Raw genomic sequence first — 41,839 nt, forward strand, 5'->3', positions numbered from 1 at the left:
GTAAAGTGGGTCAGTTTTCAGTTGGTGTTGACACTGTATCGGGACTGCTCGATGAGAGATAAAGCCTTGGATGTAAGTTGCTGTGTTTCTGGTGACATAAGCGCTCCAGTTTGTTCTGACGAAACATTCAAGAGGTAGAAACGAAGAACCCCGCCGAAGCGAGGTTCTTTGCTTTCCTGCCTGATCGCCTTAATGCCGAAGCAAAGACGTCTTGATAAAGTCGGGGCAACCGGACATTTCCCGGTCGATGAAGTCCTGACGTTTCGCCAGCGGCCATTTCATGAACGCCGCGAGCGGGATGCGCTTATTCGTGTTAGTATTGCCTTGCAGCATAACAAAGCTCCTTAATTGCTTGATTGTGTTGTAAGGGCTGCAACGAAGGTCGAAGAGCGATGCGGCCCTTATTTATGATTATTACAGCATCATAAAATAATATCAAGGGACAATAAAACGATACCAAGAAACAAAACTTTCACATGTGAAAGTCTCCCCGCTGTCCACCTCGCACACTCCAAACGCCCAAATAACTTGTCTATCTGCCCAAAATGGGCGCGTAAGCGTCCGATAGAAAGTAATTGTTAGTGAGATATTGACTACACGGAATATGGCTATATCATAGAATCATAAAATGATACTGTAAAAGTGATATGTATGCCAAAGCAAGCAAATCATCTCCGTTTGAAGAAACCTTGCGCCAACTGTCCATTCCGGAAGGAGGGCGCTATCGAGCTGGTCCCTGGGCGATTAGAAGGCATCATCAACGACATCGTTGAAAACGACATGACGACGTTTCATTGCCACAAGACCGTGCATTCAAAGTCAGGTGGTGAATGGGATGAAGAGGGTAACTATGCACCTTCGGGACAAGAGTCGATGTGTGCCGGTGCTGCGGCTTACTTGATGAAAATAGGCAGGCCGACAGTGGCTATGCGAATTGCCTTTGCGTTTGGTGATGCAAAGGTGTCCGACTGGGACGAAGCTCAAGAGCTGGTTGTCGAGCCTTTGGTACAAGGGGACCGAAATGAGTAAGCGATATGCGGTAGTGCCGCATCCGAAACTGAAACGAGAGTACAAAGGTCGGCTGGTCAGAACTACTCGGGTACTAAAAAACGGCTGGGGGGTGATCCCTCTAGGGGCTGTGGCAACGGTCACGCATCAGTCTCCCAAGGGATCAGAACTGACCTTTGAACCATGCGACTGCTGCGGCCTGAAAGCCATTATCAGTCATGTAAGCATGGACTCCATTGAATTTATCGAACCGATTACTGAGGAAGAAGATGGACGAGAACAAGCTCAACATTGAAACGGTCGATGGGCACAACGAGCTGGTAGTCAGCTTTTTGTCCAGAATGGTAAGCCTGAGTGACGAGGAAAAGCAGACAGTATTGTCCTGCCTTCCGGGCACCGGCAAACAAACAATCACCCAGCACTATGAGGCGCTGCGTTCTCAAGGGCACCAGGATCTTGCAGAGAAGGTCGAACCATACCTCCAGCAGGGGGTGTTTGGGCCGATCTTCGATAACGCCAAGTCCAAGGTGTTCGTTCGGGACGAAGCGCCTTTTTTCCTCATGGATGAAAATCCTTTGAACTGGGATGACGCTAAAGCATTCAATCGCCTACGTATGAGTACGACCTGTGTTCTTGGCCGTGGCGGCTGGACTATCGGTGAGCGCTTTGATGACCGCTTTGATACCGAGGTGGGCGGAACACAGCTTATCGTCACCCAGTCACTCAACGAAAAAGGTGAGATTGAAGGAGGACTTCCTACCTCGATGTCGCTGAATGACTTTGCTGAGTTCCCTAAACAGCCAAGGCCTCCTCAAATAGTCGATTACCAGGAAGACAAGCGATACACGCTTGAGGAAGCGGAAGCTATCCCTGAGCTCGCACCAGTGGTTCAGCGTCTGAAAGAGCGCATCGAAGAGTATGAGGAGAGAAGAGCCCATGATTGACATGACATGCCGCCTCTGTGCTGGTTCCGGTGTTTATGACTTTTCCCCTTCCAAAGAAACCTGCGGTATGTGCCAAGGGCATGGGAAATTTGCTGACGCCAAAGCAATGCTGGTGGCTGCCATCGAGCTGGCAAAGAAGCAACGCGAGCCGGTCATTGAAGTGGTAATGGGGTTGGTGCTCCAGGGTGTGGATGTTAGAGGGAAGGAGCCTGGAGAGCGGTTCAAGGCTGCTCAGGCCTTTAACGCCCCAGGGCACAACCTATTACGATACGGGTGGGATGCTTGGGAGCTCTATGCCCTCCATGAGGGTGTAAGTCCAGAACTTGCATCGCTTGGCCGAAGTGTGATGCGCGAGTGGCATAGCCATTCATGGGGCCGGTTCAGTGGAGAGGTAGGCTTTAACGCCGCCGAGATCATGATCAAACAGGCCAAAGACAACCCAGAAAAAGCAGAAGAGCGCTGGGCGTTCCTGCTTAGTGAAGAATGGATGGTGGAGTAATTGTCGTGACAGAACAAACCAATAAGAAATTGATGCTGGATGAGTCTCCAGATATGCCCCTGCAATTCAAGTGGAGAAAGTTTGGTGGTGCGATTTTTACTGCCACGCAAACAATGGAGCACGTCAAGGAAGGACGTAAGCTCGGGCCGACTCCAGCAGGGATGCTACCTCAAGAAGTGTGGCTGAACCGCCTGATCGCTATGGAAGAAACCCTGCCACGAGGGAAGTTTTTTGACAGATTCCGCCGCCGCGACAAAAACGAGCAGTATGACTTGGCCGCCGATCATCTCCGTCTTGTCGGACAGAAAAAGCGATAGGGGGATAGATGAAAGCCCAGGCATACCCACCATCAGTCATTCGTAAAGGCGCTGTGTTGTACGCAGCCCTTTATTACATCTCTGATGATGATAAAGCAAAGGTCGAGGTTACAGAGTGGATAGTTCGCTCTATTCAGAAACGACGCAACTCAACCAGCGATCAACGCTATGTCAATCTTGCCCAAAAGTTAGATGGGATTACGTGGGGGAAAAGGTCACGGAAGAATGGGGACTTTGGTTGGTTGCCATCTATACCGAGCTGGTGTTTGAAGCAGTTCCGGGAAGGTGGCGAATTGCCTTTTGGCGTTTATACGACGCGACTGGCCGCTCTCAAGTTTGCGAAAGTCAGCTTGCAGGAAGAGGTCCAATATTGCGAGGCCGAGCTGAAAAAGCCTCAGACAGAAGAGGATACTCAGGAACTCCAAGAGGAGCTGGCGGAGAACCAGAGACTTCTGAAAGCTGCTGGAGCAATGGTGAAGCGCGAGCAAAACAAGAAGAAAAGAGGTTGACCAATGTTACCGATCGTCTCCCCCTCCGTAGTAACCAAACAACTTGCGTTCAATCGAGTAGGCGATAAACGCAAGGTTAGGGTTTCGTCCAACTTTTTGGATGTTATGGGGTTCAAGCCAGGTATGGGCATCGCCGTTGAGCCAGGGGAGGGGATGGGCGGTTTTTCGGTGATCCCAGCGACCGATGAACTACAGACACACCAGGTTTATCAGCGCCGGTATCAACCAAAGAGTCGCTCCAACAACCCGCTGGAAACCGTTATTGAGTTTTCTGGACAAGGGCTCATAGATAAGTGCTTCCCTCGCTATACAGAGCGTTTCCACGTCGAAATGCGAAAAGGCCGAGTAGTCTTCACTCCTGTCGCAAACAGAGCCTTTGCCATTGCGGATCGGTTCAGAAAAACCAGCCCTTTCCGTGCCTTTGTGGCATTGACTGGCGGGGTAGACATTCATGTTATGGAAGCGCTTGGCTGGAAGGCTGAGATTGTTTTGGAGCATCGTCCAGTTGAAGCCAGAGACAGAGCATCCGGGCGGAACCTGAGTGAAGTACATGCGCTCAATACGCTGGTGAACAGCTCCCCGCGTATCCTGCTGAATGAAGACATTCATCACCTGGAGCTGGATCGCCTTGGAGCCTTGCTGGCGGAGTGCCCACCAATTGGTTTGGCCCATTACTCGTTGGGGTGTGATGACCACTCAAACGCCAAAAGTCCAAGGGACAAAGAGCGTTCTCTTGAGGATCTCTCCACCATGCTCGACATGGTTTACCCGGCACTAAAACAGATCGAGGTCGTGAACCCTGCCGTCGTGCTGGTGGAAAACGTCCCGAACTTCAAAGCATCCGGAGCCGGGGCGATGATGGGAACGACACTGCGGCGGATGGGGTACTTCCTCACTGAGATGGTCTTGAACGGTCTGGATTTCGGCGCTTACCAGGGGCGAGAACGCTATTACATGGTGGCGTCGGTCTTCCCTGGGTTCGTTCCACCGAAACCTGAGCAGAGAGCTGGTGGACGATTGTGGCCGGTGATCGAGAAGCACCTCGGGGATTGTGCTGACGTCACAGTGTTGAAGTCAATTCAGGCCAGAGAGTCAACTTCTCGCAGGATGCCTGCGTTCTTGACGAGAGAAAGCACCAGTTGCCCGACCATCCTCAAGTCTCAGGATCGTGGGGTAAAGGATGCAGTGTACATCCAAGACGGTGGCCGCATTTACAAGCCATCGGTCGATCTGGTTCAGGAGTTGATGTCGATACCTGATAGCTTTGATGTTTCGTGGATGGCAAAAGAACAAGCGACAGAAACGCTTGGGCAGAGTGTGGATTACAGATTGCATTCAGCGGTCATGGCCGCAGTTCGGGATCACCTGAATGTGAATTGCGGTCGCCATACCGTGGTGCAGCACGGTATCAGAAGTAAGGAAGGTAGATAATGGCAGTCATTTACTACGGCGAGGGAACCCATGACGCCGGTTTCGTCGGGTTCCGTGTCGCACGAACAGTTGGGGTGGCGGATGATTACCGGCAGGAATACTTCTCCTTGAGAGAGTATTCCTACGCAACAGCTCACCGGCTGGCCTACAGCTTGGACCGAAAGTGGGAAGCTGAGGCAGAAGAGGTGAAGCGTCAGAATAAGACTTGTAAGCGGCGACGCAACTCCGGGCCAAACATCATTGCTGAGGGGCTGAGGGCTTATATCAGCATTGAGAACCGGAGCCGGATGGGGGTGAAGAGAACCTACTTCGCGCCTTGTTTTCTCGTCACAAAGCCAGGCTACGGCAATGGGGATATTGCTTTCAGGATTTCCACTCATGGCTACGCAGAAGCCTACGAAAAGGCGGTGGAAAAATATTGTGAGATCCATGATTTGACGGATGAGCAGTATGTTGAGTTGCTTGACCGTATGCCGAGTACAGAGGTGTTCACTGGATACCTGCTGAATGCTCTTTTAATGCGCGGCCATCGCGCTACAAAAGCTGAAATACTGAGTAAGCTGGGGGCTGAGAAGAATGAAGAGGACATTGCCAATGGCAAAGGGAAAAGCGGCCAGAACAGAGTGCGTTGCCCAGAGTATCGGTGGGCGCAATAACAGCGCCACCAGCTTTTGGGACCGTATTTTAACAGTTGAGGAGACGGCCACACTCATTGGCGTCAGGATCTCTGAGCTCAAAGACGCGGTGCGCTATCAGAAACTCCTGAAAGGGAAGGCAGCTCCAGAAGTACATTCGGTATCAGGAACTGGGAAACTGTTTTTTGATGGGCGATCCATTAAATCGTTCATAGAGGACTAACCGGTGGATCTGGATCAAAAGCAAGAACCGTGGATCAGCGTCAACGACAAGATGCCGGTCGTCGGTGTGCCTGTTCATTGCCAGCTTAAAGGATGTTGGTCGGGCAAAATTGTTGAGTACGACTTGATCCATGTTCAGGAAGATGATTGTTCGTGGCGAACGGCGGACGACAACTCGGAAGTCAGCTATGACTTCGATGTCATCACCTGGAGACCTATTTAGGTTTGGGAGTCTTGCATTATCCGGCGGTTATTGCCGTGAAAATACGGATGTTCAAACCATGTTTTATAGCAACACCTCCTTGGGGGCGGAATTATGTTTTTTGATAACAAAGTAGAATCTCACTCGCTCGTAATGGGAGCCAGCGGGAAGGGTAAATCGGTCTTGTCCGAACAAGTGCGGAAAAATGCGAGGCTGCGCGGTGATCTGCTGGTGGATACTGAAATGTACCGTGAAGGTCGAGGGTTGAAACCATACGAGCATGAGTACGCTCGTCGCTTAGTTCTGGGGCTAAGTGGACCGTTGCCGCGTGAACTGCGTGGGAAGCCGGGGACGGTTATCTCTGATGTGTCCAGGCCAAAAAAGGTAAAGCGTCAGCCAAAGCAATTTGTTAAGACCGTGAATGGCGTAACCCTTGAACGCCAATTGGTGGCCGATGCAAGAGATCAGTTGGAAATGCAAACAGGCGTCTGGCTCAAACAACCACAGCTCATCGAGCTGATGGAAGAGTCGGGCATAGACGAAACTCTGGCCGATTTTGGTGAGGCTGAAACACAGATCCGAGAAATGCTGGCGGATGCGTTGGCGATGAAACTGGTAGGACGCTCATGGCCCAAGTGTGGAGCCCTCTATAACGCGGCAGAAAAGTCCGACGTTAACTTCTCCTCCGAGCTTGATGCTGCGGCCAAAAAAGCTGGATACATGGTTCGCTAAATGGGATTTGGTGTGGACAAGATAGATCGGCAAAGTTGGCTCGTTAAATTCAGGCGAGCGAAGTGTCAGGACACTTTAGACACGATGAGGGATGCGGCCATTCGCAACTATGAAGGGAATATTCGTGTTATCGCGGATATTGTATTGGCCCATGAGGCGAGAGAGACAGAAATTGAAAAAGGGATGTTTTGTCGAATAGTTAGATAGTCTGATGGGCTATCAGGTGGTGATTATGAAAAAGAGAATACTTCATCTGCCCGTAAAAAAGATTTACTTCGATCAGATCAAATCTGGAGAAAAACCAGATGAATATCGCCTCGTTACAGACTACTGGATAAAAAGACTAGAGGGGCGCGAGTATGATGAAGTCCATGTTAAGTGTGGCTACCCAAAGGCTGGAGATATGTCCAGGATAGAGATTCGCCCTTGGCGTGGCTTCTCAAGGAGTGTTATAACGCACCCGCACTTTGGAGATTGTCCGGTTGAAGTATTCGCTATCCATGTGAATTGAATGGTGTATGACAACTGTGCTTGGTAGGAAAATCAGGTATCAAAAGAAATTGGGTTATTAAAAATTAGGGGCCATCGGCCCCTTAATTGTTTTAGTCTGTGAACATTGAACAATCGAGGTGGGATAGTGCTTGTTCGTAGCTGTCTTTGTTGTTCGTCTTACGTAGTTCCACCAGCTCAACAATCACTGGACTTAAAGCCAGAGATTGAGGCTCCCAGACGCGCTTGCATTTGACCGCCATGTTGGCATTTACGTCTGTAACAACGTAGAGAAACTCAGGCGCTTCTTTCAATGTCCCCAGGCCCTTTGCCATATCCACAGCCTCAGAGTTCTTATAGCTTCGAGTAAAGCTCAGCTCGTCTTGGGGAATGTAGCTGGCAGTCGCCGCAGCCAAACCTGACACCATGCCTTTACCTGCGCTTTTTGCAATGGCCGAGCTGGTAGCTAAAGTTGGCATTACGGCCTGCCCCATTTGGCTGGCGGATGCCGCCGCCAAGCCTGAGGCGATGTTCTTCCCTGCATCTTCGGCAGTGGCTGAGCTGGTGGTGAGCATCGCAGTTAAAATGATTGTTCCAAACATACTTAATTCCTCTATCAATCCATAAAGTCCGACTTTTTGAAGGGCATAGTGCCTTTGCAATCGGGATAGGCGGTGCAGCCCCAGAACTTAGAAGCTCGCTTCTTGCCGGGCGCTTTTCCTTTCCTGAGACGCATCGGGCTACCGCAATCTGGGCAGTCTGGACAATCCTCAGCCGCGATACGCTTCTCGGGTTTCCCTCGGTTGTCTGGGAACGTCTTCTTGCAAGCCTCGTTCTGGCAGCCCCAGAAAAATCCGTTCTTCCCTTTGATCCGGTGCATCTCTCCACCGCAGTTGAAGCATTCGTGTGAAGGCGGCTTAGCGCCCTCGAAGGCTTTAGCCATCGCGCCACCTTCTTTGGTCAGAACCGGTGCGGCCACTTTGAGCTGCTCAACCATTTGGCAGATCCAGGTGGAAATCTGCTTCATGAAGACAGACATATTCCCGGAGCCGGAGGCGACTTTCTCAAGCTCCTGCTCCCAAGCCGCAGTCATGCCGGGTGATTTGATGGCTGGTGGAAGCACTGCGATAAGCGCATGAGCCTTATCAGTTGCAAGCAGTACCTTTTTCTGACGTTTGAAGTAGCCTTTATCAACAGCGCCCTGGATGATGCTTGCGCGTGTTGCTGGAGTGCCTAAACCGGCTGTGTCTTTGAGAATTTGCTTGAACTTCTCCTCAGTCACGAACCGGGCAATGTTCTCCATCGCGGCAAGCAATGTGGCTTCGGTGAAGTGCGGTGCTGGCCGCGTCATTTTGTTTGCCAGCTCGGCACCATTAAGCAAAGCGGGTTCGCCCTGGCTAACCCTGGGGAGCTTCTCTTGTTCAACCGGCGCGTCGGTGTCTTCCCCCTCGTCCTTGGGACTGCTTTCACTATCAGAAGCAAACAAAACCTTCCAGCCTTGTTTGGCAGGTGTCTTACCAGAGGCCGCAAAGAGGTGACGCCCACACTGCACCTCGATGGAGGTTTTGGTGAACTCGAACTCGCTGTAGAACTGCGCGATGTAGAAACGACGGATGGCGTCGTAAAGATTGAACTCGATCTCAGACATGGCACTGATGTCTGTTCTGGCCGGTGTTGGAATGATCGCGTGGTGCGCGGTCACTTTGGCGTCATTGAATACCCTGGCCTTGCGATGAGGATCTGCGCCAGCCACCAGCCCAGAGACGTTCTGATCGGACAAAATGAGCGCCTGGAGAATGTCCGGAATGTCTTCCTTTTGGCTCTCGGGTAGATAACGACTATCAGTACGAGGGTAGGTGGTCGCTTTGTGCGTCTCGTACAGAGCTTGAGCTGCATCCAGTACCTGCTGAGCGGTGTATCCCCATCGTTTGCTTGCGTATTGTTGCAGCGACGTTAGATCGAAGGGGAGGGGGGCTGACTCTTTACCTGGTTTGGTTTCTGCTTTGCTGATAACAGCATTGGCACCATTGACCTGGGAGGCTACCTGCTCGGCATAGGCCTTATTGACGCACCGGCCTTGCTCGTCACTGCACTCTTCTGGTGGTATCCATTGGGCGGCAAACTGTCCATTCTGTACGGACACGTTCACACCCAGAGTCCAGTATGGTGAGGGGGTGAAACCGGCGATCTCTCGGTCCCGTTGACAAACAAGAGCGACGGTTGGGGTGATAACCCTGCCAACGTGAAGAGTGTGGTTGAAGCCGACATCTCGGGCCAGCACTGTGTAGAGGCGGCTCACGTTCATGCCTACCAACCAGTCAGCGCGTTGCCGTGCCAATGCGGCGTAGTAGAGTGAGACCGTATCCTTGCCATCCTTTACGTTGTTCAGCGCTTTCTTGATGCTTGACTCATCGAGAGCCGTCAAACAAACCCGGCGAATAGGGCCAGAGTAGCGGAATCGATCCAGAAGCGAACGGGCGATAGCCTCACCTTCTCGGTCGTAGTCCGTTGAGATGTAGATGGTGCTCGCCTTTTTGACCAGTCCCTCAACAATTTTGTACTGTTTGAACGCACTCTTGCGAACGTTGTACCGCCATGACTCTGGTGCAATAGGGAGGGTCTCCAGTGACCATGACTTGTAGCGTTCGTCATAATCGTCTGGCATATACAATTCCAGCAGGTGGCCGAACGCCCACGTAATAACGCGGTTTCCTCCATCATGGAGAAATCCATCACCTCGTTGGGAGGCCTTCATTACGCCAGCCAAATCTTTGGCCTGAGAAGGCTTCTCGCAGATATAAAGGTCCATTAAGCAGCTCCTCTCATCTTTGATTCCAGATTCGCCAGCTCAGCCCAGCTTTGGGCCAGACCTTTGACTTCGGGGTAGTCTCTGGAGAGGTTTTCGAGGACTCCAGAAATGACATAGGCCGCTTCGCGGGAATTACCCCTCGAACCGGCCTCCTGGAGCATGATTGATAAAGCGTCGAAGAGCTCAGCCTTACGGCTTGGCTCTGTCTGGTTTCTTATTTCAGAGCTTTGCATGGGTTCACCACTGAATAGGGACGCACGGACTCGCGCACAATGCGGCGATCTGCGTCAGTTACAGCCTGGCTGGTGCAAAAGTGCGTCCAGGCATTCAGATAATCTTGATAGGTGTGGGTAGGTGGTATGCAGCCGGTTACAACATCCTTGGGGATGTTTGTAGTCCCCTCGGCTTCCACAAAGCGCCAATCGTGCTCGTCCATACCTTTGCCGCCATCGCAATAGCGTTCCCAGCGTGACAACTCGTACAGCGAGTAGCCTTTGCCTTTATTCATGGACTTGAAGGTATTGATGGCTTCGTTCACATCCCCGTGCTGCTTGATCCCTGCTGGAGTTTTATCTGAACCAGCGGAGTCATCTTTGACCTTGTTCATCGTTGCGCTGACATTACCGTCGCCCAGCACATGGATATAACCAGGTTGACGTAATGCAGCACCACCGCGCCCCATGTTGTCCCATGCCATCGACAGTTCCCGGCTAACTCGGGCAGGTTTGTCATTTTCGGCAGGGGCAGTCTGGGGCTGAGGCTTTTGCTCGGGGGCGTTAGAGGCACACCCGGCCAGAATTGCCACTCCCAGAATTGCTATCAGTTGTCTCATCGTGTCGTTCCTCATCAAAAATTGTCGATGAGCCCATTCTAAAAGGGGGGGGATGGAAAGCTGGTTTCTCAAACTGCCCAAATTGGACAGATAGGCGTGTGTGCGATCTAAAGGTGTTTTGAGAGCATGTAGCGACGAGAAATACGATAGGAATATGGTCAACCTACATGCTGAAAGCCCTTAACAAGTTATTTGGTGGGCGAAGTGGAGTGATCGAGACCGCGCCGAGCGCCAGAGTGTTGCCGCTTAAAGACGTGGAAGATGAAGAAATCCCTCGATACCCACCTTTTGCCAAGGGCCTGCCAGTGGCCCCACTAGACAAGATACTGGCAACCCAAGCTGAACTGATTGAGAAAGTGCGGAACTCTCTCGGTTTCACTGTGGACGACTTCAACCGGCTTGTTTTGCCGGTGATCTAGCGGTATGCCGCGTTTGTTCACCTGTTGCCAGCTTCCGAATCACACCACCACCGTGGCGCTGGTGGTCTGTTCCGACATGGGCTTGAAGTGGCCTTCTGGGCAGCTCAGGCATCTGAGTCAGTTATCTTTTCCATCGAGGGGACGCCTCGGGAACGCCGTGACAATGAGCCGCGTTGGAGACTGGCGAGCTGTTTCTCTGGGCTGCTGCATGATGTGGGTAAACCGCTCTCGGATGTGTCCATTACGGACAAAGACGGGTCAATCACATGGAACCCGTATTCGGAGTCACTTCATGACTGGGCACACCGTCACGAAATCGACCGTTACTTTATCCGGTGGCGCGACAAGCGACACAAAAGACATGAGCAATTCTCGCTGCTGGCGGTGGATCGAATTATTCCGGCTGAGACTCGGGAGTTTCTGTCCAAGTCTGGCCCGTCCATCATGGAAGCGATGCTGGAAGCTATCTCAGGAACCAGCGTCAATCAGCCTGTGACCAAGCTGATGCTTCGCGCTGACCAAGAGAGCGTCTCACGGGACCTTCGCCAGAGTCGTCTCGATGTGGACGAGTTCTCCTATGGTGTGCCCGTCGAGCGTTACGTGTTCGATGCCATCCGCCGCCTGGTTAAAACCGGAAAATGGAAGGTCAATGAGCCAGGCGCGAAAGTCTGGCACCTCAACCAAGGTGTATTCATTGCCTGGAAACAGCTTGGGGACCTTTATGACTTGATCAGCCACGACAAGATCCCCGGTATCCCACGAGACCCTGACACACTGGCCGACATTCTCATCGAACGTGGTTTTGCTGTACCAAACACGGTGCAGGAGAAGGGTGAACGTGCGTACTACCGCTACTGGGAAGTTTTGCCTGAGATGCTCCAGGAGGCGGCGGGTTCGGTGAAGATCTTGATGCTCCGACTCGAATCAAACGACCTGGTGTTTACGACTGAGCCTCCTGCGGCTGTTGCTGCGGAAGTTGTTGGTGATGTTGAGGACGCTGAGATTGAGTTCGTTGATCCTGAGGAAGCCGATGACGGTGACGACCAAGAGGAAGGTGAAGCAGCTCTGAACGATGACATGTTGGCCGCAGAGCAGGAAGCAGAGAAAGCTCTAGCTGGCCTTGGCTTTGGTGATGCGATGGAGATGCTGAAAAGCACCTCCGATGCTGTCGAGGAGAAGCCAGAGCAAAAAGATGCGGGACCAACGGAATCATCTAAGCCTGACGCTGGCAAGAAGGGTAAGCCGCAGAGCAAACCGGGCAAAGCAAAACCGAAGAGTGATACGGAGAAACAACCCCATAAACCAGAGGCAAAAGAGGATCTGTCCCCTCAGGACATTGCCAAAAACGCACCACCTTTGGCAAACGACAATCCGTTACAAGCACTCAAGGATGTTGGGGGTGGACTGGGGGACATCGACTTCCCGTTTGACGCATTCAACGCATCGGCAGAGACAACCAGCACTGACGCAACAAACTCAGAAATCCCAGATGTGGCAATGCCCGGAAAGCAAGAGGAGCAGCCAAAACAGGACTTCGTTCCACAAGAACAAAACTCCCTGCAGGGCGATGACTTTCCAATGTTCGGTGGTTCTGATGAACCGCCATCATGGGCGATTGAGCCGCTCCCTATGCTGACTGACGCACCAGAACAACCAACGCACACGCCAGAAATGCCGCATACGGACAACGTTAATCAGCATGAGAAGGACGCAAAGACCTTGCTCGTTGAGATGTTGTCTGGATACGGGGAAGCATCGGCGTTGCTTGAACAAGCGATCATGCCTGTTTTGGAAGGTAAAACGACGCTGGGCGAAGTCCTATGCCTGATGAAGGGGCAAGCCGTCATTTTGTACCCGGATGGCGCTCGGTCGCTGGGTGCGCCGTCAGAGGTTCTCTCGAAGCTGTCCCACGCCAACGCGATTGTTCCGGACCCGATTATGCCAGGTCGCAAAGTTCGTGATTTCAGCGGAGTGAAGGCAATTGTACTGGCGGAGCAGCTTTCAGATGCAGTCGTGGCGGCCATTAAGGATGCCGAGGCGTCAATGGGTGGATACCAGGATGCCTTTGAGCTCGTCTCTCCCCCTGGCTTGGATGCAAGCAAAAATAAGTCTGCACCGAAACAACAAAGCCGAAAAAAGGCGCAGCAGCAGAAGCCTGAGGTTAATGCCGGTAAAGCCTCGCCTGAACAAAAGGCGAAAGGTAAGGACTCCCAGCCACAGCCGAAGGAGAAGAAGGTCGATGTTACTTCTCCGGTTGAAGAGCAACAGCGCAAGCCGGTCCAAGAAAAACAGAACGTGGCTCGCCTTCCTAAGCGGGAGGCTCAACCGGTGGCTCCTGAGCCCAAAGTTGAGCGTGAGAAGGAATTGGGACACGTCGAGGTGCGAGAAAGGGAAGATCCAGAGGTTAGGGAGTTTGAGCCGCCTAAGGCGAAAACAAACCCGAAAGACATCAACGCGGAAGATTTCTTGCCGTCTGGTGTTACGCCTCAGAAAGCACTCCAGATGCTCAAGGACATGATCCAAAAACGCTCGGGCCGATGGCTCGTGACACCTGTCCTGGAAGAGGATGGCTGCTTAGTAACCAGTGACAAAGCCTTCGACATGATTGCCGGTGAAAACATCGGCATCAGCAAACACATCCTCTGCGGGATGCTGAGCCGGGCACAGAGACGCCCTTTGCTCAAGAAACGTCAGGGAAAATTGTATTTAGAGGTAAATGAAACATGACAATGAGTTATGACCCGCTCGCCTACGAGATGCCGTGGCGGCCCAACTATGAAAAAAATGCTGTAGCAGGCTGGCTTGCCGCCTCCGGCGCGGCTTTGGCCGTAGAGCAAGTCAGCACGATGCCGCCGGAGCCATTCTATTGGATGACGGGGATCTGTGGCGTGATGGCGATGGCTCGTTTGCCCAAGGCTATCAAACTTCACCTGCTCCAAAAGCATTTGAAGGGGCGTGATCTGGAGTTTATTTCCATTGCGGAGCTCCAAAAGTACATCAAGGACACGCCGGACGATATGTGGCTTGGTAGTGGGTTCCTGTGGGAAAACCGCCATGCCCAGCGCGTGTTTGAGATCCTGAAACGCGACTGGACTTCCATCGTAGGGAGAGAGTCCACGGTCAAAAAGGTTGTCCGGAAGATACAGGGTAAGAAAAAGGAGCTGCCAATCGGCCAGCCCTGGATTCACGGGGTAGAGCCCAAAGAAGAGAAGCTGATGCAGCCACTCAAGCACACTGAGGGGCATTCGCTGATCGTTGGGACCACCGGCTCGGGCAAGACCCGTATGTTCGACATCCTGATTTCACAGGCCATTCTGCGTGGGGAAGCCGTGATCATCATAGACCCGAAAGGGGATAAGGAGATGCGGGACAATGCCCGACGTGCCTGTGAAGCTATGGGGCAGCCGGAAAGATTCGTCTCATTTCATCCAGCATTCCCGGAAGAGTCGGTGCGTATCGACCCTCTGCGTAACTTCACCCGCGTGACTGAAATCGCAAGTCGTTTGGCAGCGTTGATCCCGTCCGAAGCAGGGGCCGACCCGTTCAAATCATTTGGATGGCAGGCACTGAACAACATCGCTCAGGGCTTGGTCATCACTCATGATCGTCCCAACCTGACAAAGCTCCGCCGATTCCTTGAAGGTGGCGCTGCTGGCTTGGTCATCAAGGCCGTTCAGGCTTACTCAGAGCGAGTTATGCCCGACTGGGAGGCAGAAGCAGCGGCTTACTTGGAAAAAGCCAAAAACGGTTCGCGTGAGAAGATCGCTTTCGCGTTGATGAAGTTCTACTACGACATCATCCAACCTGAGCACCCGAACTCTGACCTGGAAGGCTTGCTGTCGATGTTCCAGCACGACCAAACCCACTTCTCCAAGATGGTGGCGAACCTCCTGCCGATCATGAATATGCTGACGTCCGGGGAGCTAGGCCCTCTGCTGTCTCCAGACTCATCTGATCTGAGCGACGAACGCCAGATCACCGATTCCGCAAAAATCATCAACAACGCTCAAGTTGCTTATCTGGGGCTCGACTCCCTGACCGACAACATGGTTGGTAGTGCTATGGGGTCCATCTTCCTGTCAGACCTGACAGCGGTTGCCGGTGACAGATACAACTACGGCGTCAACAACAGACCCGTAAATATCTTTGTTGATGAGGCTGCCGAGGTGATCAACGACCCGTTCATCCAGCTCCTGAACAAAGGTCGCGGTGCGAAACTTCGTCTTTTCGTTGCAACTCAGACTTTTGCTGACTTCGCAGCTCGACTGGGTAGCAAAGACAAAGCGCTCCAGGTGTTGGGGAACATCAACAACACGTTTGCTCTGCGTATCGTCGATGGTGAAACCCAGGAGTATATCGCGGATAACCTGCCGAAGACCCGGCTCAAGTACGTCATGCGGACTCAAGGCCAGAACTCGGATGGCAAGGAGCCCATTATGCACGGAGGCAACCAAGGCGAGCGTTTGATGGAGGAGGAAGCTGATCTGTTCCCAGCCCAGTTATTGGGAATGCTTCCGAACCTGGAATACATAGCCAAAATTTCAGGCGGAACAATCGTAAAAGGCCGTCTGCCCATATTGACCCAGTAAGAGCAGAGCTATGTGTGACAAGAAGTATAGAGATTACGAGGTAGCCATCATGGTCGATGTGAACCCTTTCGACAGGGTTATGAATGAATTGAAAAGTCGTGGCCGCAAGAACGCTCACATCCTGAGCATCCTCCAATTCGACTGGCCTGCATCGGAGGCCATCATCGAGAAGCTGAGCTGCTACATCACAGACGGGATTAAGGCTAATCAGGAGCCTGTGATTTACCCGATCATTGAAGAAGCTCTGCATCGCTACAGCCAGCTCGTGTTTCATGAGCAGAGAGAGAAATATGAAGACCCGGCCAGAATTGGGGCATTTCTGGAAACCCTGATCACCGAAACCTGCCGGGCGTTGGAAGTGCAAATTGTCGATAGTGGCGGTGATTCATGGTCTGTCGATTCAGGAGAGTCGTTCTCACTGTGGCTTTCTTCCCATCCAGGAGAACTATCCATTAACCCGCAGCCCCATGAGGATGAGACCTCTTTGCGTGGCTTGCTGTATGAGCTCATCACCTGTGAGAGCGTGAAAACTGTTTTAAGGAGAACCGACTATGAAGAAGCCGTGGTTGCTGGTCGCATGGCTGCTGGTTATTGAGTTGCTGGCAATATTGCTGCTGATCCCTGGCGACTGGACAGACAGAGCCATCAAAAGGGAATCCGTGCTGGTGGAACAGAGTCTTGGTGTCGAAGCAAGAGACTGGATACAGAACAAAGCATCTACCTGGTTCAGGTCGAGCGTTATTGATTCAGGCTTCTATGAGGGGATGTACCAAACGCTGATCCCATCAGAAGAGGAGCGCCAGAAGTCCAAGGGGATGCAGGATATGGGCAAGGGCTGGTTTGTGTGGGTCAAAGGCCGCATGGAAGCCTTTGTCAACGTCATTTACCAGTTCTACACACGGTTGGCGCTGTTAGCCGCGTGGGCTCCCTATATGCTGATCCTGTTCGTACCTGCGGTATATGACGGGATGATGACATGGCGAATTAAGCGGACCAACTTCGATTATGCGAGTCCGGTTCTCCATCGTTATAGCGTTCGCGGAACGATGTACCTGATGGCCGGATTGTTCATCGCGTTCTTCATCCCCATAGCGCTCGATCCGGTTGTCATCCCGATGACAATGATGACGTGCTGTGTCCTGGTTGGCCTGACGTTCGGCAACCTCCAGAAACGGGTATAGGGAGGGAGGATGAGCTACTCCGTTATAAATCAAGATGGGGTGCATCTGTGCGACATCCCATTGAACGTCTACCAGGTGATACGTCGCCAATCCTTGTCTGCGTTGTGGCTTTACTGGGCGCAGAGCTTGAATTTGGTGAAGGTGCTCATTGCTTGCGTCGGAAAGATGATCTTTGTGATGCCGGTAATGTGGTTCTGGGTGCTGGTGGTGTGCCGCTTGGTTGAACCAGAACGTATCTCAGACGTGCCAGGACTTATCTCTCCGGACGTGATCGGGTGGGCCGCTGGTGCGGCCATCACCCTCATTATCTATTCCGTTTTTACACGCCCAGCTTTGTACGGATACCACAACTTTTTCAAGCAGCATATTTGCTCAAGAGTAAAGCAAGTAACGCCGGAACTCAGAACAGTCACTGGGCCACTGTTCTTTTACCGAAACGAAATTGGAACGATATAGAGAGGAACCATGAAAGTAACCAATAAACTCAAACTGCTGGCACTGGGGCTGTGTATGGCCGGTACTGCCATCGCGGCTCCTGATGTGCTCAATGACGACGCAAAGCTCAAGAACCTTGAGAAGGTGTGTCCCGACTGTAAGATGGTGGCAAAAGATGTACTCAATCTGCGGGTTGAAAACTGCCAGCTCAAAGACACTTCCAGTGCAATGATGATTGGCACCATGCAAAATGACCCTATGTTTTCGTTTATGCTGGCAGTACACACAGCGGCAGGCTCGGAGGCATACAAAACGGTAGTTGGTGCCGCTGGCAACCATGTTGACTGTGAAAACCCGTTGAACTGGATCAAGCTGACCCAGCAAGCGATTAAAGGAGGCAAAGTCTAATGCGTAAGAGAGATTTCTTTTTTGGAGAGGTGTATGAGGGGGGTGCAGGAGCCACTCTACGACTGAGTGATATGGAACCATTGGCAAGAAAAGTGTCGGCAGAGTTCTTCACTGCACAACTGAACCGTATGCTGAAAGAGCATGACGGTCAGTTGACGCTCAGCGATGGAACGTCGTACCCCAGCTTTTGGAGCTTCATCGACAAGGTTGTTCCAGAGCAGGTTGGTTTCGTGGAGATCTACGCTCGGCAGGATGTTAACGATAATGTTGAAGCGACACTGGCGTGTGACATCGTTTTGGTAAATGGTGTGATCACCGTTAAACCTCACTGGTGTGCTTACAAAGACATCAGGGCTGACGAAGTGATTTCCACCTTACTGGTGCCTTTGCATTTGAAGGCTCTCCAGGGTAAGGCTTACATTCGCTGGGATGATGGTGAAACCGAACCTCTGTTACAAAACGACGACTATCAGGCTGAACTTGAAAATGTGTTTAGTGTTTCCAAGTACCCATCAGCCATGAGCTGGGGCGATACAGCAGACCAGAAGGTTAAGCAGTACAAGATGGACCTTGAGTGCGCCACAGATGTTGGTTGTCGAGGTGTCTCATCAGAGCAAGCATGGGATGCTTATCGAGAACTCCGTTACAATAGAACAGTGTGAAACAAGCGGCCATTGGCCGCTTTGAACTTTCACATGTGAAAGTTTTTCGCCTCCCGCTCTTATCATCTCCTCGAATAAACCTCCATAAAGTGCCCAAAATGGGCCGTAACAGCACTGTTCCTAGATTGATCAATTAAGAGACGATTACTCCGTGATGACGACAAGTTATTTGGAGGGTCTATGTCCGCACAAGCTCACGTCAGAGAAAGCGAAAGCTCATCTGGTTCATTCATCTCCTGGCAGTTCCTTGTCTGGCAGGTGATGTTCGTTATAGGTGTTGTTGCAGGGATGAACCTGGAACACGCATTCAATTTTCTAGGTTAATGGGAGGAAGTGTGAACCTTAATAAACAATTTTTCTGGTTTTTGATGAACGCGGTGCTGATGTGCATCTTCATCGTTCCAGTGGCCGTCGCGTTTTGGCTGTCTGCTTTTGCGGCAGGTTTTGACTGGAGTCAGTGGGTTAAGTTGGCTGCTGATACGGCCAACAGAGCTGCAAGTGACCCGGCCAAGGCTCTGGGCACGGTTCAGACCTACTGGGGCATTCTCAGCTTCTTCCTGCTGGCGGCGTACAGTCTGATGTTCAAGTTTAAAGCCAATGCTAACAAGGAAGTGAAAACTCTGGGGGTGGCCCGACCAGCCAATGAAGTTAGCGTTGCGGCTTCGGAAAAACATTCGGAAGCGGTTCCTCAAAATCAATAACCGATCCAGTAAACGCAAAAAAGGCGGCTTAGGCCGCCTTTTTTTATTTGTCGCTGGAAGTGCCCGAAAAGGGCGCGAAGCCGTGGCAGAAAATCAGTGACCCTGAATGAGAATACAGGCCACTAGGAAAAGAAGAGGGTTGCTATGAAGCCTGTAAAGATACCGCGCCGGGTCGATGAGCCCCCGCATCTGCTGTTGTGGAGCGCAGATGAGTTGGCCCCGATGCTTTTGGGGCTAACGATAGGGGTCATCATCGGTAAGGCCCTGATCTGCTTTCTGGGGGGGTTACTTGTAACCAACCTTTATCGCCGATTCAGGGATAACCATCCGGATGGATACCTGCTCCACATGATCTACTGGGCCGGGTTCATCATGACCAAGGCCAAATCTCTCAAGAATCCGTTTGTCCGGAGGTATTTGCCTTGAACCTGAAAAAGTATCTCAAGACCTGGGAAGGGACCCAAACAGAAAATAAGTGGGGACGAATCTTCCAGGGTGGTCTTATTGCTATCGTTTTCCTGCTGGTGGTCCAAGTATTCAGCAAGGAAACCATCGTCACTATCCAGCCTTTCACGCTCACGGAAGAAGCCTGGGTGACGAAAAATAACGCCTCTCAGTCCTATAAAGAGGCTTGGGGTTTCGCTTTTGCTCAGCTCCTTGGCAATGTGACGCCAGGAACCGTTGACTTTGTGAAAGAACGGATCACCCCGCTTCTCTCCCCGAGCATCTATCAGGACGTGATTGATGCCATCGAAATTCAAGCTCAACAGATCAAGAACGACCGCGTAACCATGCGGTTTGAGCCGCGTTTTGTTGAGTACGAGCCCAAGAGCGACAAGGTGTTTGTCTACGGATATTCCTACGTCAAAGGGGCTTCTTCTAACGAAGAGCGTAGCGAACGCTCCTACGAGTTCGCCATCAAGATTTCAAACTACGCGCCCGTGCTGGACTACATCGACACCTATGTAGGAAAGCCACGCACCAAAACTGTTTTGGAGCAACTCCAGCGCAAAGAAGAAAACCGGAGAAAGCATGAAGAACAACGCTAAACTTTCGCTCCTGGCGCTGTCCTTGGCGCTTGGAACTTCAATGGCCTATGCCTCGGATGACATTCCTGTTGTCCCGGCCAGTGTTATGAAAAAGGATGTTCCTGCCCCTGTGACGTCAGGACAAAGCTCCCATGAGGTTGTGGGCAGCATGAATGAAAACCCCTTACTGACGATGAAGCCGGGGGTTAACCAGATCATCCCGATAGCCGTTGGTCATCCGAACCGAATCGTCACGCCTTTCAGCAATCCTGAGATCGTTTCAACATCTCTGACCGGGGCGACGGATAACGGCCAGTGTGGTGAGGTCTGCATCAAAGAGAATGTGGTCTATGTCGCCACGGATAAGCAGTATCCGGTGACTATGTTCATTACTGAAAAAGGCTCGGAAGCCCAAGCTCTCAGCCTGACGATGGTTCCCCGTCGTATTCCGCCCAGAGAAGTCTTTCTCAAGCTCGATGGTGGTGTAGGTATCACTGGTGCTTTTGCCAATACCAAGGCTGAGACCTGGGAACAGAGCCAGCCTTATGTCGAAACCATCCGGTCAGTATTCCGAAAGATTGCTCTTGGTGAAGTCCCTCAAGGTTACACGTTGAACCGCATCCCTGCTGGTGCTGCGGTGCCGAGCTGCGCTCATCCTGGGGTAAAGGTGGATTTTAGCAAGGGGCAATACATGATGGGCCACCACCTTAACGTGTTCATCGGTGTCGCCCTGAACGTCTCTGATCAGCCTATTGAGTTCAAAGAGGCGTTGTGTGGGAGCTGGGATGTGGCTGCGGTGACTACGTGGCCGCTTAACGTGCTTGAGCCCGGCCAGAAGACGGAGATCTATGTGGCGAAGAAGCAGAAGCGTGGTCTCGCACCAACGTCTAAGCGTCCATCGCTGCTGGGAGGTGCCCAATGATTAAGCGATTTTGGACACAGTTAGACCCCAACAAGAAGCGTTGGGTGTCTATCGCTGGCGGCGTCTTCGTTCTTTTTGCGGTCGTGACAATGTTCTCTGGTGAACCCAAGAAAGAAGAGAAGCGCGGTCGCCAAGAAACCATCAAGCACGTTCTCACAGACAAAAACACCCGTGAGATCGGGATAGATTCGTTGTCTGCCGATGTGAAGATGGTGTCTCGTGAAAACTCCGACCTGAAAAAGGAGCTGGAACGAGTCAAGAAAGAGCTGGAGGAAACCAAAACCACTGCCGGGAAATCCAGTGATGTTGGCCGTGAGATGACCCGCCTTCGTCAAGATTTGGACCGCCTGACCCAGAAGAACATGGAATTGGCTAAGAAAGTCGAAACCGGCGCTGCTGGTGGAAAAACATCCTCTTCATCAGAGGATGCCAGAGCCGATGTTAATGGTGCATCTGGTGGTGATGGTCAGTTCATGGAGAAAAAGCTCGACTACAAAGATCCAGCATCCTTTTTTCGGGACGCACCGCTTCCTGACTCGAAGGGTGGGGCTCCTGCAACTGGCAAGGGAGACGGTCGTGATGCAACTAAACCAGGCATCCAAATAGTGAGCTACTCGCAGAAAGCGCCAGAAGTTGAAGAGAAGGACAACAAGGATGATGAGTCTATCTACCTACCTTCTGGCTCCATCCTGACAGGGGTGCTCATCAACGGTATGGACGCACCAACATCTCAAGGTGCTCGTCGAGATCCGTTCCCTTCGACCCTCAGGATTCAGAAAGAGGCTATTTTGCCTAACCGCTTCCGTGCGGATGTTCGTGAGTGCTTCCTGATTGTTTCAGGCTATGGAGATCTCAGTTCAGAGCGAGCGTACCTGCGTGGCGAGACCTTCTCGTGCGTTCGGGATGATGGGGGGGTCATAGAAGCGAAGCTGGATTCCTATGCAGTGGGTGAAGACGGTAAGGCCGGTGTCCGTGGTCGCGTCGTATCGAAGCAGGGGCAAATCATCGCCAAGAGCTTGATGGCAGGCTTCCTTGGTGGCGTTTCCGAAGCCTTTGACGTCAATCCTGTGCCGGTCGTCAGCACTAACCCTGGCTCAAATACCCAGTACCAGTCTGTGTTCTCCGACCAGATGTTGCAGGGAGCAGCAGTGAAGGGGGCCAGTAAGGCGCTAGATCGCATCGCTCAGTTCTATATCGACATGGCCGAAGGCATCTTCCCCGTTATCGAGGTCGATGCTGGCCGTCAGGTAGACATCATCGTGACCAAAGGAACCAAGCTACAAATTCGTTCCACCGGGGGAACCAAGAAATGAAAAATTTGAACATTTTGACCAGAAAGGGCAGTTCCAGAGGCGAGGCTCAAAAGGAACAGGCAGTAAGATCCGCAAAGATGTTGGGGGTGGGTGCAGCGCTACTTATTTTGTCGGGCTGTTCGACGTTCAACATCGGCAAGGATGAGTATAGCTGTCCGGGAATGCCGAATGGTGTTCAGTGTATGTCAGCGCGAGACGTTTACGCCGCAACCAATGACGGAAATGTCCCGCGCCCAATGAAACCAGAGGAAGTCGAGGCCAAAGCGGAAGCGGATGGCGAAGGTTCCTCAAACGTTTCAGCGAACTCATCTAGCTCCGGAGACCCGGTGATTGACAACTATGTCGCACCGCGTCTTCCGGATCGCCCGATTCCAATTCGTACACCAGCACAGGTTATGCGGATTTGGGTAGCTCCCTGGGAGGACACCAATGGTGATCTCATCGTGACAGGGTATGTCTATACCGAAATCGAACCGCGCAGGTGGGTGATTGGGGATGGCACACCGCAAAGTGAGCCAGTTTTGAGACCGCTGCAAACGGTACAACACGAACCGAAGTCTGAAACAACCAAATAGGAGATGTTCTTGATGAACGCAAATCAGTTGGCGAATGCCTCAAGTAAAAACAACGCACTCTTCCTCTTCCTGGGGTTGATGGTGGTAGCCTTCCTGCTCGTGCCGGATCAGGCCCACGCTGGTACTGGTGGTACAGCGTTTGACGACGTATGGGTAACTCTCAAGGATTGGACCCAAGGTACTTTGGGTCGAATCGTTGCGGGTGCGATGATCCTGGTCGGTGTTGTTGGTGGTATCGCTCGCCAGAGCCTCATGGCTTTCGCTATGGGTATCGGTGGCGGTATGGGCCTGTACAACTCCCCGACCGTAGTGGAATCCATCATGTCTGCTACTCTGGAACATGCAGAGAAGGTCATCCCGGCTGTTGTGCAACTCAGCAATGGCCTGGGGGTGTAAAAGACACCTTGCCGTTAATCAACGGGTGATAGGGGCAGCCTAAAAGCTGCCCTTATTTTTTGGCAAAAAGTCCAGTCATAACAAATTCCAACTATTTCCTTATTTGCTCAAAAAGGGCACTTCCACAGCCCATGTTTATGCACTCCCTCCCGTAACCTCCAGCATTGGGTTCTTGTAACTCAAAACGAATGGAGAATGCGATGATCAATTTCAAGCCTAAAATTCCGGCGATGCTTGGGGCTCTGGCGGTTCTTACCGCTGGTGCTGCTCATGCAGAGCTGCTGGAATACACCTTTAAGGCTCCAGATGGTACGCAACGGTCTCTGACTCCGAATGCCAACTATGCCAACCCAACGGGCAATATCTCGTTTGCCTTGAGTGCCGGTATCGACCGAAAGGTAAAGATTTCGGTGATTCGGTCGGATGGAACAGTGGTTTCGACAGCGACCAGCCACCTTCTTGGGGCTACTGATCGCATCACAGTGGGTGGAAAATCCTACTATGGTGCGGAACTTCAACTACCGGCTCCTTCCGAGGGAGTCTACAAACTAAGGGCCGAAATACTGGCGTCAGACGGAAGTTCCGTTCAGACTGATGAATACCCGCTTCAAGTCGATACGACAGCGCCAAGTTTGGCAAACGTGACAGTAAAAGGGGAATGGAACCGGGCGCTTTCTGATGGAACGCTACTGCGAGGTCCTAACCGATTTTCAGGTATAGATGTGTCTGCATCTGATGCCGGTTCTTCGGTTTCCTCTATACAGGCGTATGCTGTAGATAGCAAAGGCAAGAGGAGTCCTGTTGTCTCGGTTAATTACGCCAACGGCCAAGGCCAGTTGTTGAACTGGAGCACTGTGTTCCCTAATGGGGAGGATCTATATACGCTTCATTTCGAGGCCCTGGATAAAGCAGGGAACAAAGGGTCAATAGCCTATCCTATTGCTTGGGATTCAGTAGGTGCAAAGTCTGGAGAGAATCCTGAGCCAGTAGCAGTGTATGACCCTAAGAACCCGCAGGCCTCAACTTTTAAGGTTAATGGTCAGGCCCTATCAGGTTTTGCGCCTTATCAGAACGGAATGACCATTTATTCCGATACCTACAGGGTGCTCTACCGGATACCCAAAACAAACTCCTATCCTTCTTCACCTTACGGTGCTCAAAGCGGTAACTGGTGTGATTATAAAAACTGTATTGAAGGCAATATCATTGCCGAAGACGGTACATATGATTATCGGCAGACGCAAGCTGATGTATTCCAGCAACATGGGACAAAAACTAAGTCGTTTATTATTTACGACTGGGTTATGAACTCTCTTGGTAATACATCCGTCAGTGTGAAAGCTGATCCATCGGTTAGCTTGGCTCCCATCGGTAAGTATGTTGAATATCTTAGGGATGATGGTCAGTGGGTCCGCGGTGAAACCATTAATATGAGCTCAGTTAACCATTATAAAAAACTGAGATTTCATGTTGAGCCGAGACCTTACGCTCAGGAGTTATGGGGATCTTGGTTGCCTACTACTAAAATTCCGGCAAATGCTTCTTATGCAGAAGTGGATACGGATATATCGTTCAGTGGGCGCTCATGTTCATGGCCTGGATATTGGTCTCGACCGGAAGGGAAGCCTGAACTTCCGTCTGATCGGATTGGGGCAACGTTCTGCTATGACCTTAACCCTCCTGAAATTGCTGGGTTAGAACGAAATGGGCGGATTTTTAAAGCTCATTTCCGTGAGCCTGATTCATTTGACGGTTGGGGTGTTAACCAGTGGGTTATTTCTAACAACTCAAGTGCGTCTGCGATAACCTCGACTGGCGAAGAACGTCCGTTGTCTCGTACTGAAGTTCTTCGTAGTAGCACAAATGATTGGTTTTTCACATTTTCTGCTGAGAATCTGTCAGAGGGCACATATACCGGCATATCTCTCGTAGCTAAAGATGCTTTCGGTAATGAGGTTAAGCAGGTATTCACTGGCTCCCAATATGCTATGAGCATAGATAATTCAGCGCCGACACTAACCGTATCGATCAGTGATGGAGCACCAATCCAGTCTTTGGATGATGTTGTAATCACCTTGACTGATACTGCCGACCCGAGTCCTAAGCTGACCTCTATTGCCCTCGTCGGAGGCCCAGCCGATGACAAGGTGCAGTTGTCTTGGCGTGAGGAGTCGAAAGGTCGATTCCGCCTTGAGTACCCGGTAATGTTCCCGTCTTTGAAGGAAGGGGAATCTTACACGCTGACTGTTTCCGGTGAGGACGCACAAGGCAACGCGGTTCAAAAGGCGGTTGGCTTCGAGTACAAACCGCGTCAGGTGATGCTGGCGGATGGGATGGATGGCAAGGTTATGGTCCCCGCTGTCACTCATGAATTTGTTCATGCAGATGGCAAGCGGATCATCGAGACCAAGCCGCTGACGCTCAGTGATGGTGCTGTCGTGACAGGTTCATACGACGTGTTTGCGACCCTCCGTTCTGATGCGAAAGTGCCGCTGGTGGTGAATGGGGTGCGTATCGAGCCGGGCCAGACAATGGGGATCATGAGCCAACATGATTTCGGTGCGTCAGGTGGTCGTTTGAGCATTCCGGTTAAACCGGCTGTTCCTGATGTGGTCGGCTCTTCCAGTCTTCTTGTCATGACCTCCGCGCCGAACTCACCCATCTTGGTTGTGGACATCAATACCTGGAAAGGGACGGCCAAGCTCTCGGCTGAATCATGGACAATTCGCCAGGTTATTGACCCGGTGAAAATCTATGCCCTGCCAGAGTCGGGTGTGCCTTGCCGGTTCACCACGAAAGAGGATGTGGCTATGGCCGCAGACCCAATTCGTGACCCGGTGTGTTTGCTCTAATGGGACAGAACTCCGGATGAGGCTGAACAAACTACGCAGGACAACAACGGGATGAAAGTTGCCGGGCTGGTGGGGCAGGCTGTGAGCATTGGTGAACAACCTGTCGAATACAGCCTGTACCTGTTCAGTGGTGACGGTTCCAAGGTAAAAGTTGGGTCTGGCTCTCAGAACCTGACGGTAACTACTGCCTATGGCTCTGTTGGTTACACCCCGATTGATGACATTGCTCAGGTGAATCGCGTCATTGAAGACTTTGATGTGAACTTCAAGCAGAGCAAAGGTCCTGATTGTTCAATCACTCTCAGTGCTGACCGTGCGAAAAACGAGGCCGCGAACAAAGCTGTTGGCAGTGCAAGCCGCACCTGTCTGTTCGAGTGGCAGCAGATCCCCGATGGACTGGTCCAAGACCCGTTATCGGAATCTCCTTCGTTGTCAGGTTCCCTGGCCGAGAACGGTGATCACCCTCTGGGGTGGCGGGTAAGTATTTTCACCCGTAACGGCACTCGGGTGACGTTGAACGACGAGACTTTCAATGTCGAAGCGGTTGACCCACCAGCTCCGACCGTTGAACTAGCCTCCGACTACAACTTCAAAGACAACATCTACTTGGTGCCGATGACAGGTAACTACCTGGGTGATGCCATTATCAACTCTGAACGAGCTGATCTGGATATTGCCATATCGCGCAACTCTGATGTTCTTGAGTCTGAGACCTTCACTCCGGGATGGGGTGCCACCAATAAGGTGTATCGCCGCATCAATACCGATGAGCGAGCGTTGTGGGAGGAGACCACCTACAAGGTGAACGCGGCCTACAACAAGGTGCCTGATGTGAAGACTGAGGTTGTCTACCGGGCTATCTCTGCACCTTCTGACAGTATCCGTCCTATCGTTGAAGTTAAAGGTGATACCGCGATTGACACCCAGGCATTGCCGGTTAGGGTTCTCATCCGTGATCAGTACAAACCTGATGGTGACTATGACGCTAACACGATGGGGGTGTGGAAAGTACGCCTGATCCAGCAAAAGGCCTACAACGAGACGGTTGCGCTCACTGATTATGCGGAAGCATCGAACGGTGAAGCTCAGTTCTCAGTAGACCTGTCTGGTGTGGATACTTCCTCCGTCCGTATCGCTGCTGAGGCTGTTCTGGAAAGCCCTGTTGAGGGTTACAACCGCACAGAGTTGTCTATCAGACCTGCCTTCTTGACAGTGCTTCGTGGTGGTGCCATCGGTGCTGGCGTGGAGGCTCGCAAGTTGTCTGGTGAAGCTCCGTTCACTGCTGTGTTCAAGCTATCTTTGGACGACCGTCAGGATCTCCGGGCTACCGGCCAGGTTGTGTGGGAAACCAGTAAGGACGACGGTAAAACCTGGGAGCAGTTCATCCCAGAAGATCGATACAAGTATCAGCTTGTGAAGACCTTCGACAAGGGGGAGTACCAGGTTCGGGCCAAGGTGGTGAACGTCAACTCAGGTGCGGAAAAGTACACCGAAGCGGTCAGTGTTGTCGCTTACGACAAACCTGATATTGCTGTTATCGGCCCGACCACGTTGTTTGTCGGAAGTGAAGGCAAGTACACAGCGAACCTGACGTTGAACGATGAGCCAATCTCCGGTGGCAATGCCATTGTTGAGTGGTCTACTGACGGTGGCAAAACCTACGCGCAGACAGGGGATAGCATCACGCTTTCGAGCGATGAAGAAACCCGATACCGCCTGTGGGCTCGTGTGCGCTCTGCCACTGCACCGGCTGATGACGGCTATGCCTATGAAGTTGCGAAAACGGCAGTTGACTTCCGAGCAGTGAAGGCCCCCCGTCCTTACGTGACAGGGCCGCGAGTCATTGAGACCGGTAAGAAGTATGTGTTCAAAGCCGAAACCAGCCTGCCTTACCGTGGGATGGACGTGAAGCTGAACGGGTTCTTCACGCTGCCTGATGGCTCAATTGTGCAGGGTGATACTGCTGAGTACGTGCCTTCGGACACTGACCTCAACCAGGCTACTGTAGAAACGAAGTACACCACCTGGATCGAAGGATACCGAGATCAGGGTGCAGAAGCCTCGCATAGCCTACGCTCCCGCGTGTGGCAGTATGTATGGCCGAGCTTCGGAATGCAGGTCAGGAAGAACGCTGACGTGGCTCCTGCGACGATCACCGCGTCAGTGCGGCCAATTGCCTTCAACGGCAAGCTGGAAGAACCGACCTACGAGTGGGAGTTGCCGGAAGGCGCAGTGATTCAGGATCAGCGGCAGGATATTGTCCGGTCCTTTGTGATCAATGAGCCGGGCGATTACAACATCAAGGTGACTGTCCGTGATGCTCGCGGCCATGAAACCGTGATCGAGCAACCGCTCAAGATCGGCCAGGCAGAGCCCTATGCTATCGACCTGCAATACTCTGGCTCGAACAAATACGAGCGTGAGCCTCTGGATGTGCTGTTGCGACCGTACATTTCTGGCGGCCACCCACGCGACCGTATTTCGACTCGCGTCTACTCGGTAGATGGTACGCCGTTGGAAAGCAGCGGTTACTACGGCAGAGCAACTCTGGGCGCTGGTGAGCACAGCATCAAGCTGAAAATAACCTCAGAAATGGGGCATGAAGCTGAGGGCGAGGTGAACATCAATGTGGCAGAGAACAAGTTGCCTGCATGTAGCCTGAGCTCACGAGAGACCGTTGGGTCGTGGATCGTTTATGCGAACTGCGAAGATACCGATGGCCGCATGAAGTCCTACGAATGGACCATTGCCGGTGAGTTGCAGAGCATCAGCTCTGATCGAGTGACTATCAGCAAGGGCACCTATGAAACGATGCCGACCATCTCTCTGGTTGGGGTTGATGACTCTGGTGGCAAATCCGAAGCTGTTACCATGAACTAAGGTTCATTCCTCTCAAAGCCCGGTTCAGACCGGGCTTTTTTTTGTATCGCGCTGGAATTGTCCAAATTGGGCTATTACAGAGGCGAGTCTATTTCCCTCCCCCGGATACACTGCCCAGCATCCAGTAATCCAATCTTAGGGGATAGACATGCGGACAAAATTACTCGGGGCGCTGATGGTGTTCGGGATTATTACCGGCACGGCTCATGCGTCATCGAAATTGGAAATCACCGATCCCAGAGCGGCGAAGATAGAGGACATCGTAGAGCTACCCATCAAAGGGGTTCGAGCCGTCCAAAGTGATGGGCAGATCATGTTCCTCTCTGAAAACGGGCGATTTGTTATTTCAGGACAAATCTACGACCTGTGGAGCAAGAAGCCCCTCAACACGATGTCCCAAATGAGGGATGTAGCGGAGCGTATCCACTTCAAGAGCATGGGCATGGATGTGGACACGCTGAACACCGTTTCGATGGGGCGTGGTGACAAAGAGGTGGTGGTCTTTGTCGATCCTAGATGCGCGGTTTGCCATCAGCTCATGGGTGATGCCAAATCGCTGGTGGATGATTACACCTTTAAATTTATCGTGATTCCTGCTCTGGGTGCTGAGTCCAACCGCTTGGCAAAGAACTTGTACTGCGCGAAAGACAAAACCCACGCGCTCGATGCGCTGATGAACAACACCTTGGGTTCCCTTCCTTCAAAAGAAACCTGCGACCCCGGCCAATACGATCAAACGCTGCTGACAGCTCATTTCATTGGGATTGAGGGCGTTCCGTTCGTGGTTGCTCCGGATGGTCGTGTCAGCAAAGGACGTCCGAAGAACCTGAAATCATGGTTGGAGAGTGTTGAATGATCGTAACCATCAAAAAGAAACTCGAAGAAACGTTGATCCCGGAGCACTTGCGAGCTGCCGGGATTATTCCTGTCCTGGCCTATGACGAAGACGATCATGTCTTCCTTATGGATGACCACAGTGCAGGCTTTGGTTTCATGTGTGAGCCCCTGTGTGGTGCCGATGAAAAAGTTCAGGAGCGAATGAACGGTTTCCTGAATCAGGAGTTCCCGTCGAAGACTACGCTCCAGTTTGTTCTGTTCCGCTCCCCGGACATCAATCAGGAGATGTACCGGATGATGGGGTTGCGTGATGGCTTCCGTCACGAGCTGCTGACATCTGTCATCAAGGAACGGATTAACTTCCTCCAGCACCACACGACAGAACGCATATTTGCCAAGACCAACAAAGGTATCTACGACAATGGCTTGATCCAAGACCTCAAGCTGTTCGTTACGTGCAAAGTCCCCATCAAGAACAATAACCCGACTGAAAGCGAACTCCAGCAGCTCGCACAGCTTCGCACGAAGGTCGAATCATCGCTTCAAACCGTTGGTCTGCGTCCCCGCACAATGACGGCGGTGAACTACATCCGGATCATGAGCACCATCCTGAATTGGGGGCCGGATGCTTCATGGCGACATGACTCTGTGGATTGGGAGATGGATAAGCCCATCTGCGAGCAAATCTTCGATTACGGCACTGATGTGGAAGTCAGCAAGAACGGCATCAGGCTGGGGGACTACCACGCGAAAGTCATGTCAGCGAAAAAGCTGCCTGACGTTTTCTACTTTGGTGATGCGTTGACCTATGCCGGGGATCTCAGCGGCGGCAACTCCAGCATCAAAGAAAACTACATGGTTGTGACCAATGTGTTTTTCCCTGAGGCAGAAAGCACGAAAAACACTCTGGAGCGCAAACGCCAGTTCACTGTAAACCAAGCCTACGGGCCGATGCTCAAATTCGTGCCGGTGCTGGCGGACAAAAAGGAGAGCTTCGACACTCTCTATGAGTCCATGAAAGAGGGGGCTAAGCCAGTCAAGATCACCTACTCGGTGGTTTTATTTGCTCCAACCAAAGAACGTGTTGAAGCGGCGGCGATGGCCGCACGAAACATCTGGCGTGAATCTCGGTTCGAGCTGATGGAGGATAAGTTCGTTGCTCTGCCGATGTTCCTCAACTGCCTGCCATTCTGTACAGACCGGGATGCAGTGCGAGACCTATTCCGCTACAAGACCATGACAACCGAGCAGGCGGCTGTGGTCCTGCCGGTGTTTGGGGAATGGAAGGGGACCGGGACCTATCATGCAGCGCTGATTTCCCGCAACGGCCAGCTCATGAGTCTGTCTCTTCACGACAGTAATACCAACAAAAACCTGGTGATCGCAGCCGAATCCGGCTCGGGTAAATCGTTCCTTACCAACGAACTGATTTTTTCCTACTTGTCCGAGGGTGCTCAGGTCTGGGTTATTGATGCCGGTAAGTCCTACCAGAAGCTGTCGGAAATGCTCAATGGCGACTTCGTTCACTTTGAAGAAGGAACGCACGTCTGCCTCAACCCGTTCGAGCTCATACAGAACTACGAGGACGAAGAAGACGCGATTGTCAGCCTCGTTTGTGCAATGGCGTCGGCCAAAGGCTTGCTGGATGAATGGCAAATCTCTGCGCTGAAACAGGTCCTTTCTCGCCTGTGGGAAGAGAAAGGTAAAGAGATGAAGGTTGACGACATCGCTGAGCGCTGTCTGGAAGAAGAAAACGACCAGCGCCTCAAGGATATTGGTCAGCAGCTCTACGCCTTTACGTCGAAAGGTAGCTACGGGAAATACTTCTCTCGCAAGAACAACGTCAGCTTCCAGAACCAGTTCACTGTACTGGAGCTCGATGAACTGCAAGGGCGTAAGCACTTGCGTCAGGTTGTACTGCTCCAGCTTATTTACCAGATCCAGCAAGAAGTATTCCTGGGTGAACGTAACCGCAAGAAAGTCGTCATCGTGGATGAGGCCTGGGACCTGCTCAAAGAGGGCGAGGTCTCGGTCTTCATGGAACATGCCTACCGCAAATTCCGTAAGTACGGTGGCTCCGTTGTCATTGCAACGCAGTCCATCAACGACCTCTATGAGAACGCAGTGGGCCGCGCCATCGCGGAGAACTCGGCCAGCATGTACTTGCTCGGCCAAACCGAAGAAACCGTGGAATCTGTTAAACGTAGCGGTCGTCTGACCCTTTCAGAGGGCGGGTTCCACACCCTCAAGACGGTACACACCATCCAGGGCGTGTACTCAGAAATCTTTATCAAATCGAAGAGCGGCATGGGCGTCGGACGCTTGATAGTGGGCGACTTCCAGAAGCTGCTTTATTCGACCGATCCGGTGGACGTTAACGCCATCGACCAGTTTGTGAAACAAGGCATGAGCATTCCTGAGGCAATCAAGGCCGTGATGCGAAGCCGTCAGCAGGCTGCATAACCAGGGAGACAGTAATGGACATTAAATCAATCGCAATCGCCGCCATTCTCGGTGCCGCTGGTGGCTTCGGCGGTAGCTACTACGTGATGAGCGAACAAACGGCAAGCATCCATCAGCGTTTGAATCAAACCCCGCCAGTGGTCGTGGTTGACTTCGCTAAAGTGGCGTCGGCGTATCCCGCTGGTGCCTCTCAGGAGGAAGTTGAAAGACTGATGGTCAAGACCAATGACGCAATTTTGAAGTTGAAAGACGCAGGTTATTTGGTCCTTGACGCAAGTGCTGTCGTCGGTGCTCCAAGTGACGTGTACCTCCCTGATGAGGTGCTGAAATGAATTTTCCACTCAAGAAGTATTTCGTCAAAAAGGAATCCTGGAAGCGCTTCGGGGTTAAGGCCGGTGTGACACTACTGGTTCTTTGGGCTGCTGGTGCGGCCTTTGCCAGCCGCTACCGTATTGGCATTGATCCACAACAGGAGAAGTGCCTGCCGGGTTACACCTTCTTCCTCATTGATCTGAACGACCAAACTCTGGAGAGGGGAGCTGTTTACGCCTTCCAAGCCAAGAACATGCAGCCTTTCTACAAGGACGGGACTCGCATGGTCAAAATCCTCACCGGTATGCCGGGGGATAAAGTCGAGATCAACGATAAGTGGAAGATCACCGTCAATGGTGATGTCGTCGGAGAGGGGCTCCAGCTCGCAGGGAAACTACATCTGCCAGAGAGCCACTTTTACGGCAAGACCACGCTGAAAGAGAATAACTACTGGTTTATGGGCAAAAGCCCATTCAGCTTCGACTCACGTTACTGGGGGACTGTGAAAAATGATCAGATCATTGGCCGCGCATATCCCCTGTTCTAAGAGCGTTCTGGTGGCGTTGATATTCTCTGTGGCTGGCGGGGCATACGCTCAAGAGTCTCCGCTCACAGAGCAGGATAAGGCGCTTATTGAGAAAGGAAAGCAAATTGCCCAAAAGGCCCAGAAGATGGAAATGCCATCTCTGTTGCAAAACCAACACATGGACGAGGCTCAGGCCGAAGCCAAGGCATTTTTCAAGCAGCTCCAAACTACTAACCCAACGCTCAAGGAGATGCACCGGAAACAGGCTGAAAAGGGTATCTACTCTGACCATCGGATACTGGTTTTCGCCTCGTTGTCTCTTGGCGAACAGGGGTTAGATGACGTCCTAACGGCGGTGTCAGGCCAGCCTGATTCTGTAATTGTGTTCCGTGGCATCCCGGAAGGAATGAACTTGGGGCAGGGAGTTAAAGCTATTCAGGCGCTCGCGGCCAAAAAAGACCCAGTGCCGAACATCATCATCAACCCTACGTTGTTCAAAACGTACAACATCACAGCCGTTCCCACGATTGTGATGCTGGAGGATGAGCCGCTGCCTGGCGAACAACCAAACGTCGTCGCCCAGGTCTCCGGGTTGTCCGACCCGGTATGGTTGGCTCGGGAAGTGGATAACGGAGAAAAAGGCGATCTCGGCGTTAAGGGGCCGGTGGAGAAAATCAGTGAGCCAGACCTTATTGATGTTGCCAAGAAACGCCTTGCCAATATCGACTGGGAAGAGAAGAAGAAACAGGCTATAGAGCGCTTCTGGACCAAGCAGAATTTCAATGAGCTGCCCAGAGCGCCAAAATCTCGAACACGAGAAATTGACCCTAGCGTCATGATCACCAGTGACATCAGCACTCCGGATGGCACTGTGTTCTCTCACGCGGGTGACGTGATCAACCCATTGTGCGATCCGAAGGAAGTTTGCAAGCCTGGAACGCGGCCATTTACCCAAGCGGTCGTAGTTTTCGACCCGCTGGACAAAAAGCAAATGGAGCTGCTCGCCAAGAAGCTGCCTGAAATTAAGCAGGAACCTGGCGTACAACGGATTACCTATATCGCCACAGAGTTCGACAAAGACAAAGGCTGGGATTCCTACAAGAGTGTCACCGACAACTTTGACGCGCCGGTATATCTGCTGACGCCAGATCTGATTACCCGGTTCGAGCTGGAGCACACACCGAGCGTCATTACTGCCAGAGGCAAGAAGTTTGTTGTCCGCGAACTTGCTGAGGAGGGCGGTGAATGATTTTTGCCCCGGCTTTCCAACCAATTAAAGACGTCGGCACAGGTTCGTTTGTCGCTGCTGAGGTACTGGCTCGTTGGTACGACGAAGGCCGGGTTCTTACACCATCCTCTCTGTCATCACCTCCTTATTGGGGGCTGGTGGATATGGAGATGGCACGGTTCATTCAGGACAACCTTCATTATTGCTTGGATCTGTACCCAGCTCTTTTTCTGAATGTCTCTGAACATACTTTGCAATCAGACGTCATTTTCAAAGCGTGGTGGAGGGTTGTCCGCGACATTGCTAAGAATCACTCATCACGGCTTGTCATCGAGATTACCGAGGGCATTCAGGATGCCTCTCTCGCATTGAGATGGGAGGCTCTTACCGAAATAGGGGTTGAGCTGGCGCTGGATGACTATGGAGACAAAAACTCTTCGCTGGAGCGCCTGAGTCGTTATGACTGGCACTATTGCAAGTTTGACGCGAGAAGACTGCGGTCGCTTGAAGACTACTCGGCCATCCTCCACTGCCGCCGAAAAGGCATACAGCTCATTGCTGAGCAGGTGGAGAGCTTCCCATTGGGGGAGAGCGCCAAATTACTTGGACTGTCATGGCAACAAGGTTTCTATCACGGGAAGCCTGCTGTCATGGAGAAACACTTGAATTACGTAAAGGCCTTACCATGATGCAAAAAATTCTACGGGTCATTGCCGTTAGCGCGGTCTTTTGGGTTCGTTCGGTATCGGCTGACCCTGGGTGCCAGAATGCGGAAGTAATCGGCGGAAAACTGATTACTGACATCTGCTGGAGCTGTATTTTTCCCATCAAAGTAGCAGGGGTTCCTATAAGTGGTGGAGGCGGATCATTCCCGAGTGAAGCCGTAAGCAACCCTCTGTGTATGTGCGAGGATAATCTAGGGGTCCCTCGGCCTGGAGTCACCACTTCTATGTGGGAGCCAGCACGGCTTGTTGAATTTCAGAGAGTGCCTGGCTGCTCATCTGTCTTGAATGGTGTCAGGTTCCCGTTTGCTAGGACTAACCAAGGGCATCATGGCATGGGAGACATGGATGGTGGTGATGGTTCTTTTATGCACTATCACTACTATGCGTTTCCTCTGTTGGTGATGCTCGATTTATTTATTAAGCAGACCTGTAATGCTGATGGGTATATGGATCTCGACATCATGTACATGTCGGAGCTCGACCCGACCTGGAACAATGATGAGCTCGCTTTTTTTACCAATCCAGAGGCGGCGGCAGTAGCAAACCCAATTGCGGCGGCTGCGTGTACTGCTGATGCTGTCTCATCAACCGCTGGAAAACCTTTAAAACAGCTTTTCTGGTGTGCTGGTTCATGGGGCACCCTGTATCCATTTAGTGGCAACCAGAATGGTGGAAAAGGTGTTATCCGCGATAGCAGTCTTCTTAGCACAAGGGTTCTGGCTGCTTTGCATCGCCGGGGGTTAGCGTGGAAGACAATGGGTTCTGAGGCTATGTGTAGAGGTGTTATTAGCCCAACACTACCCAAAACGCAGTACAAATTCACGCTATTGCATCCGGTTCCAGAGACAAACTCATCTCACGTAATTGGCGAATCCACTCTTACGTGGGGTCTGGCGCGAACTATACCGGCAATTGGGCAAGACCCTATTTACACCATCTGGCGATGGAATGATTGCTGTAACAATTGAGCAGACCCTAACGAATTTGCACGGGCATTTTAGATTATGCCCCAAAAGGGCCACTACACGTACAGGTGGCCCTTGTCTTCTCAGATAGCATGGGAAGGTTGAAATGGAGAACACAATGCGAAGTCATAATTACTTTATGAAAGCTGTGGCCTCGCTGTTGACAGTAACCATGTCTGCGCTGCCGATACATTCCTACGCTAACGGTAGCCAAGACCAGGACATCACAGCGGTGGGTAAAGAGGCCCAGGCTTTCGGACAAAACCTCTCAAACTCATTCAAGTCGAGCTCGGGGACTGTGCAAGATGGCACAATCTCTATGCCGACGTTGAAAGACGGTCAATTCCAAATGAACGGGGGGAGTCAGATTAATGTCAATGATCTATTCCCCGGAACGAGCGGGACCAACAATAAACCTGATAGTTATTACTTCCCTGATGCCAATAAACCTGATGTGGGCGGTCTGCAAGGCATTTACGACTCTGGCGATGACATGGACAGCGTGGGGAATAATGCAAAAGGGTCGCTGTGGAGTGATGCCAATAGTGCTAATCCATCAATCTCTGGTGCGGCATACAAGGTTCTTCTCGATGCCTCTAATCGATCACGCCCTGATTTCAGTAATGACCCTGTACTAAATCTAAGCAAAAAGACCTATGAGGATATGGACCTCATCGCAGGTGGCTTTGGGGATTGTTCTGCCGAAACAACCATCAATCAGAATACTATCAACGCCCACATTCCAGAGTATGAACGGTGTCAGCGTGTTGTAGATCAAAGCGCGGACTGTGAGGTTGTCCATGACTACGATGCCTCTGTGGTGAAGCACTATGATGGTCCATATAACCTCAAATCTTGTGGAGAAGGCTGTACTGAGTTGTGGATTGGCCGAGTTGGTAACGACTACTGGAGTGGCAACTGTTCGATTTATGAGGAATACACGCGGGTCCAAGTCAGTAATCCAGACGCCATAGTGTCTGCAACTCTTGAGTACGCCAAGTGGGATGACTACATGCAAGTTTGGGTTGGTAAATCAGGTCAGGAAACTAAAGTATGGTCCGGCCCTGACGGCAATTTCCCTCCAGAAACGGCTGGCCGATGTGAATTGTCAACAAGTTGGGAGCGAAACCCTAATATTGATGTCACTCCCTATTTCAAGAATGTGAAAGATGGTGATGTTGTTACGTTTAAGATCCGCGTTTCAGTAACTGGCGCAGGTGAGGGTTTTGGCCGCATAAAGCTACGCTATGACCCATCAAAAGCCATTACCAAGGATGAGTGGGCTCCACAGAGCTGCATGGATTCAGCCAAAGGGGTTGTAGATGGTTTTGCGGAAGGCGAGATCACATGTATAGATGACCCGACTGATGCTACGGGCTGCACAGTCATCAATGGGATCAAAGTTTGCGAATCTCAACTCAAGCCGTCACCTTTGCCTGGTATTCCAAAACTATGCAAAAAGGTTCGAGTTAAAGCTGACTATGACTTTTATAAGGGGCAAATGGACTGCTGGACAGACCCTCAAGGTGAAACGCACTGTCCGGTAAACACGGGCGGGAATCTCGATAGCTGTCAGAAATATGAAGAAAACCCTCAGTGCGGCTTCATCAGTTCCAAATGTGTTGATGGTGCTCAGGGAAGTTCTGGTACGTGCTACGTCCACGAGGATACTTATGACTGTGGTACAGATGTTTCTGTTCCGACCTTGGAAAAGGAAACTGAGTACCAGTGCGGTGGGCCTATACGCTGCATGGGAGATGACTGCCTTGATTTGACCAAAACACAAAGCACTGATTTTGCTCGCGCTACTGCGTTGCTCAATGCAGCCCAATTCATGACGCAGGATATGAGCTGCACAGGCCAAGATGGGGATGACAATCCTACCGGGGATGAAAACGTTATTTGCTCTGCTTTTGCAGGGGAAGCTGGCGAATGCAAGATAGCTGTTGGTGGAGTTTCTGATTGCTGTGAAAAGCCAACCAATATATCTCTTGCCGATTATCTGAACCTAATAATGGCCGTTCCAAAGCTCGATGGCGCAGTGATGGGGCTGACTGATGGTAATGCGCTTAAAGGTGCTTATCAGGTACTTAGGGAACCTGCCCTTCAAGGGTGGACAGAAGTCACAAAACCGTTCACAAGTTATATAGAGAACGTTTCAGGTGCTGTTGATTCGTTCTTCCAGCCTGTAGAGCAGTTTGTTGATCAACTCATTGACCAGCTCAAAGAGCAAGTCAAAGAAGTGATGATGGATGTCATGAAATCAGCAGGCCAAGATGCAGCAACAGAGCAGGCGGCTGCCGCAGCATCTGAACAAGCTGCCGAAGCAATGATGGAGACTGCGACAACATGGCTTAGCACTGCCATGACGATATATACCGTCTATGTCGTTGCGATGGTGATGATCCAGATGATTTATAAGTGCGAGGAAGAAGAGTTCACTATGAACGCCAAAAGAGCGCTCAAGAATTGCACCTATGTAGGCTCTTATTGTAAATCTAAGGTGTTGGGCGCTTGTATTGAAAAAAGAGAAGCGTATTGCTGCTTCAATTCTCCGCTCTCTCGTATTATACAAGAACAGGTTCGCCCTCAATTGGGGCAGAACTTTGGAGACCCCAAAAATCCTCAGTGTGAAGGGATTCCACTAGATAAAATTGCCGAAATTGATTGGAGCAAAATTAATTTGGATGAGTGGCTTGGGATATTACAGCAGAACGGTAAATTCCCTGATCCGGCCTCAATAAATCTCGACTCGCTGACTGGAGCAGGGAATGACTTCAATATTGACGGGACGCGGAAGAATGCTCAGGAAAGGGCGTTGGAGCGGTTGGAAGGGATTGATATTGACGCGAAGCGAAAAGAGGCGACAAACAGCATAGACCCTCAAACAGGCGCGCCAACTGGTGGTGGTGGATAAAAAAAGGGGCCTTTCGGCCCCTTTCTCATGTAGATTGATTACGCTTCTGGGTAAACAAATAACTCTGCTTTTCCCTGATCAAGAAGGTAAGGGAAAGCAACTTTTTCGCCATTATCCAGCTCAACCGATTTTGGAGCAAGGTAGAGGTAGGCCCAAGCTGGTAGCTGTTTGCTAATAGCTGCGTAGATCGCTTGCTGAGGAGCATGGCTTGCTGCCCCATTACCGACATTCACAAAGTTGTATGCGGTCTCATGGCCTGATGTGAAGGCATACGCTGTACCTTGAACGCCAGAGACAAAATTAGGAGCTGACCCTAGGCGAGGCTCCACGATTTTCACCTTAACGGAACACATGTCAGCTACCTTACTTTGTCCGTTCACCCACGTCGGGCAACCCCATTCATTCTTGTAGAACTGATAGGTTAGGCGACCATCTTTGTCATACAGAAGCGTGAAATTGGCACCCAAATCAGTCAGCGCTGACTCAATGGAAACTTTCACATGTGAAAGAAATTTGGCCTGAGCGTCTGCCGGTGAAACTGCTTCGTTAGCAGGCATCCAAGCGATCAAGCTATTGCGAGCGCCATGCTGTTTGGGGCCGATAGCCCAGTTCGCAAGGTTGACCAAGCCACCTTGCCAGTCGGTCATTCCGAGCTGAGGGGACATGTAGCCAGACAGCACGTAGGCTGCCCCAAACGTTTTGGTGTCGGTCAGACGCTCCAGCTTGTCACGCGGAACAGAAGCGTCTTGGATGCCTGTTACCAGGCCACCGGCCTCCGCGATGTTGTAAGCGCGACTGTGATTGGTTTTGTACGCTGTGGGTTCGTAACTGCTGGTGGATGCACAGCCAGATAGAGCTGCTACAGCCAGAGCCACGGTGGTGATTAAAGCCTTTTTCATGTTGTTCTCCGTTCTTACCTGAGTTGAATCTGATTTACTTCGATAATATCACAGCATCAAAAAATGCAACCATAAAAGACAAAAAAAAGCCCCTCGGGCGAGGGGCAAAGGTTTGGGCTGGGTTATGCTGCTTTTGTTTTCTCGGCTTCGTCTGCGATTTCCTTGTCGCCGGTTGCAGATTCCGGAGCGGCTTCGGCCACTTCACCTTCTTTGCCTTTGCTGTGGGCGGAAATGCGAGCCCGTTTCTCGATGCCGATGATTCGACCGGCCAGCTTGATGAGGCGTTGCTGCCATTGGTAAGTGGCGTCGGTGCGCTGCTTGCTGGTCAGTACGGTGTTCAGCCAGAGAGTGTCAACGATCCCCATCAGGGTATCCAGTTTGCGGATCAGGTGTGCAAACTGAGCAACCTGAGGAGAGTTGATCTCGATGGTGTATTCATTCGGGTTGGTGTAGCCGGGCATCATGTCGATGCCGTTGTCTTCCATCAGCTTGTTGAGCTGGGCGGTAGCTTTGTCCAGGTCTTCGGAGACCTTGGAAATGTGTTCCAGGATGACGGTTTCAACCTGGTCGATTTCGTCCTGCTCACCGATGATGCGAAGGATCACGTCGATGGAGAACAGGGAGTTGGAAACTCGCTCAAAGCTGCGTTCCATGACGCGCTGAGCTTGGAGGCTGTTTACTTTCAGAACTTGCTTGAAAACAGGGCGAGAGTAGTGGTTGCTGCGGTCGTTGTTTGTGTCCAGTGCTACTTGTGCTTCTGCCATTAGAGATACTCCTAAATTTGAGGTACAGATAAACGCACTGGAAAGGATAAATGCGGTCAATCTGTAACCTGACCTCTCGAAGTGCCCAAAATGGACAGTTACAGCGTTTTCTGTTTAGCAAAGGTGAGCTATATTTGAATCATCTTAGTCGCTCTGCGGCTATAGGTGAGATAGCTGGTCTCCGAAAACAAACAGCATCTAGTCTTATGCCGTATGGCATTACTTAACCCCAAGCCGGGGGCTTCTCCCGGTTTTCGGGTGTTGCCCCTGTTTTTTTACATAGGAGCAACACCATGCACATCATCACTTTCATTGTAGTTCTGCTTGCATCTCTGGGCGCACTGTACGTAGGCGCGAAGGCATTTGCTTTTTCCTTCATCGTTCTCGCTAAAGTGTTCCAGCGTATCGGTTTGTTCCTTTGGAACAAATTCGCAGTTCCTGCAATGCGGTCTGTACAGGCCGTCATCAAAGAACGTGCTGCCAAGGCTGAACAAGCCAAAGCAGTCGTTGAACCTGAGGTAACTCAAGTTCAAGAAGTCGCTAAACAAGAACCTGACTGGGATTATCTCGAAATCCCGACTTACCTTCGTAAGGGCAAGGAACTTGTTTGGTAATAACTGTCGCTGAGTAATCTTCGACACTTTCAAACCCATCGGGGCAACCATCCCCGACGGGGATGTTGCCCCTTTTTGCTTAGGAGCAACATCATGGAAATCGCTATCATCGCTTTGTGTATCCCTACTGGTTGGGCAATCTCTCGTCCTTTCGTGAGAATCGCTGAATCGTTCGGTTACTGCTGATAGTCAACGCAAAGGGAGGGGGCAACCCCTCTCTTTCTGGTCAAGCCTCTGTGGCTTGTCCTCAAAGTCTTCTGGTGTCAGTTGGCTTTGACGACAAGCTACAGGGGGAATGTCGAATGCAACAGAATCTTCATGTTTACGACGATCACGCAGGCATCATCTATCTGGCTGATGGACGCGAGGTGAAATTTGATCCGAAACTGTATTCCAGCTCCTACCAGGCGCACAGTGAAGCAGTGAAGTGGGCCAAAGAAACCGGGGTCATTGGTCAAAACGACGATGTGGTGATGTTCGTCCATTGAGGGAGTGGCCTCCAGGAGAGGCTACTCTCCTCGCTCCTTAAAAGTCTTCTTACTCATGGTGAATACCATCAGTAAGCAGATTTTGTTCTCTTCGGAGAGCGAAAAGTGCGA

General features: G+C 51.5%; 45 protein-coding genes and 1 pseudogene. 39 read left to right on the plus strand and 7 right to left on the minus strand.

The window, feature by feature from the left end:
• Window positions 1-189: 189 nt before the first annotated feature.
• On the minus strand, window positions 190-333 hold the full coding sequence (locus HMPREF3143_RS25905) for a hypothetical protein (protein WP_000939033.1): 144 nt from the start codon (window positions 331-333) through the stop codon (window positions 190-192).
• Window positions 334-651: 318 nt separating this feature from the next.
• Between HMPREF3143_RS25905 and HMPREF3143_RS07230 the strand changes: the two genes are divergently transcribed.
• The 11 genes from HMPREF3143_RS07230 to HMPREF3143_RS07280 all read left to right on the plus strand — a co-directional run bounded on the left by HMPREF3143_RS07230 (window position 652) and on the right by HMPREF3143_RS07280 (window position 7,010).
• Window positions 652-1,029, plus strand: coding sequence for a hypothetical protein (locus HMPREF3143_RS07230; RefSeq protein ID WP_001125905.1), 378 nt, complete (start codon window positions 652-654; stop codon window positions 1,027-1,029).
• The gene (locus tag HMPREF3143_RS24665; RefSeq protein ID WP_000044824.1) at window positions 1,022-1,303 is read left to right on the plus strand and encodes a hypothetical protein; all 282 of its coding nucleotides are present in this window, start codon (window positions 1,022-1,024) and stop codon (window positions 1,301-1,303) included. Before HMPREF3143_RS07230 ends, HMPREF3143_RS24665 begins: the two co-directional genes overlap by 8 nt.
• On the plus strand, window positions 1,278-1,952 hold the full coding sequence (locus HMPREF3143_RS07235; protein ID WP_032413515.1) for a hypothetical protein: 675 nt from the start codon (window positions 1,278-1,280) through the stop codon (window positions 1,950-1,952). Before HMPREF3143_RS24665 ends, HMPREF3143_RS07235 begins: the two co-directional genes overlap by 26 nt.
• Window positions 1,945-2,451: a hypothetical protein gene (locus tag HMPREF3143_RS07240; RefSeq protein ID WP_000566600.1), complete on the plus strand. Its 507-nt coding sequence runs from the start codon at window positions 1,945-1,947 to the stop codon at window positions 2,449-2,451. The genes HMPREF3143_RS07235 and HMPREF3143_RS07240 overlap by 8 nt, the downstream gene beginning before the upstream one ends.
• Window positions 2,436-2,768: a hypothetical protein gene (locus tag HMPREF3143_RS07245; protein ID WP_000348669.1), complete on the plus strand. Its 333-nt coding sequence runs from the start codon at window positions 2,436-2,438 to the stop codon at window positions 2,766-2,768. The genes HMPREF3143_RS07240 and HMPREF3143_RS07245 overlap by 16 nt, the downstream gene beginning before the upstream one ends.
• A gap of 8 nt (window positions 2,769-2,776) precedes the next feature.
• Window positions 2,777-3,277, plus strand: coding sequence for a hypothetical protein (locus HMPREF3143_RS07250; RefSeq protein ID WP_000647189.1), 501 nt, complete (start codon window positions 2,777-2,779; stop codon window positions 3,275-3,277).
• A gap of 3 nt (window positions 3,278-3,280) precedes the next feature.
• Window positions 3,281-4,708, plus strand: a complete 1,428-nt coding sequence (locus HMPREF3143_RS07255; protein WP_000936896.1) for a DNA cytosine methyltransferase — start codon at window positions 3,281-3,283, stop codon at window positions 4,706-4,708.
• Complete coding sequence (locus tag HMPREF3143_RS07260) at window positions 4,708-5,364, plus strand: hypothetical protein (protein ID WP_000268551.1); 657 nt, start codon at window positions 4,708-4,710, stop codon at window positions 5,362-5,364. Before HMPREF3143_RS07255 ends, HMPREF3143_RS07260 begins: the two co-directional genes overlap by 1 nt.
• A gap of 205 nt (window positions 5,365-5,569) precedes the next feature.
• Complete coding sequence (locus tag HMPREF3143_RS07265) at window positions 5,570-5,788, plus strand: hypothetical protein (RefSeq protein ID WP_000362482.1); 219 nt, start codon at window positions 5,570-5,572, stop codon at window positions 5,786-5,788.
• Between the two features lie 93 nt (window positions 5,789-5,881).
• Complete coding sequence (locus HMPREF3143_RS07270) at window positions 5,882-6,499, plus strand: phage head-tail adapter protein (RefSeq protein ID WP_070532447.1); 618 nt, start codon at window positions 5,882-5,884, stop codon at window positions 6,497-6,499.
• Window positions 6,500-6,731: 232 nt separating this feature from the next.
• A complete protein-coding gene (locus tag HMPREF3143_RS07280) occupies window positions 6,732-7,010 on the plus strand; it encodes a hypothetical protein (protein WP_014386427.1) in 279 nt (92 codons plus the stop codon).
• 91 nt (window positions 7,011-7,101) lie between these two features.
• On the opposite strand, the gene HMPREF3143_RS07285 is transcribed toward HMPREF3143_RS07280, so the two are convergent.
• The 4 genes from HMPREF3143_RS07285 to HMPREF3143_RS07300 are packed head-to-tail and all read right to left on the minus strand — an operon-like array spanning window position 7,102 to window position 10,629.
• A complete protein-coding gene (locus tag HMPREF3143_RS07285) occupies window positions 7,102-7,590 on the minus strand; it encodes a hypothetical protein (protein WP_000468105.1) in 489 nt (162 codons plus the stop codon).
• Window positions 7,591-7,604: 14 nt separating this feature from the next.
• Complete coding sequence (locus tag HMPREF3143_RS07290; RefSeq protein ID WP_000366821.1) at window positions 7,605-9,797, minus strand: DNA topoisomerase III; 2,193 nt, start codon at window positions 9,795-9,797, stop codon at window positions 7,605-7,607.
• Window positions 9,797-10,030, minus strand: coding sequence for a hypothetical protein (locus tag HMPREF3143_RS07295; RefSeq protein WP_001191892.1), 234 nt, complete (start codon window positions 10,028-10,030; stop codon window positions 9,797-9,799). The genes HMPREF3143_RS07290 and HMPREF3143_RS07295 overlap by 1 nt, the downstream gene beginning before the upstream one ends.
• Window positions 10,012-10,629 (minus strand): hypothetical protein, encoded by a 618-nt coding sequence (locus HMPREF3143_RS07300; protein WP_001249396.1) that lies wholly within the window; start codon window positions 10,627-10,629, stop codon window positions 10,012-10,014. Before HMPREF3143_RS07300 ends, HMPREF3143_RS07295 begins: the two co-directional genes overlap by 19 nt.
• 167 nt (window positions 10,630-10,796) lie before the next feature.
• On the opposite strand from HMPREF3143_RS07300, the gene HMPREF3143_RS26240 reads away from it, so the two are divergent.
• The 26 genes and pseudogenes from HMPREF3143_RS26240 to traN all read left to right on the plus strand — a co-directional run bounded on the left by HMPREF3143_RS26240 (window position 10,797) and on the right by traN (window position 38,963).
• A complete protein-coding gene (locus HMPREF3143_RS26240) occupies window positions 10,797-11,048 on the plus strand; it encodes a hypothetical protein (RefSeq protein ID WP_254668423.1) in 252 nt (83 codons plus the stop codon).
• A 12-nt stretch (window positions 11,049-11,060) separates the two neighbouring features.
• Window positions 11,061-13,775 (plus strand): annotated as a pseudogene (gene mobH / locus HMPREF3143_RS07305) (MobH family relaxase); the annotation flags it as partial.
• Window positions 13,772-15,637: a conjugative transfer system coupling protein TraD gene (gene traD / locus HMPREF3143_RS07310; protein ID WP_000178856.1), complete on the plus strand. Its 1,866-nt coding sequence runs from the start codon at window positions 13,772-13,774 to the stop codon at window positions 15,635-15,637. The pseudogene mobH and the gene traD, both read left to right, overlap by 4 nt.
• Before the next feature lie 49 nt (window positions 15,638-15,686).
• Window positions 15,687-16,232 carry a hypothetical protein gene (locus HMPREF3143_RS07315; protein WP_000228720.1) on the plus strand — a complete coding sequence of 182 codons (546 nt, stop codon included), beginning with the start codon at window positions 15,687-15,689 and terminating at the stop codon, window positions 16,230-16,232.
• Complete coding sequence (locus tag HMPREF3143_RS07320) at window positions 16,189-16,818, plus strand: IncC plasmid conjugative DNA transfer DtrJ family protein (RefSeq protein ID WP_000743450.1); 630 nt, start codon at window positions 16,189-16,191, stop codon at window positions 16,816-16,818. The genes HMPREF3143_RS07315 and HMPREF3143_RS07320 overlap by 44 nt, the downstream gene beginning before the upstream one ends.
• Window positions 16,819-16,827: 9 nt before the next feature.
• The gene (locus HMPREF3143_RS07325) at window positions 16,828-17,274 is read left to right on the plus strand and encodes a hypothetical protein (protein ID WP_000122506.1); all 447 of its coding nucleotides are present in this window, start codon (window positions 16,828-16,830) and stop codon (window positions 17,272-17,274) included.
• Window positions 17,275-17,283: 9 nt separating this feature from the next.
• A complete protein-coding gene (locus tag HMPREF3143_RS07330; protein WP_000869261.1) occupies window positions 17,284-17,661 on the plus strand; it encodes a hypothetical protein in 378 nt (125 codons plus the stop codon).
• Window positions 17,661-18,323, plus strand: coding sequence for a hypothetical protein (locus HMPREF3143_RS07335; protein ID WP_001231463.1), 663 nt, complete (start codon window positions 17,661-17,663; stop codon window positions 18,321-18,323). The genes HMPREF3143_RS07330 and HMPREF3143_RS07335 overlap by 1 nt, the downstream gene beginning before the upstream one ends.
• A 180-nt stretch (window positions 18,324-18,503) precedes the next feature.
• Entirely contained in the window at window positions 18,504-18,647 is a 144-nt protein-coding gene (locus tag HMPREF3143_RS25910; RefSeq protein ID WP_001275801.1) for a hypothetical protein, read from the plus strand.
• Between the two features lie 11 nt (window positions 18,648-18,658).
• Window positions 18,659-19,024 carry a hypothetical protein gene (locus HMPREF3143_RS07340; protein WP_001052531.1) on the plus strand — a complete coding sequence of 122 codons (366 nt, stop codon included), beginning with the start codon at window positions 18,659-18,661 and terminating at the stop codon, window positions 19,022-19,024.
• 144 nt (window positions 19,025-19,168) lie between these two features.
• Complete coding sequence (gene traL / locus HMPREF3143_RS07345) at window positions 19,169-19,450, plus strand: type IV conjugative transfer system protein TraL (protein WP_000805625.1); 282 nt, start codon at window positions 19,169-19,171, stop codon at window positions 19,448-19,450.
• Window positions 19,447-20,073: a TraE/TraK family type IV conjugative transfer system protein gene (locus HMPREF3143_RS07350; protein WP_001049716.1), complete on the plus strand. Its 627-nt coding sequence runs from the start codon at window positions 19,447-19,449 to the stop codon at window positions 20,071-20,073. Before traL ends, HMPREF3143_RS07350 begins: the two co-directional genes overlap by 4 nt.
• Window positions 20,057-20,974: a TraK domain-containing protein gene (locus HMPREF3143_RS07355; protein ID WP_000794249.1), complete on the plus strand. Its 918-nt coding sequence runs from the start codon at window positions 20,057-20,059 to the stop codon at window positions 20,972-20,974. The genes HMPREF3143_RS07350 and HMPREF3143_RS07355 overlap by 17 nt, the downstream gene beginning before the upstream one ends.
• Window positions 20,974-22,287, plus strand: coding sequence for a TraB/VirB10 family protein (locus HMPREF3143_RS07360; RefSeq protein WP_024131605.1), 1,314 nt, complete (start codon window positions 20,974-20,976; stop codon window positions 22,285-22,287). The genes HMPREF3143_RS07355 and HMPREF3143_RS07360 overlap by 1 nt, the downstream gene beginning before the upstream one ends.
• Window positions 22,284-22,862, plus strand: coding sequence for a type IV conjugative transfer system lipoprotein TraV (gene traV / locus HMPREF3143_RS07365; protein ID WP_000793435.1), 579 nt, complete (start codon window positions 22,284-22,286; stop codon window positions 22,860-22,862). Before HMPREF3143_RS07360 ends, traV begins: the two co-directional genes overlap by 4 nt.
• A 3-nt stretch (window positions 22,863-22,865) precedes the next feature.
• Complete coding sequence (traA, locus tag HMPREF3143_RS07370; RefSeq protein WP_000479535.1) at window positions 22,866-23,258, plus strand: TraA family conjugative transfer protein; 393 nt, start codon at window positions 22,866-22,868, stop codon at window positions 23,256-23,258.
• A 200-nt stretch (window positions 23,259-23,458) separates the two neighbouring features.
• On the plus strand, window positions 23,459-26,110 hold the full coding sequence (locus HMPREF3143_RS26245; RefSeq protein WP_254668425.1) for an Ig-like domain-containing protein: 2,652 nt from the start codon (window positions 23,459-23,461) through the stop codon (window positions 26,108-26,110).
• 51 nt (window positions 26,111-26,161) lie between these two features.
• Window positions 26,162-28,990, plus strand: a complete 2,829-nt coding sequence (locus HMPREF3143_RS26250) for a hypothetical protein (RefSeq protein ID WP_077271353.1) — start codon at window positions 26,162-26,164, stop codon at window positions 28,988-28,990.
• A gap of 148 nt (window positions 28,991-29,138) precedes the next feature.
• The gene (locus HMPREF3143_RS07380) at window positions 29,139-29,846 is read left to right on the plus strand and encodes a DsbC family protein (protein WP_001259347.1); all 708 of its coding nucleotides are present in this window, start codon (window positions 29,139-29,141) and stop codon (window positions 29,844-29,846) included.
• Window positions 29,843-32,290, plus strand: coding sequence for a type IV secretion system protein TraC (traC, locus tag HMPREF3143_RS07385; RefSeq protein ID WP_000637386.1), 2,448 nt, complete (start codon window positions 29,843-29,845; stop codon window positions 32,288-32,290). Before HMPREF3143_RS07380 ends, traC begins: the two co-directional genes overlap by 4 nt.
• A 14-nt stretch (window positions 32,291-32,304) precedes the next feature.
• Window positions 32,305-32,622 (plus strand): hypothetical protein, encoded by a 318-nt coding sequence (locus HMPREF3143_RS07390; protein WP_000351984.1) that lies wholly within the window; start codon window positions 32,305-32,307, stop codon window positions 32,620-32,622.
• Window positions 32,619-33,149, plus strand: coding sequence for a S26 family signal peptidase (locus HMPREF3143_RS07395; RefSeq protein WP_001010738.1), 531 nt, complete (start codon window positions 32,619-32,621; stop codon window positions 33,147-33,149). Before HMPREF3143_RS07390 ends, HMPREF3143_RS07395 begins: the two co-directional genes overlap by 4 nt.
• Window positions 33,112-34,377 (plus strand): TrbC family F-type conjugative pilus assembly protein, encoded by a 1,266-nt coding sequence (locus tag HMPREF3143_RS07400; protein ID WP_070532448.1) that lies wholly within the window; start codon window positions 33,112-33,114, stop codon window positions 34,375-34,377. The genes HMPREF3143_RS07395 and HMPREF3143_RS07400 overlap by 38 nt, the downstream gene beginning before the upstream one ends.
• A complete protein-coding gene (locus tag HMPREF3143_RS07405) occupies window positions 34,374-35,045 on the plus strand; it encodes an EAL domain-containing protein (RefSeq protein ID WP_001337754.1) in 672 nt (223 codons plus the stop codon). Before HMPREF3143_RS07400 ends, HMPREF3143_RS07405 begins: the two co-directional genes overlap by 4 nt.
• Window positions 35,045-36,049 carry a TraU family protein gene (locus HMPREF3143_RS07410; RefSeq protein ID WP_227656952.1) on the plus strand — a complete coding sequence of 335 codons (1,005 nt, stop codon included), beginning with the start codon at window positions 35,045-35,047 and terminating at the stop codon, window positions 36,047-36,049. Before HMPREF3143_RS07405 ends, HMPREF3143_RS07410 begins: the two co-directional genes overlap by 1 nt.
• 115 nt (window positions 36,050-36,164) lie before the next feature.
• Entirely contained in the window at window positions 36,165-38,963 is a 2,799-nt protein-coding gene (traN, locus tag HMPREF3143_RS07415) for a conjugal transfer mating pair stabilization protein TraN (RefSeq protein ID WP_001256487.1), read from the plus strand.
• Between the two features lie 38 nt (window positions 38,964-39,001).
• Here the strand turns inward: traN and HMPREF3143_RS07420 are convergent, their stop codons facing one another.
• Window positions 39,002-39,862 (minus strand): hypothetical protein, encoded by an 861-nt coding sequence (locus HMPREF3143_RS07420; protein WP_000709517.1) that lies wholly within the window; start codon window positions 39,860-39,862, stop codon window positions 39,002-39,004.
• A gap of 122 nt (window positions 39,863-39,984) precedes the next feature.
• Window positions 39,985-40,626: a hypothetical protein gene (locus HMPREF3143_RS07425; RefSeq protein ID WP_000796664.1), complete on the minus strand. Its 642-nt coding sequence runs from the start codon at window positions 40,624-40,626 to the stop codon at window positions 39,985-39,987.
• 293 nt (window positions 40,627-40,919) lie between these two features.
• On the opposite strand from HMPREF3143_RS07425, the gene HMPREF3143_RS07430 reads away from it, so the two are divergent.
• Both HMPREF3143_RS07430 and HMPREF3143_RS07435 read left to right on the plus strand, forming a co-directional pair.
• Window positions 40,920-41,240, plus strand: a complete 321-nt coding sequence (locus tag HMPREF3143_RS07430) for a hypothetical protein (protein ID WP_000547566.1) — start codon at window positions 40,920-40,922, stop codon at window positions 41,238-41,240.
• 302 nt (window positions 41,241-41,542) lie between these two features.
• Window positions 41,543-41,728: a hypothetical protein gene (locus HMPREF3143_RS07435; protein ID WP_001186917.1), complete on the plus strand. Its 186-nt coding sequence runs from the start codon at window positions 41,543-41,545 to the stop codon at window positions 41,726-41,728.
• Window positions 41,729-41,839 lie beyond the last annotated feature (111 nt).

Source organism: Enterobacter sp. HMSC16D10, from assembly GCF_001807145.1.
GTDB classification, from domain to species: Bacteria; Pseudomonadota; Gammaproteobacteria; order Enterobacterales; family Enterobacteriaceae; genus Enterobacter; species Enterobacter roggenkampii.

Bases quoted from the DNA above. Each gene is read 5' to 3' on its own strand.
- HMPREF3143_RS25905 (WP_000939033.1), bottom strand. From the start codon at position 333: ATGCTGCAAGGCAATACTAACACGAATAAGCGCATCCCGCTCGCGGCG.
- HMPREF3143_RS07435 (WP_001186917.1), top strand. From the start codon at position 41,543: ATGCAACAGAATCTTCATGTTTACGACGATCACGCAGGCATCATCTAT.
- HMPREF3143_RS07315 (WP_000228720.1), top strand. From the start codon at position 15,687: ATGGTCGATGTGAACCCTTTCGACAGGGTTATGAATGAATTGAAAAGT.
- traV (WP_000793435.1), top strand. From the start codon at position 22,284: ATGAAAAATTTGAACATTTTGACCAGAAAGGGCAGTTCCAGAGGCGAG.
- HMPREF3143_RS07355 (WP_000794249.1), top strand. From the start codon at position 20,057: ATGAAGAACAACGCTAAACTTTCGCTCCTGGCGCTGTCCTTGGCGCTT.
- HMPREF3143_RS07410 (WP_227656952.1), top strand. From the start codon at position 35,045: ATGCAAAAAATTCTACGGGTCATTGCCGTTAGCGCGGTCTTTTGGGTT.
- HMPREF3143_RS07290 (WP_000366821.1), bottom strand. From the start codon at position 9,797: ATGGACCTTTATATCTGCGAGAAGCCTTCTCAGGCCAAAGATTTGGCT.
- HMPREF3143_RS07425 (WP_000796664.1), bottom strand. From the start codon at position 40,626: ATGGCAGAAGCACAAGTAGCACTGGACACAAACAACGACCGCAGCAAC.
- HMPREF3143_RS07330 (WP_000869261.1), top strand. From the start codon at position 17,284: ATGAAAGTAACCAATAAACTCAAACTGCTGGCACTGGGGCTGTGTATG.
- HMPREF3143_RS25910 (WP_001275801.1), top strand. From the start codon at position 18,504: ATGTCCGCACAAGCTCACGTCAGAGAAAGCGAAAGCTCATCTGGTTCA.
- HMPREF3143_RS07400 (WP_070532448.1), top strand. From the start codon at position 33,112: ATGATCAGATCATTGGCCGCGCATATCCCCTGTTCTAAGAGCGTTCTG.
- traL (WP_000805625.1), top strand. From the start codon at position 19,169: ATGAAGCCTGTAAAGATACCGCGCCGGGTCGATGAGCCCCCGCATCTG.
- HMPREF3143_RS07420 (WP_000709517.1), bottom strand. From the start codon at position 39,862: ATGAAAAAGGCTTTAATCACCACCGTGGCTCTGGCTGTAGCAGCTCTA.
- traA (WP_000479535.1), top strand. From the start codon at position 22,866: ATGTTCTTGATGAACGCAAATCAGTTGGCGAATGCCTCAAGTAAAAAC.
- HMPREF3143_RS26240 (WP_254668423.1), top strand. From the start codon at position 10,797: ATGCTGAAAGCCCTTAACAAGTTATTTGGTGGGCGAAGTGGAGTGATC.
- HMPREF3143_RS26250 (WP_077271353.1), top strand. From the start codon at position 26,162: ATGAAAGTTGCCGGGCTGGTGGGGCAGGCTGTGAGCATTGGTGAACAA.
- HMPREF3143_RS07250 (WP_000647189.1), top strand. From the start codon at position 2,777: ATGAAAGCCCAGGCATACCCACCATCAGTCATTCGTAAAGGCGCTGTG.
- HMPREF3143_RS07235 (WP_032413515.1), top strand. From the start codon at position 1,278: ATGGACGAGAACAAGCTCAACATTGAAACGGTCGATGGGCACAACGAG.
- HMPREF3143_RS24665 (WP_000044824.1), top strand. From the start codon at position 1,022: ATGAGTAAGCGATATGCGGTAGTGCCGCATCCGAAACTGAAACGAGAG.
- HMPREF3143_RS07240 (WP_000566600.1), top strand. From the start codon at position 1,945: ATGATTGACATGACATGCCGCCTCTGTGCTGGTTCCGGTGTTTATGAC.
- HMPREF3143_RS07300 (WP_001249396.1), bottom strand. From the start codon at position 10,629: ATGAGACAACTGATAGCAATTCTGGGAGTGGCAATTCTGGCCGGGTGT.
- traN (WP_001256487.1), top strand. From the start codon at position 36,165: ATGCGAAGTCATAATTACTTTATGAAAGCTGTGGCCTCGCTGTTGACA.
- HMPREF3143_RS07395 (WP_001010738.1), top strand. From the start codon at position 32,619: ATGAATTTTCCACTCAAGAAGTATTTCGTCAAAAAGGAATCCTGGAAG.
- traD (WP_000178856.1), top strand. From the start codon at position 13,772: ATGACAATGAGTTATGACCCGCTCGCCTACGAGATGCCGTGGCGGCCC.
- HMPREF3143_RS07380 (WP_001259347.1), top strand. From the start codon at position 29,139: ATGCGGACAAAATTACTCGGGGCGCTGATGGTGTTCGGGATTATTACC.
- HMPREF3143_RS07230 (WP_001125905.1), top strand. From the start codon at position 652: ATGCCAAAGCAAGCAAATCATCTCCGTTTGAAGAAACCTTGCGCCAAC.
- HMPREF3143_RS07320 (WP_000743450.1), top strand. From the start codon at position 16,189: ATGAAGAAGCCGTGGTTGCTGGTCGCATGGCTGCTGGTTATTGAGTTG.
- HMPREF3143_RS07390 (WP_000351984.1), top strand. From the start codon at position 32,305: ATGGACATTAAATCAATCGCAATCGCCGCCATTCTCGGTGCCGCTGGT.
- HMPREF3143_RS26245 (WP_254668425.1), top strand. From the start codon at position 23,459: ATGATCAATTTCAAGCCTAAAATTCCGGCGATGCTTGGGGCTCTGGCG.
- HMPREF3143_RS07255 (WP_000936896.1), top strand. From the start codon at position 3,281: ATGTTACCGATCGTCTCCCCCTCCGTAGTAACCAAACAACTTGCGTTC.
- HMPREF3143_RS07295 (WP_001191892.1), bottom strand. From the start codon at position 10,030: ATGCAAAGCTCTGAAATAAGAAACCAGACAGAGCCAAGCCGTAAGGCT.
- HMPREF3143_RS07260 (WP_000268551.1), top strand. From the start codon at position 4,708: ATGGCAGTCATTTACTACGGCGAGGGAACCCATGACGCCGGTTTCGTC.
- traC (WP_000637386.1), top strand. From the start codon at position 29,843: ATGATCGTAACCATCAAAAAGAAACTCGAAGAAACGTTGATCCCGGAG.
- HMPREF3143_RS07405 (WP_001337754.1), top strand. From the start codon at position 34,374: ATGATTTTTGCCCCGGCTTTCCAACCAATTAAAGACGTCGGCACAGGT.
- HMPREF3143_RS07245 (WP_000348669.1), top strand. From the start codon at position 2,436: ATGGATGGTGGAGTAATTGTCGTGACAGAACAAACCAATAAGAAATTG.
- HMPREF3143_RS07270 (WP_070532447.1), top strand. From the start codon at position 5,882: ATGTTTTTTGATAACAAAGTAGAATCTCACTCGCTCGTAATGGGAGCC.
- HMPREF3143_RS07430 (WP_000547566.1), top strand. From the start codon at position 40,920: ATGCACATCATCACTTTCATTGTAGTTCTGCTTGCATCTCTGGGCGCA.
- HMPREF3143_RS07285 (WP_000468105.1), bottom strand. From the start codon at position 7,590: ATGTTTGGAACAATCATTTTAACTGCGATGCTCACCACCAGCTCAGCC.
- HMPREF3143_RS07325 (WP_000122506.1), top strand. From the start codon at position 16,828: ATGAGCTACTCCGTTATAAATCAAGATGGGGTGCATCTGTGCGACATC.
- HMPREF3143_RS07335 (WP_001231463.1), top strand. From the start codon at position 17,661: ATGCGTAAGAGAGATTTCTTTTTTGGAGAGGTGTATGAGGGGGGTGCA.
- HMPREF3143_RS07280 (WP_014386427.1), top strand. From the start codon at position 6,732: ATGAAAAAGAGAATACTTCATCTGCCCGTAAAAAAGATTTACTTCGAT.